The sequence below is a fragment of the Promicromonospora sp. NPDC050249 genome, assembly GCF_040656015.1.
GTDB lineage: Bacteria > Actinomycetota > Actinomycetes > Actinomycetales > Cellulomonadaceae > Promicromonospora.
This window is the reverse complement of sequence record NZ_JBFAKY010000005.1, coordinates 1-57671: the sequence shown is the minus strand read 5'-3', so window position 1 is coordinate 57671 and position 57671 is coordinate 1. Positions and strand designations below refer to the sequence as shown.

The following is a 57671-nucleotide window of genomic DNA, read 5'->3' as shown; positions in this document are numbered from 1 at the left end:
TACCAGCTGCTGAGCATCGGCTTCGCACTGGTGCCGGTGGCGCTGGCGCTGTACCTGCTCAGCGGGCCGGGCCGCAGCGCGGTCCGCAGCCTCGGCCTCGACCGGTCCCGCCCGGGCCGCGACCTCGGCTGGGGCGTGGCCCTGGCCGCGGCGATAGGCATCCCGGGGCTCGCGTTCTACGTCCTCGGGCGCGCGCTCGGCATCACCGTCGAGGTGCAGGCCAGTGCCCTGGACACCCACTGGTGGACCGTCCCGGTGCTGCTGCTCAGCGCGTTCCAGAACGGGCTGCTCGAGGAGGTGATCGCCGTCGGCTACCTCTACGAGCGCACGCGGGAGCTCGGCTGGAACCGGATGAAGTTCATCGTGGCCAGCTCGCTCCTGCGCGGGTCGTACCACCTGTACCAGGGCATCGGACCGTTCATCGGGAACGTGGTGATGGGCGTCGTCTTCTCGTGGTTCTACACGTCGCCGAGGTTCCAGCCCGACGGGCGGCGCCGCGTGATCCCGCTGGTCGTCGCCCATACCCTGCTCGACGTCGTGGCGTTCGTCGGCTATGCCTTCGTACCCGCGGAGTGGCGCGAGGCCCTGGGGATCCGCTGATCCCGGGCAGGGCAGTACGAGGGACTTCACCGACCTGACCTGACCCACTCCGACCCGCCCTGGCCCGTCCTGGAAAAGAAATGGGTGTCGCCACCGCTCCTCCGGTCATGTGCGGCCCAACCCCCTTAGAATCCGAGACATGTCCAACTCGAGCACCGGCCGCGTCGGCGCCGGTGCCGATCTGTCCGACGCTCCGGACACCGCGCCGGCCGGGTCCGACCCGGTCGACGTCGTCGACACGCCTGAGGAGCGTGTCCGGCACCCGCGTGCGCTGGTCTGGATGATCGGGTGCGCCCTGGGCGTCGCGGGCGTCCTGATCCTCTCGGTGGTCGCGCACGGCACCACGGAGGGCGTCACCGAGGACGTCCGGAGCTTCAACGACCTGCTGGCCGACATCCTGTTCGTCCCGGTAGCGGTGCTGCAGGGGCTGGTCAGCATGTTCGCCCCGGTGGCCGTGATGATCGAGCTGGCGGTCCGCCGCCTGGGCAGGCAGATCATCGAGTCGATAGTCGGCGCCGCCCTCGGCCTGGTGCTGGGTGTCCTCACCACCGTCCTGCTGCACCAGCTCGGCTCGGACGAGCTCGTGCGCGGTATGTCGGTGTGGGAGAGCGGCACCGGCTACGTGCTGGCCATCCCGGAGTACGCGGTCGCCCTGACGGCGATGCTCACGGTCGCTGGCCCCGCCACGCGACGCCGGACCGTCCGCATCTCGTGGAACCTGATGTTCGCGGCCCTGCTGATCGTGCTGATCACGGGCCAGGTCTCGCTGCCTGGGGTGCTCGTCGCGCTGCTGCTCGGCCGGCTCGCCGGATCGTCGGTGCAGTACGTGTCGGGCACGCGCAGCGAGCGCGCGTATGGGCCCGACCTCGTGACCGCCGTGCGCCGCGCCGGCTTCGTGCCGACGTCGCTGGCCCGGGTGCACGCGCAGCCCGTACCGACCGGCGACGAGGCCACCGCGTCCGCCGGGACCGGCACCCCGGACGCCACACCCGACGACCCGGTGGCGCTCGCCCTGAGCCGCGGGGACGGCAACCGCGTGTACGCCCTCTACTGCGACGACGGCGTCCGCCGTGACGTGGTGGTGCTCGACGGCGACCGCCAGGTCGTCGGGCTCATCACGCGCCTGTGGCGGGCCCTGCGCCTGCGCGGGATCGAGGGCCGGGCCGCCATCTCGCTCAAGGCAGTCGCCGAGCGCACCGCCCTCCTGTCCTACGCCGCGACCGCCGCCGGTGTCCGCACCCCCCGGCTCCTGGGGATCGGCGAGTTCGGCGACTCGATAGCGCTCGTCCTCGAGCACGCCTCCCCGGCGCTGTCGCTCCGCGACCTGCCCGACGACGACGTGGACGACGACGTCATCGCCGAGGCCTGGGAGCAGCTCGGCCGGGCCCACGCGGCGGGCCTCACGCACCGCGCGCTGACGCAGGACGTCCTGCTCACCCACCGCGACGCCAACGGCGACCCGCACGTGTGGATCACCGGCTGGGAGCAGGGCGACATCGCGTCGCCGCCGCTCTCACGACGCCTCGACCTCGTGCAGATGCTCGCCCTCATCGGGCTGCGGGTGGGGCCACGGCGCGCCGTCGCGTCGGCGGTCCGCGCGCTGCCCGACGCCGACATCGCCGCCATCGGGCCCCTGATCCAGTCGATAGCCCTGCCGCGGACCACCCGCGAGGAGGTGCGCCGGGCGAAGGGCCTCCTGGGCGAGCTGCGGGGCGCCCTGGTGGAGCGCCTGCCCGAGGCGAGCGTGCAGCCGCAGCGCATCTCCCGGTTCAGCGCGCGCACCGTGCTCACCACGACGCTGATGATCATCGCGGTCGCCGTGATCGTGACCACCATCAACTTCAACGAGATCGCGGAGGCCGTGCGCGCGGCCAACCCGTGGTGGATCGCCGTTGCGTTCGCGCTCGCCGTCCTCACCTGGTTCGGCGCCGGGCTCACGCTCGTCGCGTTCTCACCGGTCCGCGTGCCGATCGTGCGAGCCACGTGCACTGCCGCGGCGGGCTCGTTCGTCGCTCTGGCGGCTCCCGCCGGCATCGGCCCGGCGGCGCTGAACCTGCGCCTGCTGACGCAGCGCGGGGTGACCATGTCGATGGCCGTCGCCACCGTCGCGCTGGTCCAGGTGTCGCAGTTCGTCGTCACGGTGCTGCTGCTCGTCGCCCTGTCGATCTTCACGGGGTCGGGCGCCCTCGTGGAGCTGCCGTCGCCCGCGGTGCTGATCACCCTGGCAGGCATAGCGGTGGTCGTCGTCGCGACGCTGCTGGTGCCGCCGGTACGGCGGTGGGGCATGGGGTACATCGCACCGAGGCTGCGGCAGGTGTGGCCCCGCCTGGCCCAGATGCTGAGCCACCCCGGCCGGCTCGCGCTCGGTGTGGCGGGGAACCTGATCATGACGTTGGGCTACATCATCGCCCTGTGGTGCTGCCTCGCGGCGTTCGGGCAGTCGCTCTCGCTGGTCGACATCGCCCTGGTCAACCTCGTGGGCAACGCGCTCGGCGCGCTCATCCCGACCCCCGGCGGTCTGGGCGGTGTCGAGGGCGCCCTGACGGCCGGTCTGACGGCCGCCGGTGTGCCGGCCACCATCGCGTTCTCCGTGACCATCCTGTACCGCCTGTGCACCTACTGGGGCCGCGTGCCGATGGGCTGGCTGGCGATGAAGTACCTGGAGCGCAAGGGCGACCTCTGAACGCGACGCCTGCCGCACCCCGGACATACGAAGGCCCGACCCCCGTACTGGGAGCCGGGCCTTCGCCTCGCTACAAAAATCAGCGGCGAAGCGTCACTTCGCGACGGCCTTCTTCAGCAGCGAGCCGGCGCTGATCTTGACACCGAAGTTCGCCGGGATCTGGATCTCCTCGCCGGTGCGCGGGTTGCGACCCGTGCGGGCGGCACGCTCGACGCGCTCGGCCGAGAGGAAGCCAGTCACCTTGACGGCCTCGCCCTTGGCGAGCGACTCGATCAGCACCTCCTGGAAGGCGTTGAGCGCGGCCTCGGCCTCGGTCTTGTTGATCTCGGCCTTGCTGGCGATGGCCGAGACGAGCTCGGACTTGTTGAGCGACATGCGGTTCCCTTCTTCGGTCACGTCGTGCGGCGGTACCCGCCCGACGACGAGGCCCCATACTGCCAGCAGATCGGCAGGAATTCGCGGAGAACGGGTACTTCCACGGCGAGTCGTGGGTAACTTTCTGCTCTCAGAGGACGCGAACCTGTGTACGAGCCTGTGGACGACGACGGTGAAGGGCCTCCCGGAGCAGTGTCACCCCGCACTATCCGATGACTTCCGCAACCCATAGGCGTCTACCGTTCCAGTAGTCCCGCGCCAATGAGAGGAAATCGTGGAGAAACCGCCGAACGAGCTTCCGGCCACCGCCGGAGGCGTCGTGAACACCTCCCAGGACGCCTCCGACGACACCTCTGCGGGCACCGCAGGGCCCGCTGCTCCGGCCCCCGCGGACGCCCCGCACGCGCGCCGCAACCTGGTCGTGCTCGTGTTCAGCAACCTGCTGGCCGGAGTCGGCGTCGCCTCCGGTGCTGCCGTCGGTGCGCTGCTCGCCGAGAGCCTCGGCGGCACCTCCATGGCCGGCCTCGCACAGGCCGTCGGCGTGCTCGCCGCTGCCGTCGCCTCGATCCCGCTCGCGACGCTCGCCCAGGTGCGCGGACGCCGCTGGGCGCTGTCGCTCGGCTACGCCCTCTCCACGGTGGGTGCGCTGCTCATCGTCACGGCGGCCGTCGTGGGGCAGCTCGTCGTGCTGCTCGTGGGCCTCACGCTCTACGGCGTGGCCAACGCGACCAACCTGCAGTCGCGGTACGCGGCGGCGGACAACGTGGGTTCGGGTACCCGGGCCCGGACCATGTCGGTGGTCCTGTGGTCCACCACCGTCGGCTCCGTCGTGGGGCCCAACCTCGCGGCGCCCGGTGCGGTGGTCGGCAGCGGGTTCGGCGTGCCGGCCCTCGGCGGCCCGTACCTCTTCTCGATCGTCGCGTACCTGCTGGCCGGGCTGGTGCTCGCGGCCCTGTACCGGGACCCGGTGAGCAACGCGGCGGTGGGCACTGCGGTCGCGGCCGCCACCACCGCCGTCGGGCGGATCGGCAAGCGTGCTGACCGCGCCGCGCGCGCCGAGCCCCGGCGGACCGGGGCCCTCTCGGCGCTGCGGTGGGCCTGGGCGCACCCCAGGGCGCGGTTCGCGGTGGTGACCACCGCTGTCGCGCACGGCGTGATGATCATGGTGATGGTGATGACGCCGGTGCACATGCAGCACGGCGGGATGTCGCTGCAGCTCGTGGGCATCGTGATCAGCCTGCACGTGCTGGGGATGTTCGCGTTCAGCCCGGTGTTCGGGTGGCTGTCCGATCGCTTCGGCCCGCTGCGGGTCGCCGTCGGCGGGCTGCTGCTGCAGGGTGCTGCGGTGGTCCTCGGCTTCCTGGCCGCGGCGATGGTGCCGGACGCCGACGCGGGTTCCGGCGCGCACGCAGGCGAACATGCAGGACACAGCGCCGCCGGCCCGGCGCTCGATACCGAGGTGCTCACGGCGGTGGCCCTCGTGCTGCTCGGGCTCGGCTGGTCGGCGTGCGTCATCGCGTCGTCGGCGGTGCTGGCGTCCGTGGCGGAGCCGCAGGTCAAGCTGCCGCTGCAGGGCGCAACGGATGCGCTGATGAACTACTTCGGCGCAGGCGCCGCCGCCCTGGCCGGCCCGCTCCTCGCGTGGGGCGGGTTCCAGGCGGTGAACACGGCGGGCGCCGTCCTGCTCCTGCCCGCCGTGGTGACGGTGATCCTGGCGGTCCGGGCACCGCGGTAGCGCGGCGCCAGCACGCAACCACTTGCATCACTGATGCAAGAAGTCGATGTATATCTGAAGAATTTCGATAGAAGTGGTTGCCTGGGCCCGGTCCCCGACCTACGCTCGGCATGCGGCAGCGCAGCCGCCCGGCCCTCGGCCGGCGCCAGCCAGTCGGCCCTGGGCCGGCCCCTACAGAGTCGAGTCGACGATGACACGCCTTGCTCCCCCACCTCGTCCCGCCCGGACCCGACGATCCCTCGACGCGCGGCTCGCCGCGGGCGTGGTGGCCGGCGTCCTTCTCGCGACCGCTGCCACGACGGCGACGGCGTCCGCCACGTCGCGGCCCGACCCGGCGGACGACCCGGTCGTCACCCGCGCCGGGCTCGACCCCGCGCTCGTCGCCGGCCGCGGGGCGGACGTGCCGTTCCTCGAGCAGGAGGCGGAGCACGCCGTCACCACCGGCACCGTGCTCGCCCCGAGCCGGGACGCCTACACGCTCGCGGCGGAGGCGTCAGGGCGCTCGGCCGTACAGCTCACCGAGGGTGAGTACGTCGACTTCACCCTGCCCGCCGACGCGGACGCGATCACCGTGCGCTACTCGATCCCCGACGCCCCGGAGGGCGGCGGGATCACGTCGCCGCTGGACGTACGGGTGCTGCGGGCGCACCGCGGCCACCTCACGCCCGCGGGACCGGCCCGAGCGCTGCGGCTGACCTCCGAGTACGCCTGGCTGTACAACGCGTACCCGTTCACCAACGACCCGCGGGCCGACCTCACGCAGCCCGACTGGTGGTACCCGGAGTGCGCCTGCGTGCCGGGCACCACGACGCCCGACTGGCTCGTCAAGCCGTTCCGCCCCAGCCACTTCTACGACGAGCAGCGCCTCCTGCTCGGCAAGACCTACCGCGCCGGCGACGTGGTGCGCCTCTCGGTCCCCCGCGGCGCCACGGCGGACCACACGACGATCGACCTGCTCGACTCCGAGCTCGTCGGACGGCCGGAGGCCAGGCCCCGCGGGGCGGTGAGCGTGCTGCGGTTCGGCGCCGACCCGACCGGCCGCCGGGACTCCGGTGCCGCGTTCCAGCGCGCCGTCGACTGGGCGTCGGCCCACGACCGCACCCTGTGGATCCCTGCGGGCACCTTCCAGGTCAACCGGCACGTCGTGGTCGACGACGTGACCGTCCGGGGCGCGGGGAGCTGGCACTCGATCGTCCGCGGCCGGGAGGTCGAGCTGGCCGAGCCGGCGCCCGACGGTTCGGTGCACACCGGCGTCGGCTTCTACGGGAGGTACGCCGAGGACGGCGGCTCGGCCGACGTGCACCTGTCCGGCTTCGCGATCGTCGGGGACGTCCGCGAGCGCATCGACACCGACCAGGTCAACGGCATCGGCGGGGCGATGAGCGACTCCACCGTCTCCGACCTGTACATCCACCGCACCAAGGTGGGCCTGTGGTTCGACGGCCCGATGTCGAACACGCACGTCTCCGACGTCGTCGTCGCCGACCAGATCGGGGACGGCGTGAACTTCCACCGCGGCGTGACCGGCTCGTCCGTGACGAACAGCTTCTTCCGCAACACGGGCGACGACGCGCTGGCGATGTGGGCGCAGGTCGACCAGAACAGCGGCAACACGTTCGCCCGCAACACCGTGCAGACGCCGGTGCTGGCGAACGGCATCGCGATCTACGGGGGCCGCGACATCACCGTCGAGGGCAACCTCGTCGCCGACCCGGTGCGCGAGGGTTCCGGGCTGCACGCCGGTGCGCGCTTCGGCGCGGAGCCGTTCGAGGGCACGCTCACGTTCCGCGACAACACGACCGCGCGGGCGGGCGGCCTCGACCTGAACTGGCGGATCGGCCTCGGATCGCTCTGGTTCTACGCGCTGGACCGCAGCATCGACGCGGACATCACCGTCACCGGCGACCACTACCTCGACAGCACGTACAACGCGATCATGCTCGTCACGGAGTTCGGCGTGAAGGACGAGCACCGGATCGACGGCGTGCGGGTCCGGGACGTCCGGGTCGACGGCGCTGGGACCTCGGTGGTCAGCGCCCGGACGGCGGGGTCGGCGTCGTTCGAGAACGTCGACGCGCGCAACGTCGGCTGGGCCGGGGTGAACAACTGCGGGGCGTTCAACTGGGACTTCGAGAACGGCTCGGAGTTCACGGTCACCGACCTGGGCGGCAACGACGGGCAGACGATCACACCGTGGGGGGACGGACCCGCGAACTGGCTGACCCGCTATCTGCCGAACGTCATCAGCTGCAACGACACCCCGACGGTCGTGGCACCGCCGGCCCCGTCGCCGTGGTGAGCTCTTCCCACATGCAGAACCTCAGGTCACGCACGTGACCTGAGGTTCTGGCGGGTTTGCGGTCAGACGCGGGGCTTGCCGTCCGGGTTCGCGTTCGGCTTCTCGCCCTCCGGGCCCTCGGGGTCGTGCTCGTGAGCCTGACGCAGGCGGTCGTTCTCGAGGATCTTGCGCCGCATCATCACCACAAGGCCCAGCACGACGAGCACCGCCGCGACGATCCCGCCGGTGACGGCCAGCCCGCTGGTACCCGCACCGTTGCCGGCACCGGCCAGCTCTGACGGCGTGGTCGGCTGCGCGGTGTCGGTGGGCTCGGCCTCCTGCGTGGACAGCTCGTCCTCTTCGGTGGCCACGGCGCTCGGGGTCGCCGTGGGTTCGGCCGCGGCCTCCACCGTGTAGCCGAACTCGCCGTCGATCGGGTGACCGTCGGAGGAGACGACGTGCCATGCGACGTCGTAGCGGCCGGCAGGCAGGTCGTCGGCGAGCTGCGCGGTCACGACCTTGTCGTCGACCTGGATGTCCTGGCCCTGTGCTGTGACGCCGTCCGGACCGACCAGGGCGACCTCGATACCCGTGTCGAGCGGCGCCGAGCTGAACGTGAGCGAGATGCTCGCCGGGTGCTCGTCGAGCGTCGCGCCGTCCTTCGGATCGGACGACAGGAGCTGGTCGTGAGCGCTCGCCGGACCAGCCATCAGCAGGAGTGCCGCAAAGGTGAGCACGGCCGCGAACACGGTGATCACACGGACGAGGCGACGGCTACCGGGCCGAGCCAGGGCGACGGAGACAGCAGGCATACGAGGCACCCTACCCGCCAAGGATGTGGGCGTGATCGTCGCGACGGGAAGTCCGCTTCGGGCGCAACGATCACGCTCACAGCAAAGAGACCTCAGGCCTGTGGAACGTTTTTCTCGAGCTCCGCCAGCCAGGCCGCGGGGGTCGCGTCCGAGGGCATCCGCCAGTCGCCGCGGGGCGACATGGTGCCGCCCGGGGACACCTTCGGGCCGTTCGGCAGGGCCGACCGCTTGAACTGCGAGGCGAAGAACCTGCGCACGAACACGTCGAGCCAGCGCCGGATCGTCGCCAGGTCGTAGGCGGTGCGCCGCGCGGCGGGGAAGCCGGGCGGCCAGTCGCCGTCGTCCACCGCGTGCCAGGCGTGCCAGGCCAGGAACGCGATCTTCGACGGACGGAAGCCGTAGCGCAGCACGTGGAACAGCGTGAAGTCCTGCAGGGCGTACGGGCCGACCGTCGCCTCGGTGGACTGCGGCGTCTCGCCCTCCTCGGTGGGGATCAGCTCGGGGGTGATCTCCTGCTCCAGGATCTCCGTCAGGACGGCGTTGACCGGGCTGTCCGCGTCCGGTGCGAACTGGCCGCTGTCGACGGTCCAGCGGATGAGGTGCTGGATCAGCGTCTTCGGCACGCCCGCGTTCACGCCGTAGTGCGACATCTGGTCGCCGACGCCGTACGTGCACCAGCCGAGTGCCAGCTCGGAGAGGTCACCCGTGCCGAGCACTATGCCGCCGCGGTGGTTCGCGAGCCGGAACAGGTAGTCGTAGCGCAGGCCCGCCTGGACGTTCTCGAAGGTGACGTCGTACTGCTTGACGCCGTCCGAGTACGGGTGGTCCAGGTCCCGCAGCATCTGCTCGGCGGCCGGACGGATGTCGAGCTCCTGGAACGTCACGCCGAGCGCCTCGGCGAGCCGGATCGCCCGGTCCTTGGTCTCCTTGCCCGTGGCGAAGCCCGGCATCGTGAACGCGTGGATGTCGGTACGCGGCCTGCCGAGCCGGTCCATGGCCTTGGCCGCGACGATCAGGGCGTGCGTGGAGTCGAGTCCGCCGCTGACGCCGATCACGATCTTCGGCTGACCGATGGCGCGCAGACGCTGCTCGAGCCCGGTGACCTGGATGTTGTAGGCCTCGTAGCAGTCCAGGGCCAGCCGCTCGGCGTCGTCGGGCACGAAGGGGAAGCGGTCGACCTTGCGCCGCAGGCCGATGTCGCCCTGCGGCGGCTGGACGCTGAACGAGATCTCCCGGAATCCGCCGTCGTCACCGGCCGAGCCCGCCGCGACCATCCCCAGACCGCGCCGGTTGTCGTCGAACGTGCCCTGCCGGAGCCGTTCCTGGCGCAGGCGGTCCAGGTCGACGTCGACCACGGTGGCGCGGGCGCCGTCGGGGAAGCGTTCGGTCTCGCCCAGCAGGTCCCCTGCCTCGTAGACCATCGTCTGGCCGTCCCACGACAGGTCGGTGCTGGACTCGCCCTGGCCGGCGGCCGTGTAGACGTAGGCGGCGCTGCAGCGGTAGCTCCCGCTGCGGACGACCAGCCGCCGGTCCTCGGCGCGCGCCACGGTGACGGGGCTCGCCGACAGGTTCAGCAGCACCGTCGCGCCCGCGAGCGCCGCCAGCGCGCTCGGTGGCACGGGCACCCACATGTCCTCGCAGACCTCGACGTGGATGGCGAGGCCGCGTACGTCGTCGGCCCGGAAGATCAGGTCGGCGCCGATCGGCACCTCCTCGCCGAGCAGGGTGAGGGTGCCGCGGTGCTCGTCACCGGACGCGAACTGGCGCTTCTCGTAGAACTCGCGGTAGTTCGGCAGGTAGGACTTGGGCGCGACGCCGAGGATCCGGCCCCGGTGCACCACGACGGCGGTGTTCAGCAGGCGGCTGCCGACCAGCAGCGGCGCGCCGACGACGATCATCGTGCTCAGCTCGAGGCTGGCCTGCCGGATGCCGGCGAGCGCGTCGAGCACCGACTCGAGGAGGACGTCCTGCATGAACAGGTCGTCGATCGCGTAGCCGCTCAGGCAGAGCTCGGGGAACACCGCTACCGCTACGCCGTCGTCGTTCAGCTGCCGTGCCTGGTCCAGGACCATCGCGGCGTTCGCGGCGGGGTCGGCGACGGCGACCGGGATGGTGCAGGCCGCGACCCGGGCGAACCCGTGGGCATAGGCGTTGTAGAAGTCCACGGTTCGAGTCTATGGATACGGCTGCCGGGGACGACCCGGCCGCGCGAGGACGGGGTTGTGTTCGGGCCGGATGCCCTCGACGAACACCACCCCGTTCTCACCGATGAGTCCCGCCTGTCGACGGCGTCTGTCCTGGTAGATAGTGGTACCGACCGGCGCCTCACCCCAGTACGAAGGGACCGTCCCATGTCATTCCAGGCCTACCTCGACGCCGTCGAGACCAAGACCGGGCACACGCCGCGCGAGCTCATCAAGCTTGCCGAGGAGCGCGGGTTCGACGCGTCCACCAAGGCGACCCCGATCCTCGAGTGGCTCAAGGAGGACTACGGCCTGGGCCGCGGGCACGGCATGGCCCTCGTCCACGTCATCACCAAGGGGCCGCGGATCAGCACGAAGCACGTGGGCACCTCGGGCTCGCACAGCGACGAGTCCGACACGCTCTGGCTCGACGGGAAGGCGACCAACCCGGCGACCACGGGCTGACACCCGCCGGAACGGGCGCCCGCCGCCACGAGTGTGTCCCGGCACGTCGTTACTCCGGGTAATGATGTACCCATGACAACCCGCTCCAGCATCGCCATCGTCAACGCCCACGTCGTCCCCGTCGCCTCCACCGTCATCGAGAACGGCACGGTCCTCATCGAGGACGGCGTCATCACCGCCGTCGGACCGGACGTGGCAGTGCCGGAGGGCACGCGGACGATCGACGCGGAGGGCCGGTGGCTCCTGCCCGGGTTCGTCGAGGGGCACGGCCACCTCGGCGTCCACGAGGAGGGCGAGGGCTGGGCGGGCAACGACACCAACGAGATGACGGACCCGAACGGGTCCGCGTTCCGCGCGCTCGACGCCATCCAGGTGGACGAGGACGGCTTCCGTGACGCACTCGCCGGCGGCGTGACTACCGCGGTCATCAAGCCCGGCTCGGGCAACCCGATCGGCGGGCAGACCGTCGCGATCAAGACCTGGGGCGGCCGTACCGTGGACGAGCAGGTGATCAGTGACTCGGTGTCGGTCAAGAGCGCGCTCGGCGAGAACCCGAAGCGGGTCTACGGTGACAAGAAGCAGCTCCCGTCCACCCGCCTGGGTGTCGCCAACGTGATCCGCGCGGCCTTCGTCGACGCCCAGAACTACGTCGCCAAGCGGGACGCCGCCGCTGCCGAGGGCAAGCCCTTCGAGCGGGACCTGGGTAAGGAGACGCTGGCGCGCGTCCTCGCGGGCGAGCTCGCCTGGGACCAGCACACGCACCGCGCCGACGACATCGCGACGGCCATCCGGCTCTCGGAGGAGTTCGGCTACCGGCTCGTCATCAACCACGGCACCGAGGGTCACCTCATCGCCGACGTGCTCGCCGAGAAGGACATCCCGGTCATCTACGGCCCGATGTTCGTCTCCCGGTCCAAGGTCGAGGTGCGGCAGCGCGCGAACCGCAACATCGCGGTGATGGCGGCGGCCGGCGTGCGCGTCGCGATCACCACCGACCACCCGGTGATCCCGATCAACTTCCTGGTGCACCAGGCGTCGTTCGCGGCCCGCGACGGGCTGCCGCGCGAGACCGCCCTGGCGGCGATCACGACCAATCCAGCGGAGTTCCTCGGCCTCGACGACCGGGTGGGCGCCATCAAGGAGGGGCTCGACGGCGACGTCGTGCTCTGGTCGGGCGACCCGCTCGACACCGACTCCCGGGCCGAGCACGTCTTCATCACCGGCACCGAGGTGTACACCTGGGACCCGGACGCCGACGGCGGGCGCGGCGCAGGCCGGGTGGTCGAGCGCTCGGCCCGCTTCGCCTGACCAGGGCCGCCCTCCCGGCACCCGGGTACGACACGCACCGGTACCGCGGTCGGACGCGTCCGGGCCCGCCCGGGCGTAGCGTGCGAGCATGCTGGGCACCACCCGTCCCACGAGCGACCCCCTCCCGGACCCGCACGCCCCCGGACCGTTCGACCGCGCGCGACCACGCGTGTTCGTCGCGGTCGCCGTGGCGTTCGCCGCCAACCTGGGTTCGCTCGGTGCCGCGCGCGGCCAGGCCTGGGCCTCGGAACCCGGCCTCCTCGGGTTCCTCCTGCTGCTGGTCGCGCCGGCGGCGCTGCTGTTCCTGCTGCCCCGGCGCCCAGCGCTCGCCGCTGCGCTCGCCGTCGCGGCGACCGTCGCGTTCCTGCTGCTCGGCTACCCGTGGGGACCTGTCTTCCTCGGGCCGGTCGCCGTGCTCGCCGGCGTCATGCTCAGCGGCGACGCGCGCCGGGCCCGCCTGATCGCGTGGTCGGGCGCGGCCCTGCTCGCCGGGGGCGTGAGTGCCGTCGCCACGCTGATCGCACCGCGCGTCGAACAGGCCCTGACCGATGAGCCGCGACCGCCGCGCAGCGAGTGGGGCCCTGGTCACGGCCCGGGCTGGGGCGCCGACGACGGCGGCTGGTTGCTGAGCCCTGGCTCGCTCGTCGCGGCGGCCGCATGGCTGGCCGTCGTGCTGCTCGTCGCGAGCGCCGCGCGGGACCGGATCACGCGGCGGGTGGCGGCGCGAGCGGCGGCCCGGGCCACCGCAGCGGAGCGCGAGCGCACCGCCGTCGCCTCGGAGCGGCTCCGGATCGCGCGGGAGCTGCACGACGTCCTCGCCCACTCCCTGTCGGCCATCAACGTCCAGGCCGGGGTGGGTCTGCACCTGCTCGAGAAGAATCCAGGACAGGCCAGGGAGGCGCTGTCCAACATCCGCGACACCAGCAAGGACGCCCTCGCGGAGGTCCGCACGGTGCTGGGCATAGTCCGTGAGGGCGCCTCCCCACCCGCCCAGGACACGCTGCACGACGGCGCCGCCCCGCTCACCCCCACCTGGGACCTCACCGGCCTGCACGCCCTGGCCGCCCAGGCCAGGGCCGAGGGGCTCGACGTCACCGTCGAGCTCGCCGCCGACGTGAGCGGCCTGCCCGACCACGTCGTCGGCGTCGTGCACCGCGTGGTGCAGGAGTCGCTGACCAACGTGCGCAGGCACGCGCCCTCGGCCCGCCGGGTCACCCTGCGGGTGACCAGGCACGACGGCGTCGAGGTGGTGGTGGCCGACGACGGCCTCCCCGCCGGAGGACCAGTCGAGCCCGGCTACGGGCTCCTCGGGATGCGCGAACGGGTGGAGGGCGCAGGCGGGTCGCTCACAGCCGGGCCCCGTGGGGACGGCACCGGGTGGGAGGTCCGTGCAAGGCTCCCGGTACCCGATGGCTCGCCCCAGGTTTCGACAGGCTCAGCCGCCGACGCATCAGACACATCCCAGACCGGAGACACCGCATGATCGACGTCCTGCTTGCCGACGACCAGGCGCTGGTGCGCGGCGGGTTCCGCGCGCTCATCGACTCCGAGGACGACATGCGCGTCGTCGCGCAGGCGGCCACCGGCGACGCCGCGGTGGCGCTCACCCTCGAGCACCTGCCCCAGGTGGTGCTCATGGACATCCGGATGCCAGGCCTGGACGGGCTGGAGGCGACGCGGCGGATCATCGCCGAGCCGCGGGCGGCGGGTGTGCACGTGGTGGTCGTCACGACGTTCGAGCTCGACGAGTACGTCACGGAGGCCATCCGTGCCGGCGCCTCGGGGTTCCTCGTCAAGGACACGGAGCCGGCCGAGCTGGTGCGGGCGGTGCGCGTGGCGGCGTCGGGCAACGCGCTCCTGTCGCCGACGGTGACGCGGCGGCTGCTGGCCAAGGTCGCGGAGGCGACGCGCGACGTCCGGCCGGTGCCCGCGCTCGCGGAGCTCACGCCGCGTGAGCGCGAGGTGCTCGTCGAGGTGGCCGGCGGGCTGGCGAACGACGAGATCGCCGGCAGACTGTACCTCTCCGAGTCGACCGTGAAGACGCACGTCTCCCGGGTGCTCATGAAGACCCGTTCACGCGACCGCGCCCAGCTCGTGGTGCTCGCGTACGAGGCTGGGCTGGTGCGGCCGGGGTGGGCGGGCTGAGCGACCGAGCCGACCCGGCACCACGGGTGTAGGGGAGCAGGTACGCGGGGCTGACGACCCCGGCGTCGGACGGCGGCAGCCTGGTGCTGTGGCCGGAACGACCGGCCGAACCGAATGCTGGAGGTCGACATGCTCACCGCGACGACGGAGGTCCTCGCCAACGGGCCGCACGACGGCTGGGGCGGACCCGGCCCGTTCTTCTTCATCTTCCCGCTGCTCTGGTTCCTGCTGTTCGCGACCGTGGTCTTCCTGATCGCCCGGCGCGCACGGCGCGGCCCGCGCGGCGCCTGGGGCGGCCCGTGGGCCGCGCACGCCGCGGCCGGTGCCGACCCGGTGACGCTGCTGGGTACCCGCTTCGCTCGCGGGGAGATCGACGAGGCCGAGTACCGCTCTCGGCTCACCGTGCTCCGCTCGGCGGAGCCATACCCGACGGCCCCGCCGAGCGCCGGACCGAACGCCGGACCGACGGCTCCTGACGTTCCTCCCGCGGCCTCCACGCCGCAGGACCAGCCGCCGGCCGACGACAACCGCTGACGAACCGCCCCGCACGGCCCTTGGCGCCCAGGTCACTCCGGTGACCTGGGCGTCGAGTGCGTGCCATGCCGGTCCACGCCAGCCCTGGTGCCGGGAGCCCCGCGCGTCACGGCGGCAACGATTGGCCTTCTGTTGCGGCGGTGCCGCTAGACTCGCGGGCGAGTGCGACCGAACGCACTTTTCTGACCCGATGACGTGAGGGAAGTAGATCGTGAGCACCAGCAAGAACTGGGCGACGGCCGCACTGGTCTCCTGTGCACTACTGCTGTCCGGATGCGCGGCCCTCGAGAGCATGGCCAGCGACTTCGCGCCCTCTGGCGAAGAGGTCACGCCGGTCGTGCCGTCGCCCGTCGCCAAGGCCCCGATCAGCACCGGCGAGTACGACCTCGTCGAGTCGTGCAACGCGTTCTTCAAGACCCGGCTCGTCACCGACGTCACCGCGGCCGCCCCTGCCGTCCAGGCGCCGCTCAACGAGGAGCTCACGGGCGCCTTCAGCACCATCAGCAAGACGATCGGCCTGCTGATCGGCAAGGCGGACGCGGTGAGCATCGAGCACCTCGAGGCGGTCCGCGCACCGTTCGACCAGGCGCTCGACGGCTCCATCGCCCGCCCCAAGGCCGTCGAGGCAGCGATCAAGAACTACGAGACCGCATGCAAGGAAGGCGGCTTCAAGGGCTGATCCGAGCGGCCCGGTGGTCGAGCTCGCCGGTCTCGACAAGCTCGACCAGCCGGGACGCGTGCGGCCAGCGGGCTAGCTGCCCGTGAGGAACTTGTGCATCACCGGGCCGGCCGTCGTCGAGCCCAGCTCGCCCTCCTCGATGAACACGACGGCGGCCAGGTCGTTCGTGATGGCGAGCATCCAGACGTGGGCCTTGCTGCCGTCACCGAACTGAGCGGTTCCCGTCTTCGCACCGACGATCCCTGGCACGTCCTGCAGCACCGTCGCGGAGCCTTCCTGCACCACGCCGCCCATCAGGCCGCGCAGGGTGGCCGCCTCCTCCGTGGTCAGATCGCCCGCCGGCGCCTTCTCCGCAGCCTTCCCGTCTGACGGCTCCACCAGCCACGGCGACACGGTGTGGCCCGCGGAGACGCTCGCCGCGACGGTCGCCATCGCGAGCGGCGTGCCCAGCACCTTGCCCTGGCCGATCATCGACGCGGCGTGCTCCGTGGCCTCCGCCTCCGCCGGGACGTCGCCCATCGCAGCCCCGGCACCGAAGGCCTTGGCCTCGACGCCCAGGCCGAGCGCCGTCGCGGCGTCGTGCAGCTGCTGCTGCGAGATCTTCTCGTGCTGCGAGATGAAGCCCGTGTTGCACGAGTAGGCGAACACCGTCCGGAACGGCACCGCGTCTCCCGTCGCGAACGCGGGGTAGCCGGGCACGTTCTGGAACGTGCGCCCCCCGACGTCGATGCTCTCCGTGCAGGGCAGCGGGGTGTCCGGCGTGATCCCCGAACGAAGCATCGCGAGGGACGTCGCGATCTTGAACGTGGACCCGGGCGCGTACTGGCCCAGCGTGGCCGTGCTGTACCCCTCGGAACCGGGGCCCGACGCCGCCGCGAGCACCTCACCGGTCGACGGCTTGATCGCGACGATGGCGCTCGCCAGGTCGTCGAAGCCGGCCAGCGCCGCCTCGGCCCGGACCTGCGTTGCGGGGTCGAGCGTGATCGTCAGCGGCTCGCCGTCCTTCTTGTCGATGGTGAACGCCTCGCGGGCCTCACCGCCTTCGCCGCCCTCGGCGGGCTCGGCGGGCTCGATGGTCACCGCCAGGCCGGGCACACCACGAAGCTGCTCGTCGTGAGCGGCCTGCAGACCGGACAGGCCGACCATGTCGCCAGGCTTGACGGCGCCCTTCGACTCCTCGACGATCTCCGCCGTGGCCTCGCCGACCGTACCGAGGAGTGGCCGCGCGAAGTCGCGCTCCCGCGCGAGCGACAGCTCGTCGGGGATCCCGACCACGCCGTTGATCGCCATGGCTCCCTCGAAGTCGTACTCCGAGTCGTTGTCGCGGATCGTGATGACCTCGACGAACGCCTTGGCCCCCGCAGCGGCGACCTGCGCGGCGATGCCGTCGGTGGTCTCCTGGTCGAACTTCAGCACCCTCCCGAGCTGCTCGGCGGCCGTCTCCCAGCCCGGACGGGTCTTGTCGATGCCCACGCGGTGCACGGGCGTCATGCCGACGATCGTCTCGCCGTTCGTCGAGATGATCTCGCCGCGCGCCGGTTCGGTGCGCTCGACGGCGAGCCGCTCGCCCGGCTCGAGACCCGGCACCAGCACGCCGGTGTTCCAGCCGGCCTCCCACTCCCCTGCCTCGCCGTCGGTCGCGCCCGGGTAGGTCAGCTGCGCGACGGTCTCGTACTCCCAGGCCTCCTTCGTCGCGACGGGCCAGGACCAGGCGAGCGTCGCGGTGGCGGTAGCGGTGCCGTCGTCGCCCTCCTCGACCGGCGTGACGCTCTTGACCTGCACGGTCCCGCCCTCCTCGCCGACGGCCGCCAGGAGCTGCTCGAACACCTGGGCGTACTGCTCGTCCGGCGAGGCCGACGTCTCCATGGCGAGCGGGACGCCGGCCGGTTTGCCCTCCTGGAGCGCCGCCGCGAGCTGCTCCGCGGCCGGCTCGGGGTCAGGGATCGGCGGTTCACGGAACAGGAACCAGAGGCCGACCCCTACCACCAGGAGCAGGACGACGACGGCGCCGATGATCAGCGCCAGCCGGCCCTTGCGGCGGGGAGCCGGTGCGACGGGTGGCGGTCCGCCGGGCGGCGGCACCTGTGCGTAACCACCTGGAGAGGGCGGAACCTGTGCGTACCCACCTGGCGGAGGCGGGACCGGCGCATGACCGTCCGCAGGCAGGTGAGGTGAGGGGTATCCGGTCATGCCCAGGAGCCTAAGGGCCGGGTCATGATCCGCACGTGTTATATCGGGCGGGCTTGGGTGAAGGAAATGGGCGGGGCCGCCGAACCCCCTGGACCTGCGGCCCCGCCCGTCGACGTCACGCGTCGCCGATAGAGAGGCACGGGCTCGCGGCTTGTGACCGCGGCGACGGAGCCCGGCAGGTCAGGCGGTCGGTGCTGACTTCACCACCGGACCCCAGGCCAGCGGGTCGAGCGTGCGGGCGTCGTCGTCCGTGTTCCCGGCCCAGCGGCGCGCGTCGGCGATCGTCGCCTCGAGCAGGTTGCGCAGCCGCGCGTCGACGTCGGGCACGAACGCCTCCGAGATGCCCTGCACCGCGGTGGAGACCACGCTCGGTGCGGCGTCGCGCACGAACCGCTTGGGTCGCACGCTGGTGCCCGCGCAGAACCGCTCGGCCCAGGCCGCGGTCTTCGGCACGGCCGCGAGCGCGTCCTTGCTCTCCGGCGCCAAGGTGCCAGGGGGCCGGTCGTCCAGGACGTCGAGCATGCGCTCGGAGCCGAGGATCGCCACGGCCAGCGTCTGCTGCCGGTCGGCCGGCGAGACAGGCAGCGCCGTCTGCGCGGCGCGCAGCGCGATGCGCACGTCCCAGCGCGGGTCGGTGCTGGTCAGGCCGATGACCGACGGGATGAGCGGCGCGAGCTGCGGACGCGAGTGGTCCGCCGTCAGGTCGTTCACCGCACGGGCGAGCATCGCGATCAGCGGATGCGTGCAGGCGGGGTGATCGCTCCACTTCTCACCTGCGAGGAAGGATGCGAGCTCCATGAAGCACGCGCCCTTCTTTGGGTTGCGGTGCTTTCCACGGCCGAGCATGGGCAAGATGTCGTACGTTCCGGCTTCGGTTCCGGTCACGATTCCACCCCCGAATTGGGTTCGCTGCTTGCTCCAGTGTGCGTCTGGTGTGACGTAGATCGCAATAGTGAGCCCGCGAACTGCCTGAATCTCCCCAGCCACCGGGAGTGGGGCGGGACTTCCCGCGCGGTACCTCAGACCACCTCAGAGGCACCTCAGAGGCACCTCAGGGGCACCTCAGGGGTACCTCAGAGGCACCTCGGCCGACCGTCTGAGGTATGCCGCTCGTCAGGACTACCCGACCGTCCGATCCGCGGGGTCCGGCCTCAGGACGAGCGTCTTCCTCATCAGCCGGACGGGCACACGGCCCGCCGGGGACATCCGGAGGAATCATGTCGCTGTGGGGACCCGCCGTCGAAGCGGAGATCGAGTACCGGCAGGCCGAGGTCAGGAAGGCCTGGGGCCACCAGGGGAAGAGCGGTGCGGACGGCGCCGACCGGGCCGAGCGCCGGTCGGAGCGCCGGGTGCGGGCCGACCGTGCCGAGCAGATCAGGGAGGGCATCGCGGGTATGCGCCCGGCGGCGACCACCCGTCACGGCCTGTTCGCGTGATCACGGTGGGAGCCGGGACGCAAAAGGCCGGGGGGAGTGTCGGTGAGCGGTGGCACGATGTGCAGGTGCGACGCTCCACGACGATCCCCCTGGTCTCCCGGCAGGAGCAGGTTTCCTCCCTCCTGCTGGCGGTGGGGCGCGCCTCGGCGGGCCGTCCCGGCTTCGTGCTGGCGGGTGGTGACGCCGGCGTGGGCAAGACGCGTCTGATCACCCACGTCGCCCAGGCGGCGGAGCAGGCGGGGGCGAGTGCCGTGGTGGTCCACTGCGTGGACCTTGGCCAGGTGGGCATCCCGTACCTGCCGTTCACCGAGGCGCTGACCCAGCTGCAGGCCGGTGCCGCGGGGCCTGAGGCCGCGGCGCGGGTCACCGAGCTGGTGGCCGAGCGGCCGGCGCTCTGGCGTCTCCTGGAGCCCGGCGGGACCGGCGACGCCGACCATGACGAGCGGCTCCAGCTCTTCGAGGGCATCGGTCGCAGCCTCGCACTCTCCGGCGTGCCGGAGCGTCCGCTCGTCCTGGTGATCGAGGACGCGCACTGGGCGGACGCGTCGACGCGCGACGTGCTGCGGTTCCTCGCGGCCCGCGCACGCTCCGAGAACGTACTGATCGTGGTGACCTACCGGACGGACGACGTCGACAGGCGTCATCCCCTGCGCCCGCTGCTCGCCGAGCTGTCTCGGCTGGAGCACGTCGAGCGGATGGACCTGCAGCCCTTCAACGAGGACGAGCTGCGTGAGTTCACCACCGCCCTGGTCGGCCGGCCGCTGACGCCCGCGGGTTTCGCCGAGGTGCTGGACCGGTCGGAGGGCAACGCATTCTTCGCGGAAGAGCTCCTGGACGCCGGACCGGACTCGGCGAGCCTGCCCTGGACTCTCACCGAGGTGCTCCGCACCCGGCTCGAACGGCTGGACCCCGAGGTGCAGCAGGTGCTGCGCATCGCGTCGGTCGCCGGACGCCGCGTGCGGGAGGACCTGCTCCGGGCCGCCGCCGCGCGCTGGGGCGCGCCGGACATCGACGCCGCGCTGCGCGAGGCCGTGACCCAGCAGGTCCTCGTGGTGTGCGACGCGTGCCTGGAGTTCCGGCACGCGCTGCTGGCCGAGGCCCTGTACGCCGACCTGCTCCCGGGCGAACGCTCGGCGGTGCACCGTGCCTACCTCGCGGTGATTGAGCAGGACGGGCCGGACGGCATGCCGATCGGCAGCGCGGCCGAACGCGCCCACCACGCCTTCGAGGGGCACGACCTGCCCGCTGCCCTGAGCGCGTCGCGTGACGCCGCCCTGCGCGCCCGCCGACTGCTCGCACCCGAGGAAGAGCTCAAGCACTGGGAGCAGGTGCTGGCGCTGTGGGAGTCGGTCCCGGACGCCGAGGAACGGATCGGCGAGGACCGGGTCTCCGTCGCCCTGTCGGCGGGCGAGGCGGCCGCACGAGCAGGCGACCCGATGCGCGCGGTCAAGCTGACCAGACGCGCGGTCGAAGGCGTCGACGACCCCGTGCGGCGCGCCGGCCTGCAGCACGTGCTCGTGCACCGCAACCTCGACCTGCCCACCTGGGACGAGACACCGGGCCAGGTCGAAGCGGCGATCGCGGACCTGCGGGCCGCCCTGGAGATCCTGCCGAAGCGCAGCCCGGAGCGGATCTGGACCAACGCCCTGCTCGCTCGGATCGCGATGATCGTCGACCAGGACGACGACGCCCGCGTGCACGCCGCCTGCGCCATCGAGGAGGCGCGTGCCACGGGCCAGCCCGGCGCGCTCGCCGCCGCGCTCTCCACGCTCGCCGTGCTCGACGTCGCCGACCCCGACCGGGCGGCGGCGCTCCTCGACGAGGCGCGTTCGGCAGCCGTCGAGGCAGGGGACGTGCTCACCGAGATGCGCACCCTCTACAACGCCACGGCCAACCGCTTCTACGCGGGTGAGCTGGACACGGCGGAGCAGCGGGTGCAGCACGCCCTCGCCCGGGCCGAGGAGCTCGGCCTCGCCTGGAGCACGCCCACCGTCAACCTGCGCATCCTGCAGGAGGTCATGCTCTACTTCCGCGGCGACCTGACGGCCCGTGCCGCCGACGGCGTCCCCGCCACGTCCAAGCACGTCATGGACGCGTGCCGGATGTACGCGGCGGTCGCCCGCGGCGACGACGACGTGCTCGCCCGTGGCGAGGCCCTGCTGGACCACTGGCAGAACGACGGCATGATCGCCCTGATAGGTGGCGGCAGCATGGTCGACGCCCTCACGTGGGCCGGTCGGTACGACGACGCGGCGGCCCTGGCCGTACGGATCACCGACCACCTCGGCGAGGTGTGGACGGAGGTGTTCCTCGGCCGGATCTGGCTGTCCGCGCTGGCGATCGCTGCCCTGGCCGACGCGGCCGAGGCCGACCGTTCGGCGGGGCGCGTCGGCGCTCCGGGCTCCGCCGCCGCGACGGCCGTCGAGTCCCGCGCCGCCGCCCGGATCGAGAGCGGTGACTCGCTCCTCGCCGTCGCACGGGAGACCGCCCAGCGCGGCCGCCCCCGCGGCGGCGTGCTCGGCCCCGAGGGCAGTGCCTGGCTGCAGCGGGCGACCGCGGAGAACGCCCGCCTGCACGCCGTGGTCGGGTATGGCCAGGGACCGGCGGGCGACGAGAGCGACGAACCGGCCTCGGGCAGGCTGTGGCGGGAGGCCGCCGAGGCGTGGCAGGAGACGGTGAACGCCTTCGACTTCGGTTACCGCTACGAGGTGGCGCGGTCGCGCTACCGCTGGGCCGAGGCACTGCTGGGGACCGGCGAACGGGAGGCCGCCGAGGTGGAGGCGGCCGAGGCGCTCTCGGAGGCGGAGGACATGGGCGCGAAGCCCCTGGCCGAGGCCGTCCGCGCACTGGCAAGGCGGGCGCGGCTCGACCTGCCGGGCGTACGTCGCGCCACCGCGTCGACCCTGACGGACCGCGAGGAAGAGGTGCTCGGACTCGTCGCGCAGGGCCTCTCGAACCGGCAGATCGGCGAACGTCTCTTCATCTCCACCAAGACGGTGAGCGTGCACGTGTCCAACCTGCTCGCCAAGCTCGGCGCCTCGGGACGGGCAGAAGCGGTGAGCCTCGCGCACCAGCGCGGCCTGCTCGAAGTATGACCCGAACGCGGCAGGCTACCTGCCCGGCGCAAAAGGGACACATCCGGTACATCTGTCGCGCACGAGCCCTTCTCTCGCAATACTGAGCAGATGCCGACGGACCTCCAGGCGTTGCGAGACCTTGAGCACGTCGGTCTCGGTGCTCCCACTGCTGATGAGGCCTTTGACCGTTTTGCTCGCCTGGTCCGGCGCCACCTGAAGGTGCCGGCGGCCGTCGTGTACTTCGTGGTCCCTCAGGGGCAGGTGCTGGCGGGTTCCTCGGGCATGCCGGAACCGATGCAGTCGAACCGCATGCTGCAGTACCCAGGGACGCTCACGAACGTGATCGCCACGCGCGGCGAGCCGGTCGTCTCGTCGGACGCCCGCCTCGACCCGATCCTGCGCGACAACTACCTCGTCCGCGAGATGGGCCTGGTCGCCGTCGCCGGCTATCCCGTGTTCGACCTGCGCGGCCGCGCCGTCGGCGCGCTGTGCGCGGTGGCCGACGAGCCCCGCGAGTGGTCGGAGGACGACCGCGCCTCCCTCGCCGACCTCGCCGCTGCCTGCACCGCCGAGCTGCGGCTGCGGGCCGAGCGGGAACGCGCGCGCCGGATCCAGCAGACGGCGGTCCGCGCCAACCGGCGTAGCCGGTTCCTGCTCTCGCTGAGCGAGGCGTTCGCGAACGCCAACACCATGGACCAGGTCGAAGAGGTGATCGTCGAGGTCAGCACCGCCGGTATCGGCGCGCGGTACTGCGCGTTCGCCCTGATGGACGCCGACGGGCGGGGGATCACCTATCGCTCGCTCGTCCACGCCGAGCCGCAGTTCCCGCAGCGGCTGCGGCAGGCGAAGCTGGACGACCAGCGGCCGCTGGCCGAGGCCGCCCGGACGGGCCGCCCGCTGCTCTTCCGGTCGGGTGACGAGCTCTTCTCGGCCTTCCCGGACCTCCAGGACCTCTGCGACCCGGACATCGGCGCCCGCGCGTTCCTCCCGGTGATGACGGCCGGCGCCGTGGTCGCCGTCATCGGGCTGGCGTGGGACCGTGACCGCGGGCCGGACAAGGACTCGTACGCCCTCCAGACCGGCCTCGCGCACTACACGGGTCACGCGCTCGAGCGCGCGCGGCTCCTGGAAGAGCGCCGCGAGTCCGCGAAGACGCTGCAGCGGGCGATGCTCAGCCGGCTGCCCGAGGTGCCGCACCTCGACATGGCGGCCACCTACTCCCCCGCCACACGCTCCGACCAGATAGGCGGCGACTGGTACGACGCCGTAGCGGTGGACGACGACGCGACCATGTTCATGATCGGCGACGTGACGGGTCACGACATGCGCGCCGCGGCCAAGATGGGCCAGCTCAGGTCCCTGCTGCGCGCGTTCGCGTGGAGCCACGACGAGTCGCCGTCGGCCCTGTTGTCCCTGCTCGACAAGGCCAACTCGGGCCTGGGGCTGCTCGCCAGCGGGACCGCGGTGGTCGCCCGCCTGGAGCGGGCCGGCGCGGCCTACCAGCTCACGTGGTCGACCGCCGGCCATCCGCCGCCCCTCGTGCTCAGGCAGGACGGGACGGTGGAGCGCCTCTCGGTGCTGCCGGACATGATGCTCGGTGTACGGCCGACGGCGAAACGCACCGACCACGTCACGACGCTGCACCCCGGCGACACGCTCCTGCTCTACACGGACGGCCTCGCCGAGCAGCGTGGCACCACGCCGGACCAGTGGCTGAACCGCCTGCAGAAGACGCTCGGCGTGCTGGGCGACACGGCCACCGCCGCGCTGCCCGTCACCCTCGTACGTCGCCTCGCCTCGGACGACCAGCGGGACGACGTCGCGGTGCTCGCCGTCCGCGTGCGGGCGGCAGCACCGTCGGGCCCGCCGTCGCTGGGGCGTCCCGCCACCGCGGAGCGCAAGCTCGCCCCCTCGCTGAGCGACGTCGGACCGGCCCGCATCTGGGTCGACGACGTGCTGGAGAGCTGCGCCGTACCGATGGCGCTGCGCCGGACGGTGATGCTGCTGACGTCCGAGGTGCTGACCAACGCCGTCGACCACGGGCAGGCGCCGTTCACCGCCACCGTGGAGGTGGACATGGAGCGCCTGCGGGTAGGGGTGCGGGACTCGTCGACCGCGCAGCCCGAGCTGCGCGACCCGACGGTCACCGAGTTCGGCGGACGCGGCGTGCAGTTCCTGGAGCGGCTCGCGTCCCGCTGGGGAGTGGACCGGCACGGCGAGCCGGCCGAAGGGCAGCACCGGGCCGGCCGGCGGGGGAGCCGACGGACCGGCAAGACCGTCTGGTTCGAGCTCGACCTGCGCTGACACCGGGGTGAACTTCGGCCGGTGGCTTCGGCCAGGATCGAATCCACCGGAGCGTGTCAGTGGTGCCGCGTACCGTGTGATCCATGGCACAGACAGCGTCACATCCTAGGCAAAGCACCGGTGAGGACCTGGCTGCGGACGAGCTCTCCGCACAGCTGGAGGTCTACCGCCGCGAGCTCACCGGGTACTGCTATCGGCTGCTGGGCGGCGCGTTCGACGCCGACGACGCCGTGCAGGAGACCCTCCTGCGCGCGTGGCGGTCCTACGAGCGGTTCGAGGGCCGTTCCTCGCTGCGCACCTGGCTGTACCGGATCGCAACGAACGTCTGCTTCGACCAGCTGGGTTCGAGCCGGGCCAAGCGCGAGCGACCCATGGGTCTCGGCGCCGCGGTCGACCCGGTCGAGGAGAGCCTCGCGAACGTACTGCCCGAGTACGCATGGGTCGAACCGGTCCCGACGGAGCACGTGCTCCCCGGCGCGGGTGACCCCGCGGACACGACCATCGCGCGTGAGTCGGTGCGCCTGGCGTTCGTCGCCGCGCTGCAGCACCTGCCGGCCAAGCAGCGCGCGGTTCTCATCCTGCGCGAGGTGCTCCGGTGGCCCGCGACCGAGGTCGCCACGCTGCTCGACACGTCGGTGGCGTCCGTGAACAGCGCGCTGCAACGGGCGCGCGCGACGCTCGCCGACAAGGCACCGGACAGGTCTGGCACCTCGGAGGCTTCCGCACCGCCGTCGGCGAGCGAGTCCGAGCTGCTGGAGCGGTACGTCGCGGCGTTCGAGCGGTACGACATGCAGGCGCTGGCCAACCTGCTGCGCGAGGACGCGGTCATGAACATGCCGCCGTACGCGATGTGGCTGGAGGGCATCGAGAACATCCAGGCGTGGATGCTCGGCCCGGGCAACGGGTGCGAGGGCTCCCGCTGCGTGCCGATCCACGTCAACGGCACCCCGGGGTTCGCCCAGTACCGGCAGGACCCGAAGGGCGGCTACTTCCCGTGGGGCATCGTGGTGCTGGAGAACGACGGCTCGCACATCACCGGCATCACCACTTTTCTCGACACGGAGAAGTGGTTCTCCCGATTCGGCCTGCCGAGCCACCTCGAGTAGGCATTTGGCCATACCCTCACAAGGGTGACTGTGCGATCCGTGGTGGTCGGCGTTGACCACAAGAATCCGGACCTGGCTCGGCGGGCAGCGTCGCTCGTCCAGTCCCTGGGTGGAAGCCTGATCGAGCTCGTATGCGTGTGGGTCGACGAGACAGCCGTCTCGGACTCGCGGGGATTCACCGTCTCGGTGGATCCGGACATCGCTGTGTCCTCGGACGCGTACGGGGCCGACGTCCTGGCGGGCCTGAACAGGGCGATGGCCGACGTCGGTCTGCCGTGGAGCGCCCTGCGCGGCGCCGGCGACCCGGCCGCCGAGCTGGGGCGAGTGGCCGACCAGGTGGAGGCCGCGATGATCGTCGTCGGCGCTCGGCGCTCCGGCCTGCGTGGCTGGACCACCAACATCGTGGGCGGGACCGTCGCCGGCCGGCTCATCCACAACCAGCCGCGACCCGTGGTGGTTCTCCCGGGGGCGGCGCCGACGTCGTGAGCGATAGGTTCTTACCTGACCTGTCGAACGTTCACGAAGGAGCACACCGGGTGGCCCGAGCGCCGCATCGCGACTGGCGGTACGTCGGTCTCGTCGCGCTCGGCGGAGCCGCCGGCTCGGTCGCCCGGCACCTGCTGACCATCTGGTCGGGAGTCCTCCTGACGCCGCTGACCACCCTCTTCCCGAGTGCGGCCGAGACGGTGCTCTTCTTCCCGATCGGGACGCTCGTGGTCAACGTGGTCGGCGCACTCGCCCTGGGATACCTCCTGGAGGCCCTCGCCCGTCGCGGCCGCGAGACCGTGCGACGCCGCAAGATCCGCATCGGGATCGGTACCGGCGTGCTCGGCGGCTTCACCACGTACTCGGCGCTGGCGCTGCAGACGCACCAGCTGCTCGGCGGCGGGCTCGGCTGGCTCGCGCTGCTCTACGTGGTGCTCACCCTCGCGGGCGGGACCGCTGCCTGCCTCGGCGGGATCGCGCTGGCCGCACGCGCCGACCGACGACGAGAGCGCAGGTGACACAGATGTTCGAGCTGCTCGTGGTGGCCGTCGGCGGGGGGCTGGGCGCCGCCGCCCGGTTCATGGTCGACGGCGAGATCCGGGACCGCCACAACGGCGGGTTCCCGTGGGGGACGTTCGTCGTGAACGTGACCGGCTCGTTCCTCATCGGCCTGTTCGCGACGCTGTTCCTCACGCTCCTCCACCTCGGGGTGCCGAGCAGCACCGCCCACCTGGTGCAGCTCGCCCTCGTCACCGGCCTGTGCGGCGGCTACACCACGTTTTCCACAAGCACTGTGGAGTCCGTGCGGCTGGCCCGGTCCGGCCGGATGCGGCTCGCGCTGGCGAACTCTCTGGGCACGCTGATGGTCACCGTCACGGCCGCCGGGCTGGGCACATGGCTGGGCACGGTGGTGAGCGGACCGTACGGCTGAGGCTGCCCGTGGCGCCGCTCGGCTGGCCGTGGGCGGTGCACCTCGTTCGGCTGCCTTACACCGGCACCTCGCCGGGGTTCACCGCGCCGAGGAAGAGCTCGGCCAGCAGGGTCCACTCCTTGAGCGGCCGGTCGCCGACGAAGCGCGCCGCTTCCTCGGGCGTCCGGTTCACCAGCGCGATGTCGACGACGAACTGGCCGCCGCTCTCTCGCCAGACGACCGCGGCGTTCGTCCGCCGGCTCGATCCGCTGATCCCGGCCCGGAGCTCGTTCTCCGGCTTCTGCACCCGCTCGATCAACGGGTAGTCGCTGGTGTGTTCCCAGCTCGACCACGCGTAGCTCAGCGCACGCTCGAGGTCCGCCTTCACGGACGTGACTCGCGTCTCGCCGATAGCTGCCATGCCAAGGCCGAGTCCCTCGATCACCTCGGTCACCTGCTGTTCTTTGCTTGCCATGTTCGGACACTACGGGCACACCAGACCGGAACCGGCCTTCGCCCGCCATTTCACCCAGATTGTTCCCGTACTGCGCCCTACGGGGCCCACAGCGCGCTCAACGTACGCGTGTCGGTGTGCCGTGGCAGGCTTCGCTGCATGAGCCTGATGCTCCTCGACACCGCCTCGCTGTACTTCCGCGCCTTCTTCGGCGTCCCCGACACGCTGCGGGCACCGAGCGGCGCGCCAGTGAACGCCGTCCGTGGCCTGCTCGACACCGTCGCCTGGCTCGCCACGACACACGGCCCCGACCGCATGGTCGCGTGCTGGGACGACGACTGGCGCCCCGCGTTCCGCGTGGAGGCGATCCCGAGCTACAAGGCGCACCGTGTGGCGCAGGAGGTACCAGGCACCACCGGCATCGAGGAGGTGCCCGAGGCACTGCTCGCCCAGGTCCCGATCATCGTGGAGGTGCTCGCCGCACTCGGCATCGCGCGCGTCGGTGTGCCCGGCTACGAGGCCGACGACGTCATCGGCACCCTGACCACCCGCGCCGTCGAGCAGAACGCGGGCCCTGTCGACATCGTCACCGGTGACCGCGACCTGTTCCAGCTGGTCGACGACGCCGCGGGGGTGCGCGTGCTCTACCCGGCGCGCGGCATCCGCGACCCCGACGTGGTGAACGAGAAGCGGCTGGCGGAGCGGTACGGCGTCGCGTCCGGACAGGCCTATGCGGACATGGCGACGCTCAGGGGCGACCCGAGCGACGGCCTGCCCGGCGTGCCGGGGGTCGGCGAGAAGACGGCGGCCAAGCTGCTCGCCCAGTACGGCGACCTGGCCGGGATCCTCGCGGCCCGTGACGCCGGCGACAAGGGCCTGACCACGACGCAGCGCCGTCGCCTGCAGGAGGCCGACGCCTACCTGCAGGTCGCGCCCGTCGTCGTCCAGGTCGCACGGGACGCGCCGCTGCCGGCGTTCGATCCGGCGGTGCCCAAGGCGCCCGCCGACCCCGACGCGCTGGCGGCGCTGACCGCCGAGTGGGGCCTGCAGTCCAGCGTGGGGCGGGTGCGGACGGCGTTCGGCTGGGCGTGAGCCCAGCCGAACGGTCTCAGGACGCGATCGCCGCGTCGTAGCGGTCCAGGACCACCTGGACCAGGCGGGGGTCCGCCTTCTCGGCTCGGGCCGGACCGGCGACCGGGTCCGTCACCACATCGGCGCCCGCCTCCAGCACGCGGTCCAGGAAGTATCCGGGCGCGAGCAGGTAGGACACGACGATCACCCGCGGCGCAGACGCACCTGGGGCGCCGGAGGTCTCGGACGCCCCGGATGTCGCGCCCGCCGCGGCCCGGGCAGCGGCCACCGCGGCGGGCACGCGCGGCTCCGCCCCCGCTCCGTACGATGGTGTGACGGGCCGCCCGAGTCGCTGAGCCAACGCGCTCGTGACCTCCTCGACCGCGGTGGCGGCTGCCGCCACCGAGGATCCGGCGGCCGCGAGCACCACCACGTCGTCCGGCCGGAACGGGCCGTGCGCCGCCTCGGCGGCGGCGTACCGGTCGGCGAGGATGTCGACGAGCAGGGGGTGCGGCCCGAGCGGTTCGGCGGCGACAGCCACGTCCTCGCCCGCCGTGTTCACCGCGGCGACGGCCTGCGCGATGTCGTGCCGTACGTGATACCCCGTCGACAGGAGCAGCGGCACGACGACCGCCGTGGGGCCCCCGACCGGGGATACCGCGCCAGAGCCGTCGCGGGCGGTGGCGGAGCCCGCGTCCCGCACCGCCCCGGCCAGCACCTCGTCAACCTCGGGCTGCTGGACGTCCACGAACGCCTCGCGCACGTCGAGCTCGGGCCGGGCCGCGCGGACACCGTCGAGCAGCGCACGCACGGCGGCCTGCCCTGCAGGATCGTCGGTCCCGTGGGACGTCCCGATCAGCACTGCACTCATCGTCTTCCCATCGTTCGGCGGATCCTTCTGTGCCTGACGCCGATGTCGTCGGCGAGGCGCTGCCAGTTCGGTCGGTTGCATCGCTGCCTTACTGAGATCGGTCCGTTGCTCCGAGATCGGTCAATCAATGGACCGATCTCGGAGCAACCGACCGAACTCGTGGCCGACGCCCGCGCAACCGACCGAACTCACCCGATCCCGCGCGCGCCGTGCCCGAGCTCACCCCGTGTTCTGCAGGCCCGCCGAGACACCGTTCACGGTCAGCAGCAGCAGGTGCTGCAGCCGTCCCGCGTAGTCGCCGTCGACGGCGGAGCTGCCGTCGGACCCGGTACGCAGGCCGCGCAGCGCGCGGACCTGCAGCAACGAGAGGGCATCGACGTACGGCGACCGCAGCTGGACGGCCCGGCCGAGCACCCGCTTGGAGGCCAGCGGCCACTCGTTGCCGCTGATCTTCAGCACCCACTCGCGCGTGAGGCGGAGCTCGTCGAGCACCATCGCGGCAAGGTCGTCGCGCGAACCCAGCGCGAGGTACTGCGCGGCGATCCGCTCGTCGGTCTTGGCGAGCGACATCTCGACGTTGTCGAGCATGGTCGCGAACAGCGGCCACTCGGCGCGCGCCGACTTCAGCAGCTCGACGTCGCCGACCGCTGCGAGCGCGGTGCCCAGGCCGTACCAGCCGGCCAGGTTGATGCGGGCCTGCGACCAGGAGAAGACCCAGGGGATCGCACGCAGGTCGTCGAGCGAGTTGACGGAGAGGCCGCGCTTGGCGGGCCGCGAACCGATCGGCAGCAGGCCGACCTCCTCCAGGGGCGTGACCTGCGCGAACCACTTCGGGAACCCGTCGGCCTTCACGAGCTCGTGGAACCGCTCGCGGGAGGTCGCGTCGAGCGCCTTGGCGAGCGGGGCGAACTTCGCGGCAGCGCTCTCGTTGACGGCCTCCACCGACGGCGCCGACGCCAGCAGCGTCGCCGCCGCCACCTGCTCGATGTGCCGGGACGCGATGACGGGGTCGCCGTACCGGGCGAGGATGACCTCGCCCTGCTCGGTCAGCTTGAACCGGCCGTCCACCGAGTGCGGCGGCTGCGCCAGCACCGCCCGGTTGGCGGGGCCGCCGCCGCGGCCGAGCGCGCCACCGCGGCCGTGGAACAGCGTGAGCTTGAGGTCGTTGTTGCGGGCCCACTCGGCGATCCGCGACTGGGCGTCGTGCAGCGCGAGCGTCGCCGCCACGGGACCGACGTCCTTGGACGAGTCCGAGTAGCCGAGCATGACCTCGACGCGCCGGCCGTTCTCGGTCAGCCGCTTCTGCACCGCGGGCAGCGTCAGCATCGAGTCCAGGATCGGCACCGAGTTCTGCAGGTCGGCGAAGGTCTCGAACAGGGGGATCGCGTCGATCACGGGCCCGGCCTCCGGGTCGTCCGCAAAGGCGTACGAGGCCAGCTCGTAGACGGCGGCCAGGTGCTCCGGCGCCTGCGTGAACGACACGATGTAGCGGCGCGCCGCACGCTCGCCGAACCGGCGCTGGATGGCGCCGAGGGCACGATAGGTGTCGAGCACCTCGCGGGTCTTGTCGCTCAGCGCGCCGCCCACCCCCAGCTCGCGGATCTCGTCGAGGGCCGCCGCGTGCACCTGCGAGTGCTGCCGCACCTCGAGCTCCGCCAGGTGGAACCCGAAGGTCTGCACCTGCCAGACCAGGCGCTGCAGGTCGCCGTACGCGGCGCGTGCCGCGCCGGCCGCCACCAACGAGTCCTGCACGATGATCAGGTCCGCCTCGAACTGCTCGGCGTTCGCGTAGGCCAGGTCGGCGTCGCGGGTCCGGGTCGCGGAGATCCGCTCCGCGAGCGCCAGCATCACCGCACGGTGGGGCTCGTTCGGCGAGGCCTCCTGGGCCCGCCGGGCGACCTCCTCGGACATCTGGCGGATCCGCTGCCAGAGCGCGTTGAGGTCCGACGACGGGGTGGTGCCCTCGGCGTCGAGCGTCAGCTTGCGTCCGGTCTCCACGGCAAGCCGCTCCAGCGCTGCCAGCGCGTGGTCCGCGGCGAGCGCCGCGGCCTGCCGGGTGATCTCCGCGGTGACGTTGGGGTTGCCGTCGCGGTCGCCGCCGATCCAGGTCCCGAGCTTTACGAACGGCTTCGCGACGGGGGTGGCACGACCGGCGTCGTCGGCCAGGAGCCAGTCGTCGAGCCGCCGGTACACGTCGCCGAAGACGTCCACCAGGACGGCGTCGAACACGCCCATCACGGTCTTGACCTCGTCGATCACCGAGGGCTTGCTGGTCCGCACGGGGGCGGTGCGCCACATGGTGTCGATCTCGCCGAGCATGCGCCGCTCGTTCTCGGCGAGCGTCACACCACCGGGGCGGCGGGTGTCCCGCTCGGCCAGAAGGTCCGCGAGGCGGCGGATGGTGCCGCTGATCGCCCGACGGCGCGCCTCGGTCGGGTGTGCCGTCAGGACCGGCCGGAACTCGAGCTCGCCGAGCCTGCGCAGCGCCTCGTCCCGCCCCACCTCTTCGGTGAGCCGGGCGAACGCCGCGGGGATGGTGTCCTCGAGGACCGCCGGACCCGTGGTGGTCTCGGCCTCGCGGGAGCGCAGCACGCGGACGCGGTGGTACTCCTCGGCGAGGTTCGCGAGGTGGAAGTAGCACGTGAACGCGCGAGCCACCTGTTCGGCGCGCTCGACCGAGAACGACGCGACCACGTCCGCCGCCTCGTCCAGCGCGTGGGGCGACGGGTCGCCGTAGGCACGGATGGTCAGCTCGCGGAGACGTTCGACGTCGTCCAGCAGATCCTGGCCCCCGTCCTCGCGGAGGATCCTGCCGAGAAGTCCGCCGAGGAGACGTACATCCTCGCGCAGCGGGTCGGGTACCTCGTGCCGGGCGTTGCCGCGAACGGTCTGAGTTGATTCACTCACGGGTGAGAGCCTAGGACCAGATTGCCAATGCCCGTTCATCGTGTCCGATTGTTGGTCTGGTCATGACCTGCCCGACTCTGGTTGGCTGTCTCCCTGTGACCGGCTATGACGCAGAGTTCCTCGGTTTCACCGTCCCGCTTCCGGTCTCGCCCGTCGAGGTACGTGTCCTGCACTACACCCACTTCTCGGTGCTGCTCGATCCGCTGCGCCGGCTCGCTGCGGCCACCGCCTGCATGGTCGACGGCGCGACGCTGCTGGCCCTGCGCCGCAGCGGCCGGTGGCGGCTGGACCACCGGGTGGCTTCCGGTGAGCAGTCGGGCAGCGAGCTGTACTCGGGCAACCCGCTGGACCGCGGCCACCTGGTCCGCCGTCTCGACCCCGTGTGGGGCGACGCCGAGACCGCCGCCCGGGCCAACCACGACACGTTCACCTACACGAACGCCGCGCCGCAGGTGAACAGGTTCAACCAGTCGAAGGAGCTGTGGAACGGGCTCGAGGACCACGTGCTCGCGTACGCCGCAGCCCATGACCACCGCCTGGCGGTGCAGACCGGCCCGGTCTTCGCCGCCGACGACCCGCTCTACCGCGGCGTCCGGATCCCTCGCCTGTTCTGGAAGGTGGTGGCGTGGGTGGGGCCGGGCGACGTGCTGCGGGCCACCGGCTTCGTGCTGGACCAGACGCCACAGCTCGACGACGCGCGCCTCCACGAGATCACGGCCCAGGCGCTGGCCAGGGACGACATCCCGCCGCTGGGCCCGTTCCGGACGTACCAGGTGCCGGTGGCCGACGTCGCGGCGCTCACCCGGCTGGGTCTCGGCCCGCTCCCGGAGGCGGACGTGCTCGCGGAGCCGCCGCGGACGCCGTCGGGCACCCGGCCGACGGACATCACCATCCACCGCCTCCCACGCGCCCGGGCGTGGTCCGAGATCCGCACCCGCGACCAGATCACCCTCCCCAGCCGCTGAGTGCTGGGTATCTCCGTGGAAAGAGGGCTGAGAACGACAGATACCCAGCGCTCAGCGGGCTAGGCGTGGTCCAGCCAGGTATGGGTCGGGGCGTAGTTCAGGAGGCGGCGGGCCTTGTCGATGCTCAGCAGGGTCTCGCGGCCCTCGAGCGGGCGGCGGAGCGGGACGTCGGGGAAGACCTCCGCCGCCAGCTCGGCCGAGCTGCGCCGCATCACGGTGTCCTCGTTGGCGATGACGAACGCCTCGAACCCCGTGAGCTCCGCCTCGAGTGCTCGGCGCACCGCCTGCGCCCCGTCGCGCCCGTCGATGTAGCCCCACAGGTTCCAGCGCCGGGCCTGCGCATCGTCCTGCCAGGACGGGAAGCCGGCGTAGTCCTCGGGACGCATCACGTTGGAGAACCTGAGCGCGACGACCTTCAGCTCCGGGTCCCACCGCGTGAAGTGCTTGGCCATCTCCTCCTCGAGCGACTTGCCGAGCGAGTACGTGGACTGCGGCAGGACGTCGTACTCCTCGTCCACCGGGAGGTACGGCGGCGGCACGTCGAACGGGAGGCCGAGCACGGTCTCCGACGACGCCGTCACCACGTTCCGGATGCCGACGACCTGAGCGGCGCGCAGCACGTTGTACGTGCTGGGCACGTTGTTGCGGAACGTCGCGGCGTTGGTCGCCATGCCAGGGGCGGGAATCGCGGACAGGTGCACGACGGCGTCAGCGGCCCGCCCCTCGTCCACGCCGGACAGGAGCTCGATCACCTGGCCGAGGTCCGTCAGGTCGGCGACGGTGAAGTCGCCGGGGCTGCCCGGCGGGGGCGCCACGCGGTCGGTCGCGACCACGTGATAGCCCGAGTCCGCCAGGTGCTCGACGACGAACTGGCCGAGCTTGCCGCTCGCGCCGGTGACCACTACCCGCTGCGTCGTTGCCATGGGTCCGATCCTGCCAGGTGGTCCCGACAGGTTCGACCAGCCCTGGGCGGGTCGACCAGCGGTGGCGCGTCAGCCCAGGCGCTCGCGCAGCCAGGCGATGTCCGGTGCCATGTCGCCCTTGGTCTCGCAGATCACCGGGGCGCCCGCCGCCGCGACCACCCCGACCAGGAGCTCCTCGGGGATCAGCCCCTTGCCGAAGTTGATGTGCCGGTCCGCGCCGGACCCTGCGACGTCGCGCGAGTCGTTGGCGTGCACCAGGTCGATGCGGCCGGTGATCGCGCGGATCTGCTCGACGGCCGTCGCGAGGTCGAACCCACCGGCCCAGGCGTGACAGGTGTCGAGGGTGAACCCGACGTTGTCCCCACCGTTCGCCGTGGTCACGGCCGCCCACAGCTCCTCGATCCGCTCCAGCCGGCGCGCCATGGAGTAGTCGCCGCCCGCCGTGTTCTCGATGAGCACCGGGACGTCGGTCTCCAGGGCGTCGATCGCCTTGCGCCAGTTGTCGAAACCCTTGGCCGGCTCGTCGTTCGCTGTGACGTGCCCGCCGTGCACGACGACGCCCTTCGCGCCGATCGCAGAGGCGCCGTCCATGATCTGCTGCAGCAGCTTGCGGCTCGGGATCCGGATCCGGTTGTTCGTTGACGCCACGTTGATCACGTACGGCGCGTGCACGTACAGGTCCACACCCGCCGCGGCGGCGTCGGCCCGGAGCGCCTCCGCACCGCCCTCGTACGGGAGGTCCGGGACCTTCCACGCCTGCGGGTCGCTGAGGAACACCTGCACCGTGTCCGCGCCAAGCGTCTTCGCCGCACCGATCGCGTCGGTCAGGTCCACGTGCGCGCCGATCTTCACCATGGCCCCACCATAGGACGGCTCACCGACACGGCGTCGGCAGACGCCGTCAGCCCAGTCCGCGCACGCCCCCCTGCGTCACCGCGAGCAGCCGGCCACCGACCGCGACCAGGGACGGGTCCTGGACCGGGCCGAGAACGTCCGCGATGGGCACGTCCCAGGCGAGCTCGCCCGAAACCGTGTCGAGCGACACGAGGTCGAACCTGCCTGTCTCGTCGTGCAGGAGCAGGAGCACATGACGGCCGTCGGTGAAGGCCCGGAACAGGAACCGGACGTCGGATTCGCCGTCGGCGCCCTTCGCGATGTCCAGGGCCCACCGCCGGTCCCCGGTCGCGACGTCCAGCCCGCGTACCTCCCCGCGCGAGGCCACGACGACCGCCGTCTCACCCACCTCGGCGGCGAACTGGAAGGTATCCGTCTCCCGGGCGTCCCAGCGGGGCGTCCCGTCCGGCTCGTAGGCGTGCACGCCCGGCGCGTCCTTGTCCCAGCTGAGCACCAGACCCGCTCCGTCGACCACTGCCGCCTCGACCGCATAGCCCGCGACCGTCCCGAGAACCTCACCGTCAGCCGAGTAGACGACGGTGTCCGTCGTCGAGTCGAAGCCCGAGGCGAGGTAACCACCCGTGCTGAGGCCGACGATGCCGCTGGCTCCGGATGGCACCGCTCCGCGGAGCAGCTCTCCGTCCGACGTGACGGAGGCGTTGGCGCCGCAGCCGTTGAGGGCGACGAGGTCGCCGCTGATGTGCGCACCGAACGCTTCGGGCTGCAGCGGGTCGTCGCTCACGGGGTCGGAGACCTCGCCCCATGGGCCGCCGCCCTGCCACGGGTTGCAGTTCGCGGCGGGGGTCGCCACGAACGGCGCGGTGACGCTCCAGCGCTCCGCACCGGTGACGGCGTCCTCGGCGCGCAGCGTGATGTCCCGGCCGGACGTGACGGTCCCGGTGCATTCGCCGGTCGGCGAGCACACGGCGTCGGCCAGGTCTACCGCCGAGGTGTCACCGACCCGTCGCGCCCGCAGCACCGTGCCGTCCGGCCCAGGCCTCGCGGATCCGTACCGGCGCGTGTCCGCGGGATCGAGGAGACGCGGCTCGGACGCCGCCCCGTCCGGCCCGACCACCATGACCTCGCGTTCCTCTGGCGCACCCTGGAGGCACACCACTGACACGGTGGTGAGGTCCGCCCCGCCCGGGTACCCGGTAGGCCCGCAGTCCGGGAGGTCGCCGAGCGGGACCGACCAGGCCTCGGCGCCCGTCGCCGGCTCCAGCGCGAGCAGCTCGTCGTCCGACACGAACACCAGCAGGTCGCCGAGCGCGGCCACCTGGACGCTGCCCCAGTACGCCTCGAACCCGCCGGTGCCGACGGCTCCTTCCCACGCCCACCGCTCGGCGAGCGGGGACGACAGGTCCGCCACACCGCCGCGCACGCTGCGGATCCGGTCCAGCTGCTGGACGGTGCGTACTCCGTCAAGGGCGAAACCCGTCCCCAGGACTACCGCGAGCACCGCGGCGACCGGTGCCAGCAGGCGCAGCCACCGGGTCGCGCCCGTCGGCACCACCGGGTCGGCACGCCCGCCGTCGCCCATCTCCGAGGCGTCGTCAGGACCGCCGTCCGCTGCGCCGTCGGGAAGCGACAGGTCGGGACGCGGGGGAGCGTCGAGCGCGTCATCGTCGCCCGCACCGTCGTCGATGAGGTCGAAGACGAACGCGTCACCGCCTGCCGGATCGCGTCCCATGCGGCCGAGCGTATGCGGAGCGGCCCGCCGATTCACCAGAAGTGCCGTTACCCACTGCTCAGCCCAGCCCGCGGACACCGTCCGGCGTGACCTCCAGGAGGTTGCCGTCGATCGCCAGCAGCCCGCCGCCGCCGATCTGGCTGGCCCCGTCGAGGGCGGCTTCCTCGCCGTGCTGCTCCCAGGCCACCTCACCCGAGAGCACGTCGAGGGACACCAGCCCCGCGCTGCCGTAGCCGTTCTCGACGACCAGCAGCACGTGCTGCCCGTCGGTGAAGCTACGGGCCACGTAGAGCTCCGCTCCGTACTCGTCGGGGTCCGTGTCCTTCCACGCCCACCGTTCCTCGCCGGACGCGAGGTCCAGCCCACGCACCGTCCCGCCGGCGGTCAGGATCACCGCTGTCCCGGCGACCTGCGCGAGGAAGCTCTGGGCATCGGTGGCCACCCCGGCGTCCCAGCGGCGGGTACCGTCCGGCTCGTAGGCCGTGACCCGGGCTCCCGGCTCCCCGACACCGAGGAGCGTGTCCGGCCCGGACCCGTCCACGGCACCCGGCTCTGCGGCGTACCCGTCGATCTGGCCGACGGTGTCACCCGCGGAGTCGTAGAGGACGGTCCGCACGTGCTCGCTCCAGGTGTAGCCGCTGTACCTGCCGTTCCGGAGGCTCTCCACGCTGCCGGTGCCGGGCTCGATCTCCGTACCGATCAGCACGCCGTCCGAGGTGATGACGGCCTCGACACCGCACCCGTACAGCTGCACCAGCCTGCCGGTGATCTGGGCGCCGAAGCTGCCGGGATCGATCATGTTGCTCAGGTTCACCGCGGTGCTCGACCCGTCCCACGAGGTGCCGTACCAGTTGGCGCACTGGTCGGCGGGCGTTGGCCGGAACGGGACGGTCACGCGCCAGCGTTCCTCACCCGTGACGGCGTCCTCGGCCCGGATCGTGAGGTCCTGACCTGCCCGCACCGTCCCTCTGCACTCCCCCAGCTCGGTGCACTCGCCGTCGCCGAGGCCGGACGTCGGTGCACGGCCGGTCCGCTCGGCACGCACCACCGTGCCGCCCGGACCGGGCCGGGGCTCCCCGAACCGGCGGGTGTCCGCAGCGGAGAGGACGCGGGGCGCCGAGACCACACCGTCCGGCCCGACGACTGTCACCGCCCGGTCCGCATCCGGGCCGGCCAGGCACACCAGGGCCGACGTCATGATCTGTCCCCAGCCCGCCGAGCCGGTCGGCCCGCAGTCGGGGTCGGCGCCGAGCGGGACGACCCAGGCCTCGGCACCCGTCGCGGCGGAGAGCGCGACCAGCTCGTCGCCGGACTCGAACACGAGCACGTCACCGAGGACCGCGACCTCCACCCCCAGCCCCTCCTCGACCGCCCTGGGGGAGCCGACGTCGCCCTCCCAGGCCCACGTCTCGGTGAGCGGTGCGGACACGTCGACCACACCCCCGTGGACCTCACGCATCCGCTCCGCCCGTGCGGCGTCCCGTACGCCGTCCATCCCGAGACCCGTGCCGAGCACTATCGCAAGGACCGCGGCGACCGGCGCGACGCCGCGGAGACTCCGGTCCGACCCTGCCCAGGGCTCACCGGGCGCGACGCCCTCCGCTTCCGGCTCGTCCCCGTCCAGGCCGTCCCCGGCGGTCCCGGCCTGCGGTGCGAGAGGGCCCGCTGGGTCGGCCGCGCCGTCGTCGACCAGGTCGAAGACGAACGCACCACCCGGCTCCCGATCACGTGCCATGCGGTCGAGCGTATGCCGGTCGGGTCGCTCCCACCCAAGTCTCACCCGAGGCCACGCACGCCGCGTGGAGTGACCTCGAGCAGGTTGCCGTCCACCGCTATCAGGTCACCGACCACGCCCTGCTCGACGGTGCCGCCGTCCGCCAGGTCGAACGTGCTGATCGGCCCACCACCCGCCCGGTCCCAGAGCACCGCACCGGAGGCCGCGTCGAGCGCCACCAGGCCCTGCGTCCCGCCGCCCGCCTCGCGCTCGGTCAGCAGGAGCACGGACTCGCCGTCGGTGAAGGCCTGGACCACGTGGACGCTCCCGAAGTACCCGCCGTCGTCCGCCGACACCGGGGCCGAGCCGTCCCAGAACCACTTCTCCGCCCCCGTGGCGAGATCCAGCCCGCGCACCGTCCCTGCCCCGGACGTGATGACCGCCGTGTCACCCACCTGGGCGAGGAACTCCTGGCCACCCGACTGCAGGACGATGTCCCAGCGGGGTGTGCCGTCCGGTTCGTAGGCGCGCAGCCGGCGCGCGGGCTCGTCGACCGCGAGCAGCGTCGCCGGCCCTACCTCGTCGGTGGCCGCAGGGCTGAGCGGGTAGCCGGTGACCTCGCCGACGACGTCGCCGTCGGCCGCGTACAGGCTGGCGCGGGCCACGCCCTCGAAGCTCACCCCCGCATACCTGGTGGCACCCAGCCTGACGACGCCACCCCTGCCCGACTCGATCTCCGTGCCGAGCACCACCCCGCCCGACGTGACGGAGGCCTCGATGCCGCACCCGTTCAGGTCGACGAGGCCCGCGGTGACCTGGGCGCCGAACGTGTCCGGAGTGAGCTGCCCGCTGAGCACCAGCCGGGTGTCCGAGCCGCCCCAGGACCCACCGAACGTGCGCGCGCACTGCACGGCGTCCGCCGCCCGGAACGGGACGGTCACCGTCCAGCGCGCGGCGCCGGTCGCCGCGTCCTCGGCGCGGAGCAGCAGGTCCCGGCCCGCCCGGACGGTCCCGGAGCATTCACCGGCGGCCGTGCACGCGGCGTCGCCGAGGTCTATCGCAGAGAGCGGTCCCGACCGCTTCGCACGCAGCACCGTGCCGTCCGGCCCGACGTGGGGCAGTCCGTACCGGCGCGTGTCTGCGGCGTCGAGGACACGCGGGGCCGACGTCGCGCCGTCCGGCCCCACCGCGACCACCTCACGTTCCGCGCCGTTCCCCGTCCCCTGCAGGCACACCAGCGCGTCCGACGCCGGATCGGTCCAGGCGGGCGAGACCATCGGACCGCAGTCCGCGTTCCCGCGGAGCCGCACGGTCCAGGCTTCCTGACCCGTGGCCGGGTCCAGTGCGACCAGCCCGTCGTCGGACCTGAAGGCCAGCACTTCGCCGAGCACCACGACGTCGGCGGTGGCGCTCTCGCCGGAACCCACCGCGCCCGCCCACACCCACTTCTCCTCCAGCGGTGTCGACACGTCGGCGACGCCCCCAGGGACGTCGCGCATCCGCTCGATCCGCTCGTGGTCGCGGATGCCTTCGACGGCGAGCCCGGTCCCGAGCACTATCGCCAGGACGGCCGCGGTCTGCGCGGCGGCGCGCCGCTTGCGTCCTGGGCTGCCCGACGCCGACGGGTCGGCCGCGAACCCGGCATCGGGTGTCGTGCCCGACCCCGTGGAACCTGTCGGCACGTCACCAGCGGGCGCGTCGTCGTCGACCAGGTCGAAGACGAACGCATCACCCTCGTCCGGGTCGCGCGCCATGCGGCAGAGCGTAGCGCCGGGCGGCGCGCCGATCAGCCGTTCCGGCAGAGGTCACCCGAGGCCGCGCACGCCCTCAGGGGTGAACTCCACGAGGCGCCCGTCGACGGCGATCGCCGGGCCGGTCATCGGCATGTGCCAGAGCTGCCTGCCGGTGTCCAGGTCGAGGGTGACGAGCAGCCCGTCGGAGGAGCCGTCCCGCGACAGGTACTCGAGGGCCACCGTCTCGCCGTCGGTCAGGGTGCGGAACCGGAGCATCTCGGTCAGGTCGTCGCTGCTCCAGCTCCAGAGCTCCGCTCCGGTGGTCCGCTCCAGGCCCACCACCCGGTTCCCACGGTTCACCACCACCACGTCCCGCCCGGCGAGCAGCACGCTCTGGCCGTAGCGCTCCGACCAGACCACGGACCCGTCCTCACGCACCGCCTCGAACCCCGACGCCTCGGTGGTCGTCTTGACGAACCACAGGTCGGCGGGCGCGTCGGGCGACGTCGCCTCGGTCCGGATGGAGCCGTCCAGGGTGTGCAGGGTCTTGCCGGTCTCGTCGACGACCGTCGTGCCCAGCCACTCTGCCTCCACCGCGAAGCGGCCGGGACCGAGCTCGGTGACCCACGCCGGCGTGGTGAGGCCCGTGCCGCCCACCAGATCGAGCCGGATACCCGACGCGGACAACGTCGCCGACACGCCGCACCCGTCGACGACCACCGTCTCGGCCCCGGCACTGACGGTCACCACGTCCGGGTCCATCGCCGAGTCCGCGGTCGGCCAGCCGCCCGAGTCGGGCGTCCCCTGGCAGTTCATCGAGTTCATCGGATCGAACGCGACGGTGCTCGTCCAGCGTTCCGCACCGGTCCCGGCGTCCTCCGCGGTCACGCGCACATCCCGGCCGGGGGTCAGGTACCCGGACGAGCAGGTGCCCGACACGTCGCACTCCACCTCGCCTCCCGGATCGCCGGTCCGGACCGTCCGCACCGCCGTCCCGTCCGGGCCAGGGAACACGTGCTCGCCCTCGGCGAGCTCCGCGGGCCGCGTCCGCGTGCTCCCGTCCGGGGCGATGGTAAGTACCTCGCGCGCGTCGTCCGCGCCCTGCACGCAGACCAGCACCTCGGTCGACGTCGACGCGTCGTAGCCGGTTGGTCCGCAGGTGGGGCGCTCGCCCAGCGGGACCCGCCAGGCCACCCCGCCCGACGCCGGATCGATGGCCACCACCTCGTCGAAGCCCGGCGGGACAGGCCCGCCGGGCCCCGGCACGGGGTCCACCCAGTAGCTCTGCGCGTTGGTCGGAGGCACCACGAGCAGCCCGTCCATGATCACCACCTGCTGGTCCATGGAGATGCCATCGCCCGGTTCGACGGGCGTGTCGAACCGCACCGCCCAGGTCTCCGCCGGCGGGTCCGCGAGAGACTCCACGCCCACCGGCGAGGTGCGCATCAGCTCCGCGCGCCGGTGGTCCCGCACCAGGTCGACCACGACGACCGTCACCGCCACGACGGCGGCCACCACGGCGGTGAGCGCCCAGGTCCGCCGGGACAGCCGCGACAGCGTCACCAGAGGCCGGGGCCGGGGCTCGGCGGAGGCGTCCGGTCCCCCGCCGACCTCATCCGCGGCACCGTTCGCGTCGTCGTACGCGTCGCCGTCCGGCCCGTGCTCCTCGACCAGGTCGAAGACTACGGACTCCTGCTTGGCGGGCCGTGGCATGGCGGGAGCCTACCGGCGTGACCTGCGTGGTCAGCTATCCCGTACGTGATCAGCCGAGACCCACCACACCGTGCTGCGTGACCTGAGCCAGATGACCGTCGACACTGATGAGCTGCGTGTACGGGGTCTCCTGCTCGTGCTCCCAGCGCACCGATCCGTCCCGGAGGTCCACGGCGAGCAGCCGCAGCCCCGACACCTCGCCGCTCGGGTCCGCGCTCACCGGGAGCAGCAGGGTGTCGCCGTCCGTGTAGGCCCCGAAGATCGACGACTCCGCCGCCCAGGCCATGTCGCCGAACGAGAGCGTCTCGGGGGAGAGGGTCCAGCGGTCAGCACCCGTGCCGAGGTCGATGGCACGAACCACGCCCTGCTCGTCCAGGACGACGGCGGTACCGGACACCTCTGCCAGCAGCGTGGTGGCCCTGAGCTGCGGTGCGGACCAGAGCAGCGCCCCTGCGTCGTCGTCGGACGTGGACCTGGCCTGCGTGCGCACGCCTACCCGCTCCAGCACGAGCCCCGGATCACGCCCGTCCGTGGCCCATGGCACGAGCACGTGACCGTCGAGCTCGACGGCGGCCCCGTCCGGCAGGTGCACGACGTCATTGGCCGGCGCGGCGTCGGTGGCCGCCGTATCGGGACCGACCCAGGCGCCGTCCGGCAGGGACAGGAACGACGCGGTGTCCACGCCGTCGGCGGGCGGGTCCTCCGAGTCCTTGGGGTCGTCGAGCCGGGTGCCGTCGAGCCGGAAGGCCCCCGAGACACCGCAGCCCTGGACCTCCAGCACGTCGCCGTGCAGGTCCCAGCTCAGCGCGCCGGCGACGTCGAGAACCGGGGCGCCGGCCTCGTCATAGGTGATGCAGCTGTCGGGCCGCGGAGCCCCGAACGTCAGGGTGTCGCTCCACCGCTCCGTACCCGTCGCGGCGTCCTCGACGCCGACCGTCAGATCCGGTCCGACGAAGGCCTTCGGGAGGTGGGGAACGCCCAGCTTGTCGACCACCACCGGACGCTGCTCCGTCGTGCCGCCCGCGATCTCGAAGTGGAGCAGGCCGCCACCGGCGACAGGGGCGACGTCGGCCCCCGGGTCGAGCTCCCGGCTCCGCGTGGCGCCGTCCGCCTCGATGACCGTGACCCTCTGCTCGCGTTCGTCGCCCTCACCCGAGGACGTCACGCAGACGAGCGGGTCCGCCGGCTCCTGCGTCGACGGCTCGCCCATGCCGAGGAGCGCCGACGGACCACAGCTCAGGTCCTCCTCGAGGTCGACGGTCCACAGCACCTCGCCCGACGCCGGGTCCACACCCTGGACCTTCGCGTCACCGGCGATCGCGAGCACCCCCGGCATCTCGACAAGCGTCGAGCCGATCGGGTTCTCGAGGTCTATCGACCACTGCTCGGTGGGCCTCACCTCCAGGTTCCGCACCCCCGCCGGGGTCGCGAGGAGCGCCTGCTCGCGCAGTCGCGCGTCCACCAGCACCCCAGCAGCGACAGCCAGCACGACGACGGACACCGCGCCTCCCACCAGCAGCACCTTGCCGCGCCGGGTGGTGGGCAGCCGCCGTCGAACGGCCGACCCACCACGCCGGACGTTCCGCCCGACGGCGGCCCGGGCGTTCGCGAGCGCGAGCGCTGCCCGACCGGGCTCGCGAGGAGCCTGCTCACCGGCTTCGGCGTCCGGCTCCGGCGCGGCGGGTCCGTCGCCGTCCGGGACCTCGCCGTCCGGGCCGTCGGAGGCACGGGGGACCTCGTCGATGAGCTCGAAGGTCTGCACCTTCGACGGATCGGGCGTCCCGTTCCCGGTGTCGTCCTGCTGAGTGCGTTCGGTCACGCCCCGAGGGTAGTGCCCCGGTCCGCCGTGATGGCCGCCTTCCAGCTGACCCGGCCGCCCGTCTGCATGAGCGCCCCGCGGTAGGCCCGCTCGCTGAGGAGCACCGCACCGAGCGTGGCCAGCAGGAGGATGAGGAGCGACACGAGCGGCTCCCACCAGAGCGCGTCGCCGTTGAGCACCCGCACCGGCATCGACACGATGGACGCCGGTGGGATGTACGACAGCACGCGCTCCAGCATGCCGTCGGCCGAGAAGGTCACCACGTACACGCCGAGGATCAGCATCATCAGCGGGCTGGTCGTGTACTGGAGGTCCTCGGTGCGCGACGCGAGCGCGCCCCCCACCGCGTACAGGGCCGCCACCGCGACGAACCCGACGGTGAAGAAGACGACGAACCAGATCATCGTGGCCGACATCGCGGGCAGGATCGCCGAGAGATCGGTGAACGAGGCTCCGATGAGCCCCACGCCGGCGAGCAGGAGGTTCTGCGCCAGCGCGATCACCGAGCTGCCGATGATCTTGCCCGCGAGCAGCTGGCGCAGCGGCACGGCGGTGGCGATGATCTCGACCAGCCGCGACTGCTTCTCCTCGATCACGCTGCCCGCGATCATCGAGCCCGACCCGACGGCCCCCATGAAGAACAGGAATGCCAGCACGAATCCGGCCACGAACACGATCTGCGGGTCCACCGGGTTGCCGTCGAGACGTTCGGTCTCGACGTCGCTGCCGGCCGTGAGCGCGTCGACGGTGGTCCCGGCGGCGTCCGCCCGGTCGGCCATCACCTGGTCGCGCACCGTGGACTCGACCAGCGCGGTCAGGTCGTTGTCGGGCTCCCGCCACCCGGACAGGGTCCAGCCGTCCGCGGCGCCGTCGCCGGAGCTGAGCCAGGCGTCGGCGCTCTCGTCCTCGAGCGCCGCCTCTGCCGCCGCGGCGGAGTCCACGCGGACCACGGTCAGCTCGATGTCCTGGTCGTCCGAGGCCGCGGTCCCGGCGGCGGACTCCAGCGCGGTCGCCGCGGTCTCGTCCCCCGCGACCACCGCGACGTCGAACGACTCGGTGCGGCCGTCCATGTAGGACGTGAAGCCGATCAGCCCGCCGATCATGGCGACGTTGACCACGAGGCCGATCAGGAACCCCTTGTTGAGCGCCCGCACCACGATCTCGCGGGTCGCCACCAGCATCCATGCGTTCTTCATGCCATCTCCTCTGCCCCGTGAGCCTGCGGCTCCGCTCCGGGCGCGTTCCTCGTTCCTCGGCCCCCACCCTGTGCTGCGCCTCCGGCTCACGCGGTCACCTCACGGTAGATCTGGGCCAGGGTCGGCCGTACCGGGGAGAACTCCTGGACGGCGCCTCGCTCCAGGGCCGCGGACAGGAGGCGGGTGGCCGCGGCGTCGTCGTCCACCTCGACCAGCGCGGACGTGCCGTCCACGTCCACCGCGAGGACACCCGGCACGCCGCGGACGAAGCCGGCGTCACCCGACAGGACCAGCCGGTGCCTGGTCACGCCCTGGGCGCGCAGGCCGTCGGGGGTGCCGTCCGCCAGGAGCCTGCCCCCGCCCAGGATGACGAGCCGCTCGCAGAGGCGCTCCACGAGGTCGAGCTGGTGCGAGCTGAACAGCACGGGCACCCCGCGCCGTGTGTGCTCGCGCAGCAGGTCGACCATGGCCTCGACGGCCCCCGGGTCGAGGCCGCTGAACGGCTCGTCCAGGACGAGCGCCTTGGGCTGCCCCATGACCGCCGCGACGATCTGCACGCGCTGCTGGTTGCCGAGCGACAGCTTCTCCACGTGGTCCTTCGCGCGGTCCGCCAGCCCCAGCCGGTCGAGGTGCTCCACCACCTCGCGGCGCGCGACCGGCGCCGCGATGCCCCGCAGGCGCGCCAGGTAGACGAGCTGGTCCAGCACGGGCTGCTTCGGGTAGAGGCCGCGTTCCTCCGGCATGTACCCGAACTCGCGGCGGTCGTGCCGGGTGACCGGCTCGTCGCCGAACCGCACCTCACCGCTCGTGATGGCGAGCACTCCCATGATCATCCGCATGGTCGTCGTCTTGCCCGCGCCGTTGGCCCCCACGAATCCCGTGAGCAGGCCCGACCTCGCCGTGAAGCTGACGCCGTCCACCGCTCGCCGGGGCGCGCCGCCCGACACGAACACGCGGGTCAGGTCCCGCACCTCCAGATCGCTCATGGCAGTCACGCTATGGCCGCGACGAGGGAGGTGGATCCACCGCAAGGCGGAACCCTCTCCGCCTCCCGGCGGGTGCCGTCCGCCGATGTGGTCGGCAAAGCGGCAGAAGATCGGCATTTCGAGTTGCCGATCTCATGACATTCTGCCGACCACAGTCCGTGCACCTGCATCCACATACCCATTGACCTGGTATTACACGTACCGGTTGCCGATGGCGTTCTGCCACGTATTGTCCCATCCGGAGCGTCATAAGAACGAGAGTGGCGCTGAATGGTTCGTCAGCCCGTCCACGGAGGAATGAGCATTCCGCTCCGGAGGGTGTCCAGCGGTCCGGTACAGAGGGAACGGGCCGTCACGACACAGGGCACAACGCAGTATCTGAACCCGCAGGGGGAGCTGAGCGTGCGCAAGCGATTGATCGTCACAGGGACAACCGCAGCCTTCGTGCTGACGGCGGGAATCATGGGTGCCGTAGCCGTGCAGCCGTCGGGACCGGACAAGGACCGGGACACGACGGCCGCGCCTGCCGTGCCCGATGTGCTGCAGGGCCTGCCGCCGATGATGGTGAAGCGCGAGGCCACGTCCAACCAGGGGGAGAACGGCACGGTCGACGTGCACTCGCGCCCCGGGCAGAGCCGGTTCACGTACACGCCGCCGCCCGCGTCGACGTACGTCCCCCGGCACATGGCCGTTTCGCCGCCCGACCAGCCGAACGGCGGCTTCACGATGGCACCGCTGCCGGGGATCGATCTCGGCAACGGTTCCCGGCCGACGCCCCCGGACAACCCCTCGGGCCCGCCCACGACGAAGCCGCCGACGCAGTCGCCGACACCGACGCCGACCCCTACGCCGACCCCCACGCCGACACCGACTCCCACCCCGGAGCCCACGCCGACGCCCACTCCGACGCCCACCCCGACTCCCACCCCGGAGCCGACCGACCCGCCGTCGGAGGAGCCCACGAACCCGCCGACGCAGGAGCCGACCGAGCCGCCGGCGGAGCCGACCCCGGAGCCGACCGTCGAGCCGTCGCCGGAGCCCTCGACGGATCCTTCTCCTGACCCGTCGACAGAGCCTTCACCCGAGCCTTCCACGGGGCCGACCGAATAGTCCGGTTGAGCAGAAGGCGCGCCGGTATCTCCCGGCGCAAAGAGGCGAGGCCCTTTCCCCAGGGCCTCGCTTCTCTGTCCCTTTCCGCATACCGCCGGGAAAGGGATATATATCCGATTCGCCAGCACTATGTCGGCGATCTGTTTCGTTCGCGCAGATGTCGACGATCGATGACATATGGCCGGACGGTCGCAGCCCGTCCCGCTCAGACCAGGCCGACGCGGTGGGCCAGGACGACCGCCTGCACCCGGTCGCGCACGTGCAGCTTGGCGAGCACGTTCGAGACGTGGGTCTTCACCGTCGCCTCACCGAGATAGAGGGTCGACGCGATCTCCGCGTTCGACAGCCCGGTGCCCACCAGCTCCAGCACCTCGCGCTCGCGCGGTGTGAGAAGAGCGAGGCCGGCCGGGGCAGCCGTCTGCTGCCTCGCGGTGTGGGTACCTGCGGGCTCGACCAGCGTGCTGACCTCGGCCGAGGGCGTCCGGTCGCCCGACCTCCGCTCGGACGGCGGCTGCCGCTCCCCCGCGACCATCTGCTCGATCACCCGTCGCGTGATCTGCGGCGCGAGCAGCGCGTGGCCGGCCGCCACCGTCCGCACGGCCTCGACCAGATGCTCCGCGTCGGAGTTCTTGAGCAGGAACCCTGAGGCTCCCGCCGCCAGCCCGTCGAAGACGTACTCGTCCTGGTCGAACGTCGTCAGGACCAGCACCTTCGCGAGATCCTCCGCCACGATGCGACGTGTGGCCTCGATACCGTCCATGACAGGCATCTGGACGTCCATCAGCACGATGTCGGGCCGCAGGGCGCGGGTCAGCTCGATCGCCGCAGCGCCGTCGCCCGCCTCACCGACCACCTCGAAGTCGTCCTCCACCGAGAGGATGAGCGAGAAGCCGGAACGCACCAGCGCCTGGTCGTCCACCAGCAGCACGCGCGTCATCCGACGACCTCCGTCCGGGCCGCCGACGAGACCTCGGCCGGAGCCCCCGTCTGTCGCGCGGCGGCCGTGGGAACTACCGGAACGGCGCCCGGGCCCGGCGCGGGCAGCGGCAGCCGCACCCGCACGCGGTACCCGCCCGTCGCCCGTGGCCCGATCTCGACCATCCCCTGGTGCGTGGCGACCCGCTCCCGGATGCCCAGCAGCCCCAGACCGGAGCCGGACGTCCCGTGGCGCGGACGACCGTCGTCCAGCACCTCCACCTCGGCGAAGCCGTGCTCGAACCGCTGCCCCGCCTGCGTCTCCGGGCGGCGGACCACGCGCAGCGTGACCGTCGCGGAGCGGGCGGTCGAATGCTTCCGCACGTTCGCCATCGCCTCCTGGGCGGTTCGGTAGAGGCTCAGTCCCATCGGGTCCGGCACGTCGGCTGCGGCTCCTACGGGCTCCTCGACCTGCCGGAACGTGGTGTCCAGGCCGTCGTGGTCGGCGGCGGTGAGGGCCGGGAGGTCGGCCAGGCCCGGTTCGGGCGCCCGGGAACCCGCGCCGTCCGGCCCGGACGGGGAGCCCTTGCCACCGGCGTCCGGCACCGAACGGAGCGTGCCGACCAGGTTCCGCATCTGCGCGACCCCCTCGCGGGACTCACGCTCGATGGTGAGGAGTGCTTCCGCCGCGCGGGCCGGGTCGCGGTCCAGGACCCGCCGGGCGGCGGCCGCCTGGATGCCGATCACCGACACGTGGTGCGCGACGACGTCGTGCAGCTCGCGCGCGATCCGCACCCGCTCGGCGACTATCGCCTGGTCGGTCAGGGCCGCCGCCTGCTTCTCGATGGTGACCGACTGGTCGGTGAGCTGCCGCCTGCGCAGCGCCGCGTTCCACTGCATCTGCCCCGCCACCACCGCTCCGCCGAAGAACGCGATGTTGACGATGAACTGGTAGGCGCTGTTCGCGAGGTACGGGTCGATCAGGCCGGGCCAGTCCGCGCGGGTCGGGAACTCCTCGAGAAGGGTCTCGATGCCCTGCTGCACCGCGAACATCCAGATCAGCCACGTGAACATCACCAGGACGCAGGCGCTGACGACCACGAGCATCGCCCGCCGGTCCCGCGCCCAGGCGACCGCCGTGAACAGGGCGACGAAGTACATGACCTGCATCGGCATGAGCACGGTGATCGCCGGGATCGTGAGGCCGATCCCGAGGAAGGACCCGTACACGAGCACGAGCGACACCAGCGGGTAGCGGCGGCGCCACGCCAGCGGCACGGTGCTGACCACCCCGAGGAGGTAGACGAGCCACAACGGCTCCGTCACGTCCTCGAAGATGCCCATGCTGCGGCCCAGCTCGATCGAGACCGCCGCGAGCACCGCGAACCCGGCACCCAGCCGCAGGTCCCTGCGGTAGGCGTCACGGCCGGCGGGAACCCGCTCCCAGTCGGCGTCGACGCCGAACCAGTCGAGCACGCGCCCGCTGACGCCCTCGGCGGAGCGGGACGTCGCGGCGCGCGACAGGTCGGGCTGCCGGGCGCCGGGCGGCTGGACGTCGGGCGGGGATGGAGCATCGGACATGCCCCCAGCCTAGGAACCGCGAGCCCTGACCGCTTCCACCTGAAGGCGGAGATGACAGGAAGACGACAGGGCGAGAACGGGGTTGTGCTCCGTCCGGGCCCTCACCGGAGCACAACCCCGTTCTCGTCCCACCGCCCGGGCGGGGTCAGCAGATGTTGCGGGAGCCGTTGCCCGTGAGGGTCCACGTCGTGTTCTCGCCGCACGGCGACTCCCGCACCGAGGTGTTGTCGACGCGGAGCGTGATGTGGATGTTCCGGTTGTTGGGGAACTCCGTACGCGCGGCGAGCCGCACCTCCCCGCCTCCGTTGACGGTGCCGCCGGCGATGGTGATGTCCGAGCAGTTCTCGATGAGGATCGAGTTGTTGCCGTTGTTCGCGAGGTCTACCGAGTTGATCCGCGCACCCCGCGAGTTCGACACGCAGAACACGCCCCGGCCGCCGCCGCGCGACTTCACGCGGTTCACCGTGATGTTCGGCCCGTTGGCGTTGGCCATGCGGAAGGTGGCATAACCGGTCCCCGTGGCCACGTTGTCGCCGTCGACCGTCCCGATGGTGGCGTTGCTCGTGCCCTGGATCAGCAGCGCCGACTCGCCGACGTTGCGCGCGGTGACGGTGCCGATCGTGAGGCCGTTGATGTGCCAGGTCTCGATCGCGTGACCCGGTACACCGGAGGCGTAGACCGAGTCCATGCGCACGTTCGTGCTGCCGGGCAGGTCACGCTCGAAGCGGATGCCGATGCCCCGGGTCGTCCGCATGTCTATCTGGCCGAGGTGCAGACCGTGCACGTCGGCGAAGCGCAGGGCGAAGTAGGGCGCCCCCGTGATCTTCAGGTAGGGGATGGACACGTCCTCGACCCCCACCGCCTGGATCGCGCCCCGTCCGGCGACGTAGCCGGTGTCGAGCGTGCCGCAGACCTCGAACGACGTATGGCTCGGCAGGTTGATCGTGTTGTTGCCGATCCAGGCGCTGGCCATCACCGACACCTTCTCCTGGCTGGTGCGGTTCGGGTTGAGCGCCCCCAGCGCTCCCCAGATGGCGTCGATGTAGTACTGCCCCTGGTAGACGGTCCGCCCGCGATAGGTAGCGGTGAACCCGGACGACTGGCTTCCGGTGACAAGCGCATCGGCGCCGTCACCGCAGGCGGCGGCCGGTGCCGCGACCGCCGTCGTGCCGCCGGCCGCTGTGCCGGCCGCGGTACCGACCGCCGTTCCGGTGGGTGCGGCCGCGACCCCCGGCGCGGCGAGCAGGGAGACGACTACCGACAGTGCTGCGACTCCCGCGGCGAGAAGCCGCGGGCGGCGCCGTGACGTTGGTGCCATGGTCACTCCTCCTTGAGAACGCGGCCTACAACGTTGTAGACCTACGTGGTCCTGAGCGTATGGATTTCACCCCTGCGGCACCAGGCCACGCGAAGATCCGAAACGATTCACTTCTCGACACACCGGTACGCCACGCCGTACGACCGACCGGAAACCTTCGCGTTCGCCAGGGATTTGCTGGACACGACCACCGCGCGGGCGCATCGTGACGAAGCAGTGCCACCGCAGTGATGCAGCACCGGCCCGACGAAGGAGACCTGACGATGACGTTCTGGATCTGCCGCACGTGCGGCGTGGAGCACGAGTCCCGGCCCGAGGTGTGCGCCGTCTGCGCGGACGAACGCCAGTGGGTGCCCGCCGACGGGCAGCAGTGGACCACGCTGGAGGAGCTCGCGGCCGAGGGGCAGAGCGTCGCCGTCGAGGAGCTCGAGCCCGACCTGTTCGGCCTCACCACCGTGCCGGACGTCGGTATCGGCCCCACCGCGAAGATCGTCCGGACGGCGCGGGGGAACCTCATGTTCGACGTCCCGGGCTATGTGGACGACGCGGCGGTCGCCGCGGTCCAGGGTATGGGCGGGCTGGCGTACATCGTGGCCAGCCATCCGCACATGTACGGCGTGCAGGTCGAGTGGAGCCGCCGGCTCGGCGGCGTGCCGATCCTCGTGAGCGAGCCCGATGCCGGCTGGCTCGCCCGGTCCGACGACGCCGTCGAGCTGTGGAAGGGCGACCGGGAGATCCTGCCCGGGGTGACGCTGAGCCAGCCGGGCGGGCACTTCCCCGGTTCCTCGGTGGCGCACTGGATGGCGGGTGCGTCAGGGAAGGGTGTGCTGCTGAGCGGCGACACGATCTTCGCCAACCCGGACCGGACCTCTGTCTCGTTCATGCGCAGCTATCCGAACCGGATCCCGCTGTCGGGGCCCGTGGTCCAGCGGGTTGCGCACCACGTGGGGCGGTTCGAGTTCGACAGGCTCTACAACAACTTCCGGGGCGTCATCCCTGTCGACGCGCGCGAGATCGTGCTGCGCTCGGCGGAACGCCACGCGGCCTGGACGAGCGGCGCCTACGACCACCTGACGTAGACGACCTGGCACCCCCTGCCCTCCCGCCGAGGTAGAGCGCGTGTCCGGACGCGCGCTCTACCTCGCCAGCGCCCGGTCGCCGAGGTAGAGCGGGTGTCCGGACGCCCGCTCTACCTCGGCGGACCCGTTGCGGAGCGGGCTCAGCAGCAGCGCGCGCCCGGGTTGGCGTCCTGGGCCGCGTAGCGGTCGCGCCAGTACTCTCGCGCGGTCGGCACGGCGGCCTCCGGGTGCACCCGACGCAGGTGCGCCACGTACCGCGGGTAGTCGCTCTCGCCCAGCACCCCTGTGACGTACCAGGCCAGTGCGCGCCAGCCCCGGCGGACGACGGCGAGCACGCCGCCGCCGTCCGCCGGCGGACCCGCTACCGAGGGCGAGCTCACGCGTGCGTCCCCGTCCGGAGCTTGTCCGGGTTCTCCTCGTAGTAGGCGGTCCACTGGGCTGCCACCTCCCGTTCGGCGTCGGTGGGCACGAGGCCGGACGGCGCGAACGTCGACGACTGCGAGTCCGGCTCCTCACTGGTCGGCAGGCCGCCGGCCCGGATCGCCTTGACGCAGACCCACAGCGCCACCAGCGCCACGGTCAGCACGAGCAGCGCGAAGACGATGGACAGCGTGCCCTGCAGGAACGTGTTGCGGATGACGGCGTCCATCGCAGCCGTGTCGGCGGCGGTCCCGAACGACGTCTCGCCCGCTGCCCGCGCCTCGCGGAACGCGTTGTGGTTCGCCCAGAACCCGAGGCTCGGCTCGGGGGAGAAGATCTTCTGGTACGACGCCGTCATGGTCACCGCGAGGTCCCACACCAGCGGGACGGCGGGGATCCACGCCCACTTGAGATAGCCCTTCTTGACCACCACCACCGTGACCAGGGCGAGGGCCATGGCGGCGAGCAGCTGGTTCGCTATGCCGAACAGCGGGAACAGCGAGTTGATGCCGCCCAGCGGGTCGGTCACGCCCATGAGCAGGATCGCGCCCCAGAGGCCGCACACCACCACCGAGCAGATCCACGCGCCCACCCGCCAGGACGGGTCGCGGAACTTGCGCAGCGGGCCGCCGAGGTTACCGAGCGTGTCGGACAGCATGAAGCGGGCGACGCGCGTACCGGCGTCGACGGTGGTGAGGATGAAGAGCGCCTCGAACATGATCGCGAAGTGGTACCAGAACGCCTGCATGCCCGCCCCGCCCAGGAACGAGCCGAGGATCTGGGACATGCCGAACGCGAGCGTCGGCGCACCGCCGGTGCGGGAGACGATCGACTCCTCGCCGACGGCGTCGGCGGCGCCCTGGATGTCGGCCGCCGTGGCGGGCGTGCCGCCCAGCCCGAGGCCGTTCACGTAGTCCGCTGCGGCGGCCGGCTCGCCGCCCGTGAGCGAGGCCGGGGCGTTCATCGTGAAGTACAGGTGCTGGTCGATGGAGATGGCGGTGACCAGGGCCATGATCGCCACGAACGACTCGGTGAGCATGCCGCCGTAGCCGATGAGCCGGAGCTGGCTCTCCTTCTCGACCAGCTTCGGGCTCGTGCCGGACGAGATCAGGGCGTGGAACCCGGACAGCGCACCGCACGCGATGGTGATGAACAGGAACGGGAACAGGGAGCCGGCGAACGCGGGCCCGTTGCCCTCTATCGCGAAGCTCGACACGGCAGGGGCCTGCACAGCGGGCTGCGCGATGAGCACGCCGATGGCGAGCAGCACGATGGTGCCCACCTTCATGAACGTGGACAGGTAGTCACGCGGCGCGAGCAGCAGCCACACCGGCAGCACGGACGCGAGGAACCCGTAGCCCACGATGAGCCAGGCCACGGTCACCGGCTCGAGCGTGAACATCTCGGCGCCCCAGCTGGTCTCGGCCACCCAGCCGCCCGCCACGATCGCGAGGACCAGCAGCACCACGCCGATCACCGAGACCTCGGACACCCGGCCCGGCCGGATGAACCTCAGGTACACGCCCATGAAGAGAGCGATCGGGATGGTCATGCCGACGGAGAACACGCCCCACGGCGACTCGGCCAGGGCGTTGACCACCACGAGGGCGAGGACGGCCAGGATGATGATCATGATGACGAACACGCCGATCAGGCCGGCGGCGCCGCCGACACGACCCATCTCGTCGCGGATCATCTGGCCGAGCGAGCGGCCGCGGCGTCGCGTGGACAGCCACAGGACGAGGTAGTCCTGGACGCAGCCAGCCAGGACCGCACCGATGATGATCCAGAGGGTGCCGGGCAGGTAGCCCATCTGCGCGGCGAGCACCGGGCCGACCAGCGGGCCCGCACCGGCGATGGCCGCGAAGTGGTGGCCGAACAGCACGCGACGGTCCGTCGGCGCGAAGTCCCGGCCGTTCTCGTGCTCCTCGGCCGGGGTGGCGCGGTCGTCCCGCGGGCGCACGACCTTGTACTCGATCAGCCGGGCGTAGAAGCGGTACGCGACCACGTACGTGCCGACGGCGGCGACGACGAAGTAGGCGCCGTTGACCGCTTCGCCGCGGACGAACGCGACGAGGGCCCACGCGACCGCCGCGACCAGCCCGATCACCGCGAAGATCAGCTTCTTGCCGGGAGTCATCGGTCTGCGGTCGATGACCGCGACCGGGGGGAGGTCCGGATTGTTCCGAACCAGCTCAACGTGCTCGGGTGAGCGCACGACGGCCTCCTTGCCGGGGTGGCCGGCCCGTCTGGGGGCCGGAACCTGGATGAAATCGTTACTGCGCACCGACTCTAGTTGCCCCAGAAGGAGAACAACCAGGCCCTGGCGTCGACAACGCACCCCGTTCGTGTGGGAGCCTCGTCCCCGTGACCCTCACCCTGCCCACCTCGTTGGTCGGTCCGGCGCGCCTCACCGCAGCCTTTCTCGTCTCGGCGTCGGCGATCCTGCTCTTCGCCGTCCACATCCGACCGATCGCTTACCTGCCGCTGGTGCTGGGCATAGCGCTGGGCCTGTGGGCCGACCGTGCGCTGGGCCGCGACCTGGCGCTGATCGGCGTGGGGCTCGGGATCATCTCGATGATCTCGCTCAAGGCGGACCTGTCCGACGCCGGGATGCTGCGCTTCACCCTGGCCCTCGGCGGGTCGGTACTCGTGCCGTGGGCGCTGTCCCGGTTCGTGCTGAAGCAGGACACCATCCAGTTCCCCGTGCTGACCGGGCGTCGTTGGACCCGCGGGCAGTGGGTCTATCTCGCCGCCGTCGTGGCGCTCGGGTACGTGCTGCTGCCGTTCTACTTCCTCGGCTCCGGCGCCTACCTCAACTGGCCGGACCTCGACGGGACGCAGGACATCTGGCGGCTCTTCGTCGGCGTGAACGCCGTCGGCATCTGGGACGAGCTGTTCTTCATCTGCGTGGTGTTCGCCCTGCTCTGCAAGCACTTCCCGATGTGGCAGGCCAACCTGCTGCAGTCGATGATCTTCGTGTCGTTCCTGTGGGAGCTCGGCTACCGCGAGTGGGGGCCGCTGCTCACCGTGCCGTTCGCGCTGGTCCAGGGCTGGATCTTCGCGAAGTTCAAGTCGCTCAGCTACGTCGTGGCGGTGCACCTGCTGTTCGACGCCGTCGTGTTCGCCGTCCTGGTGCACGGCCACCACCCGGAGCTGTTCGACATCTTCGTCACCGCGCCCTGACCTTCACGCCCTGACCCGCTCCGGCTCGGCTACGAGCCGGAGCCGTCGTTGGAACCCGGGCCGCCGATGGCCGCGAGCGCGTCGCGGACGTCCTCCACCTCGACACGGATGGCGTCGGCCTCGGCCTGCGCCAGCGCCTTCGCCTCGGCGTCCTCGCCCTCGGTGATCTCCGTGTCGGCCGGCTGGAGCCCGCCGTAGTGGTGCTCGACGAGCGCGGCCAGCAGCGCGATGTCGAAGTCCTGCGCGTGGAGCGCGGCGATCCCGTTCACCTGCTCGTCGGTGAGCATGCCGTGGCTACCGCCCTCGTGCGAGTGTGCGGTGGCGCCCGCGCGGGGACCGCTGCCGTCGTCGGGCAGCTCGGTCGTCAGGCCGTCCTCGGCCAGCGCGAGCGCCTCCCGCCCCGCTGCCGGCACCGGGATGTCCCGCGCCTCCAGCCATGCGGCGAGGTCCTCGACCCGGCCCGCCGAGGCCTCGCCCACCTCGACCGCTAGGGCGAGCACCTCGTCGTCGGTGGACCGGCCCGGGGCGAGCGCCGTCAGCTGGACCGCCTGCGCGTTGTGCTCGATCGCGACGGCGGCGTAGGTGGCGTCCGCGTCCGAATAGCCGGCGGCCTTCTGCTTGGCCGGGACCAGCACGCCGAGCCAGAGCAGCAGGGCCAGCACGACGGCGAGCCCGCCGGCGAGCACCGCGCCCATGAGCCGGAGGCGGCGGCGCAGCCCGTACTCCGACGCCGTCGCCGGCGCATCAGGCACGCTGCCCGACGGCGGGGTGGTCTCCTCGGTCGTCGAGTCCTGGGGCGTCATGTCCGGGAGGTTCCCATACAAAGGCCTGATCGCGCCATCACGGAAAACCCTCATGGCGCCGCGTCAGCACTTTCCTTGTACCGCGACCCTGTCACCACGGACCATGAACGGCCGCGGGCATCCGCGTTCCTCCAGGAGGTCTCGTGAGCCCCAGAATTCTGCGCCGTGTTGTCACAGCACCGCTGTTCGCCCTCTCGATCAGTGCGTGCTCGACGCAGGCGACCCCTGACCTCGACCGAACGACGCCCACGACCACACCACCGAGCGAGTGCGCCGTCGTCGCGGCGGAGCCCGGCCTGGCAGTCCATCAGCTCAACGAGTCGCTGCCGATCGAGGGCGCCGACGTCTCGTTCACACAGCGAGAGGTTCTCCTCGAGGCGGGAGGCGGCCCCTGTGGAGAGGATCCGGCAGAAGCGGTAACGGACGAGTGCAGCCTCGTGTCCGGCCGGTACGACGTCGTCTCCGGCGTCCGGCTCTGGCATGAGGAGCAAGATTTCGCCGAGCACGAGCTGGCCGCGGGAGCACAACGCATCCTCGCCGAGGACGTGACCGGCTACACGGAGAACGACGAGACGTTCCACTGGCGCGCGGTCGCCGTCGAGTATCCCGGACCGACGGACGTCCACGACTCGCCCGCGTGGGACGTGATCTCGGCGTGCGACAAGCTTCAGGCCGACCGGGTCGGGAGCGATGTCGTCTCACTGTCGCAGGGCGGGGAACCGTTCCTCGCTGCCCAGATCGACGGCGCGACCCTCTATGTCGTCGAGACCTGGATCAGCACGGACCCGGACGGTGCCGGCACGCTGTCGGACACCGACACCGGTCTGCTACCGGCTGACGCGGTGAGCAAGATCCTGAGCTGGTTCATCGAGGAGCACAGCCGCCTGTGACGACGACGCCCGGGTCACCTTCCGTACGTACGGCCCAGCGTGGCGTCGAGCGCGCTGATCTCCAGGTCGTTGCCGGCCACGGCGTTGCCGACGGTGATCCCGACGGCGTACAGCGCGTAGATGGCCC

The 57671-nt window shown here is 71.9% G+C and carries 46 protein-coding genes (1 of these 46 running past the window's edge); 23 read left to right on the top strand and 23 right to left on the bottom strand.

Going from position 1 to position 57671, the window contains the following annotated elements; translation table 11 throughout:
- Both AB0I32_RS05330 and AB0I32_RS05325 read left to right on the top strand, forming a co-directional pair.
- Positions 1-600, top strand: partial view of a CPBP family intramembrane glutamic endopeptidase gene (locus tag AB0I32_RS05330; RefSeq protein WP_357503628.1) — the 3' portion only. It extends 180 nt beyond the left edge of the window; only the last 600 of its 780 coding nucleotides appear in the window; its start codon lies beyond the left edge, outside the window; the stop codon is at positions 598-600.
- 139 nt (positions 601-739) lie between these two features.
- Positions 740-3283 carry a lysylphosphatidylglycerol synthase transmembrane domain-containing protein gene (locus AB0I32_RS05325; RefSeq protein ID WP_357503626.1) on the top strand — a complete coding sequence of 848 codons (2544 nt, stop codon included), beginning with the start codon at positions 740-742 and terminating at the stop codon, positions 3281-3283.
- 93 nt (positions 3284-3376) lie between these two features.
- On the opposite strand, the gene AB0I32_RS05320 is transcribed toward AB0I32_RS05325, so the two are convergent.
- Complete coding sequence (locus AB0I32_RS05320; RefSeq protein WP_116673175.1) at positions 3377-3658, bottom strand: HU family DNA-binding protein; 282 nt, start codon at positions 3656-3658, stop codon at positions 3377-3379.
- Positions 3659-3932: 274 nt separating this feature from the next.
- On the opposite strand from AB0I32_RS05320, the gene AB0I32_RS05315 reads away from it, so the two are divergent.
- Positions 3933-5393, top strand: a complete 1461-nt coding sequence (locus AB0I32_RS05315; RefSeq protein WP_357503624.1) for an MFS transporter — start codon at positions 3933-3935, stop codon at positions 5391-5393.
- Positions 5394-5583: 190 nt separating this feature from the next.
- Entirely contained in the window at positions 5584-7692 is a 2109-nt protein-coding gene (locus AB0I32_RS05310) for a glycosyl hydrolase family 28-related protein (protein ID WP_357503622.1), read from the top strand.
- 62 nt (positions 7693-7754) lie between these two features.
- On the opposite strand, the gene AB0I32_RS05305 is transcribed toward AB0I32_RS05310, so the two are convergent.
- Both AB0I32_RS05305 and AB0I32_RS05300 read right to left on the bottom strand, forming a co-directional pair.
- A complete protein-coding gene (locus AB0I32_RS05305) occupies positions 7755-8483 on the bottom strand; it encodes a copper resistance CopC family protein (RefSeq protein ID WP_357503620.1) in 729 nt (242 codons plus the stop codon).
- Between the two features lie 92 nt (positions 8484-8575).
- The gene (locus AB0I32_RS05300) at positions 8576-10648 is read right to left on the bottom strand and encodes an NAD(+) synthase (RefSeq protein WP_357503618.1); all 2073 of its coding nucleotides are present in this window, start codon (positions 10646-10648) and stop codon (positions 8576-8578) included.
- Between the two features lie 186 nt (positions 10649-10834).
- Between AB0I32_RS05300 and AB0I32_RS05295 the strand changes: the two genes are divergently transcribed.
- From AB0I32_RS05295 to AB0I32_RS05270, 6 genes are all read left to right on the top strand, one after another.
- A complete protein-coding gene (locus AB0I32_RS05295; RefSeq protein WP_357503616.1) occupies positions 10835-11131 on the top strand; it encodes a DUF4287 domain-containing protein in 297 nt (98 codons plus the stop codon).
- A gap of 72 nt (positions 11132-11203) precedes the next feature.
- On the top strand, positions 11204-12439 hold the full coding sequence (locus AB0I32_RS05290; RefSeq protein ID WP_357503614.1) for an amidohydrolase: 1236 nt from the start codon (positions 11204-11206) through the stop codon (positions 12437-12439).
- 88 nt (positions 12440-12527) lie between these two features.
- Positions 12528-13922, top strand: coding sequence for a histidine kinase (locus tag AB0I32_RS05285; RefSeq protein ID WP_357503612.1), 1395 nt, complete (start codon positions 12528-12530; stop codon positions 13920-13922).
- Positions 13919-14584 carry a response regulator transcription factor gene (locus AB0I32_RS05280; protein WP_357503610.1) on the top strand — a complete coding sequence of 222 codons (666 nt, stop codon included), beginning with the start codon at positions 13919-13921 and terminating at the stop codon, positions 14582-14584. Before AB0I32_RS05285 ends, AB0I32_RS05280 begins: the two co-directional genes overlap by 4 nt.
- A gap of 129 nt (positions 14585-14713) precedes the next feature.
- Positions 14714-15118: a hypothetical protein gene (locus AB0I32_RS05275; protein WP_357503608.1), complete on the top strand. Its 405-nt coding sequence runs from the start codon at positions 14714-14716 to the stop codon at positions 15116-15118.
- Positions 15119-15329: 211 nt separating this feature from the next.
- On the top strand, positions 15330-15797 hold the full coding sequence (locus AB0I32_RS05270; protein WP_357503606.1) for a hypothetical protein: 468 nt from the start codon (positions 15330-15332) through the stop codon (positions 15795-15797).
- Between the two features lie 72 nt (positions 15798-15869).
- Here the strand turns inward: AB0I32_RS05270 and AB0I32_RS05265 are convergent, their stop codons facing one another.
- Positions 15870-17987: a penicillin-binding transpeptidase domain-containing protein gene (locus AB0I32_RS05265; RefSeq protein WP_357503604.1), complete on the bottom strand. Its 2118-nt coding sequence runs from the start codon at positions 17985-17987 to the stop codon at positions 15870-15872.
- Between the two features lie 180 nt (positions 17988-18167).
- Positions 18168-18785 (bottom strand): hypothetical protein, encoded by a 618-nt coding sequence (locus tag AB0I32_RS05260; protein WP_357503602.1) that lies wholly within the window; start codon positions 18783-18785, stop codon positions 18168-18170.
- Between the two features lie 419 nt (positions 18786-19204).
- On the opposite strand from AB0I32_RS05260, the gene AB0I32_RS05255 reads away from it, so the two are divergent.
- From AB0I32_RS05255 to AB0I32_RS05225, 7 genes are all read left to right on the top strand, one after another.
- Positions 19205-19423 (top strand): hypothetical protein, encoded by a 219-nt coding sequence (locus AB0I32_RS05255; RefSeq protein ID WP_357503601.1) that lies wholly within the window; start codon positions 19205-19207, stop codon positions 19421-19423.
- Positions 19424-19488: 65 nt separating this feature from the next.
- Positions 19489-22518, top strand: coding sequence for an AAA family ATPase (locus AB0I32_RS05250; protein ID WP_357503598.1), 3030 nt, complete (start codon positions 19489-19491; stop codon positions 22516-22518).
- A gap of 90 nt (positions 22519-22608) precedes the next feature.
- A complete protein-coding gene (locus AB0I32_RS05245; RefSeq protein WP_357503596.1) occupies positions 22609-24804 on the top strand; it encodes a SpoIIE family protein phosphatase in 2196 nt (731 codons plus the stop codon).
- Positions 24805-24887: 83 nt separating this feature from the next.
- On the top strand, positions 24888-25910 hold the full coding sequence (locus AB0I32_RS05240) for a sigma-70 family RNA polymerase sigma factor (protein WP_357503594.1): 1023 nt from the start codon (positions 24888-24890) through the stop codon (positions 25908-25910).
- Positions 25911-25934: 24 nt separating this feature from the next.
- Positions 25935-26396 carry a universal stress protein gene (locus tag AB0I32_RS05235; RefSeq protein WP_357503592.1) on the top strand — a complete coding sequence of 154 codons (462 nt, stop codon included), beginning with the start codon at positions 25935-25937 and terminating at the stop codon, positions 26394-26396.
- Between the two features lie 50 nt (positions 26397-26446).
- Positions 26447-26914, top strand: coding sequence for a CrcB family protein (locus AB0I32_RS05230; RefSeq protein ID WP_357503590.1), 468 nt, complete (start codon positions 26447-26449; stop codon positions 26912-26914).
- Positions 26915-26919: 5 nt separating this feature from the next.
- A complete protein-coding gene (locus tag AB0I32_RS05225) occupies positions 26920-27327 on the top strand; it encodes a CrcB family protein (RefSeq protein WP_357503912.1) in 408 nt (135 codons plus the stop codon).
- A gap of 55 nt (positions 27328-27382) precedes the next feature.
- On the opposite strand, the gene AB0I32_RS05220 is transcribed toward AB0I32_RS05225, so the two are convergent.
- Positions 27383-27781, bottom strand: coding sequence for a hypothetical protein (locus AB0I32_RS05220; RefSeq protein ID WP_357503588.1), 399 nt, complete (start codon positions 27779-27781; stop codon positions 27383-27385).
- Positions 27782-27919: 138 nt separating this feature from the next.
- On the opposite strand from AB0I32_RS05220, the gene AB0I32_RS05215 reads away from it, so the two are divergent.
- Positions 27920-28852: a 5'-3' exonuclease gene (locus tag AB0I32_RS05215; RefSeq protein WP_357503586.1), complete on the top strand. Its 933-nt coding sequence runs from the start codon at positions 27920-27922 to the stop codon at positions 28850-28852.
- A 16-nt stretch (positions 28853-28868) separates the two neighbouring features.
- Here AB0I32_RS05215 and AB0I32_RS05210 read toward each other — a convergent pair whose 3' ends face one another.
- Both AB0I32_RS05210 and AB0I32_RS05205 read right to left on the bottom strand, forming a co-directional pair.
- Complete coding sequence (locus AB0I32_RS05210) at positions 28869-29702, bottom strand: CbiX/SirB N-terminal domain-containing protein (protein ID WP_357503584.1); 834 nt, start codon at positions 29700-29702, stop codon at positions 28869-28871.
- Positions 29703-29921: 219 nt separating this feature from the next.
- Positions 29922-32648 (bottom strand): phosphoenolpyruvate carboxylase, encoded by a 2727-nt coding sequence (locus AB0I32_RS05205; RefSeq protein ID WP_357503582.1) that lies wholly within the window; start codon positions 32646-32648, stop codon positions 29922-29924.
- 56 nt (positions 32649-32704) lie between these two features.
- Here AB0I32_RS05205 and AB0I32_RS05200 point away from each other — a divergent pair, with 56 nt between their 5' ends.
- Positions 32705-33574, top strand: a complete 870-nt coding sequence (locus AB0I32_RS05200; RefSeq protein WP_357503580.1) for a DNA/RNA non-specific endonuclease — start codon at positions 32705-32707, stop codon at positions 33572-33574.
- 59 nt (positions 33575-33633) lie between these two features.
- Here the strand turns inward: AB0I32_RS05200 and AB0I32_RS05195 are convergent, their stop codons facing one another.
- From AB0I32_RS05195 to AB0I32_RS05155, 9 genes are all read right to left on the bottom strand, one after another.
- The gene (locus tag AB0I32_RS05195) at positions 33634-34497 is read right to left on the bottom strand and encodes an NAD(P)-dependent oxidoreductase (RefSeq protein WP_357503578.1); all 864 of its coding nucleotides are present in this window, start codon (positions 34495-34497) and stop codon (positions 33634-33636) included.
- Between the two features lie 69 nt (positions 34498-34566).
- Positions 34567-35352, bottom strand: a complete 786-nt coding sequence (locus AB0I32_RS05190) for a deoxyribonuclease IV (protein WP_357503576.1) — start codon at positions 35350-35352, stop codon at positions 34567-34569.
- Positions 35353-35398: 46 nt separating this feature from the next.
- Positions 35399-37081: a PQQ-binding-like beta-propeller repeat protein gene (locus AB0I32_RS05185; RefSeq protein ID WP_357503574.1), complete on the bottom strand. Its 1683-nt coding sequence runs from the start codon at positions 37079-37081 to the stop codon at positions 35399-35401.
- Between the two features lie 58 nt (positions 37082-37139).
- Complete coding sequence (locus AB0I32_RS05180) at positions 37140-38816, bottom strand: PQQ-binding-like beta-propeller repeat protein (protein ID WP_357503572.1); 1677 nt, start codon at positions 38814-38816, stop codon at positions 37140-37142.
- 41 nt (positions 38817-38857) lie between these two features.
- A complete protein-coding gene (locus AB0I32_RS05175) occupies positions 38858-40549 on the bottom strand; it encodes a PQQ-binding-like beta-propeller repeat protein (protein WP_357503570.1) in 1692 nt (563 codons plus the stop codon).
- 51 nt (positions 40550-40600) lie between these two features.
- Entirely contained in the window at positions 40601-42241 is a 1641-nt protein-coding gene (locus AB0I32_RS05170) for a PQQ-binding-like beta-propeller repeat protein (protein WP_357503568.1), read from the bottom strand.
- A gap of 49 nt (positions 42242-42290) precedes the next feature.
- A complete protein-coding gene (locus tag AB0I32_RS05165) occupies positions 42291-44060 on the bottom strand; it encodes a PQQ-binding-like beta-propeller repeat protein (protein WP_357503566.1) in 1770 nt (589 codons plus the stop codon).
- Positions 44057-45256, bottom strand: a complete 1200-nt coding sequence (locus AB0I32_RS05160) for an ABC transporter permease (protein ID WP_357503563.1) — start codon at positions 45254-45256, stop codon at positions 44057-44059. The genes AB0I32_RS05165 and AB0I32_RS05160 overlap by 4 nt, the downstream gene beginning before the upstream one ends.
- 86 nt (positions 45257-45342) lie before the next feature.
- Positions 45343-46242 carry an ATP-binding cassette domain-containing protein gene (locus tag AB0I32_RS05155; RefSeq protein WP_357503561.1) on the bottom strand — a complete coding sequence of 300 codons (900 nt, stop codon included), beginning with the start codon at positions 46240-46242 and terminating at the stop codon, positions 45343-45345.
- Between the two features lie 402 nt (positions 46243-46644).
- Here AB0I32_RS05155 and AB0I32_RS05150 point away from each other — a divergent pair, with 402 nt between their 5' ends.
- The gene (locus AB0I32_RS05150; protein WP_357503559.1) at positions 46645-47352 is read left to right on the top strand and encodes a hypothetical protein; all 708 of its coding nucleotides are present in this window, start codon (positions 46645-46647) and stop codon (positions 47350-47352) included.
- Between the two features lie 205 nt (positions 47353-47557).
- Here the strand turns inward: AB0I32_RS05150 and AB0I32_RS05145 are convergent, their stop codons facing one another.
- The 3 genes from AB0I32_RS05145 to AB0I32_RS05135 all read right to left on the bottom strand — a co-directional run bounded on the left by AB0I32_RS05145 (position 47558) and on the right by AB0I32_RS05135 (position 51166).
- Positions 47558-48289 carry a response regulator transcription factor gene (locus AB0I32_RS05145; protein ID WP_357503557.1) on the bottom strand — a complete coding sequence of 244 codons (732 nt, stop codon included), beginning with the start codon at positions 48287-48289 and terminating at the stop codon, positions 47558-47560.
- Positions 48286-49848: a histidine kinase gene (locus tag AB0I32_RS05140; protein ID WP_357503555.1), complete on the bottom strand. Its 1563-nt coding sequence runs from the start codon at positions 49846-49848 to the stop codon at positions 48286-48288. The genes AB0I32_RS05145 and AB0I32_RS05140 overlap by 4 nt, the downstream gene beginning before the upstream one ends.
- Before the next feature lie 145 nt (positions 49849-49993).
- Positions 49994-51166: a right-handed parallel beta-helix repeat-containing protein gene (locus AB0I32_RS05135; protein ID WP_357503553.1), complete on the bottom strand. Its 1173-nt coding sequence runs from the start codon at positions 51164-51166 to the stop codon at positions 49994-49996.
- Positions 51167-51429: 263 nt separating this feature from the next.
- Between AB0I32_RS05135 and AB0I32_RS05130 the strand changes: the two genes are divergently transcribed.
- The gene (locus AB0I32_RS05130; RefSeq protein WP_357503551.1) at positions 51430-52245 is read left to right on the top strand and encodes a hydrolase; all 816 of its coding nucleotides are present in this window, start codon (positions 51430-51432) and stop codon (positions 52243-52245) included.
- A 140-nt stretch (positions 52246-52385) separates the two neighbouring features.
- Here AB0I32_RS05130 and AB0I32_RS05125 read toward each other — a convergent pair whose 3' ends face one another.
- The gene (locus AB0I32_RS05125) at positions 52386-52625 is read right to left on the bottom strand and encodes a YbdD/YjiX family protein (RefSeq protein ID WP_357503549.1); all 240 of its coding nucleotides are present in this window, start codon (positions 52623-52625) and stop codon (positions 52386-52388) included.
- A complete protein-coding gene (locus AB0I32_RS05120; protein ID WP_357503547.1) occupies positions 52622-54883 on the bottom strand; it encodes a carbon starvation CstA family protein in 2262 nt (753 codons plus the stop codon). Before AB0I32_RS05120 ends, AB0I32_RS05125 begins: the two co-directional genes overlap by 4 nt.
- 149 nt (positions 54884-55032) lie before the next feature.
- On the opposite strand from AB0I32_RS05120, the gene AB0I32_RS05115 reads away from it, so the two are divergent.
- Entirely contained in the window at positions 55033-55851 is an 819-nt protein-coding gene (locus tag AB0I32_RS05115; protein WP_357503545.1) for a CPBP family intramembrane glutamic endopeptidase, read from the top strand.
- 29 nt (positions 55852-55880) lie between these two features.
- On the opposite strand, the gene AB0I32_RS05110 is transcribed toward AB0I32_RS05115, so the two are convergent.
- Positions 55881-56654 carry a DUF305 domain-containing protein gene (locus AB0I32_RS05110; protein WP_357503543.1) on the bottom strand — a complete coding sequence of 258 codons (774 nt, stop codon included), beginning with the start codon at positions 56652-56654 and terminating at the stop codon, positions 55881-55883.
- A 143-nt stretch (positions 56655-56797) separates the two neighbouring features.
- Between AB0I32_RS05110 and AB0I32_RS05105 the strand changes: the two genes are divergently transcribed.
- Complete coding sequence (locus tag AB0I32_RS05105; protein ID WP_357503541.1) at positions 56798-57544, top strand: hypothetical protein; 747 nt, start codon at positions 56798-56800, stop codon at positions 57542-57544.
- The last annotated feature ends 127 nt before the right edge of the window (positions 57545-57671 follow it).

Coding starts and splice junctions, on each gene's coding strand:
- AB0I32_RS05145 (WP_357503557.1), bottom strand. CDS start 48,289: ATGACGCGCGTGCTGCTGGTGGACGACCAGGCGCTGGTGCGTTCCGGC.
- AB0I32_RS05305 (WP_357503620.1), bottom strand. CDS start 8,483: ATGCCTGCTGTCTCCGTCGCCCTGGCTCGGCCCGGTAGCCGTCGCCTC.
- AB0I32_RS05155 (WP_357503561.1), bottom strand. CDS start 46,242: ATGAGCGATCTGGAGGTGCGGGACCTGACCCGCGTGTTCGTGTCGGGC.
- AB0I32_RS05325 (WP_357503626.1), top strand. CDS start 740: ATGTCCAACTCGAGCACCGGCCGCGTCGGCGCCGGTGCCGATCTGTCC.
- AB0I32_RS05205 (WP_357503582.1), bottom strand. CDS start 32,648: ATGAACGGGCATTGGCAATCTGGTCCTAGGCTCTCACCCGTGAGTGAA.
- AB0I32_RS05190 (WP_357503576.1), bottom strand. CDS start 35,352: ATGGTGAAGATCGGCGCGCACGTGGACCTGACCGACGCGATCGGTGCG.
- AB0I32_RS05185 (WP_357503574.1), bottom strand. CDS start 37,081: ATGGGACGCGATCCGGCAGGCGGTGACGCGTTCGTCTTCGACCTCATC.
- AB0I32_RS05160 (WP_357503563.1), bottom strand. CDS start 45,256: ATGAAGAACGCATGGATGCTGGTGGCGACCCGCGAGATCGTGGTGCGG.
- AB0I32_RS05260 (WP_357503602.1), bottom strand. CDS start 18,785: ATGGAGCTCGCATCCTTCCTCGCAGGTGAGAAGTGGAGCGATCACCCC.
- AB0I32_RS05240 (WP_357503594.1), top strand. CDS start 24,888: ATGGCACAGACAGCGTCACATCCTAGGCAAAGCACCGGTGAGGACCTG.
- AB0I32_RS05295 (WP_357503616.1), top strand. CDS start 10,835: ATGTCATTCCAGGCCTACCTCGACGCCGTCGAGACCAAGACCGGGCAC.
- AB0I32_RS05140 (WP_357503555.1), bottom strand. CDS start 49,848: ATGTCCGATGCTCCATCCCCGCCCGACGTCCAGCCGCCCGGCGCCCGG.
- AB0I32_RS05275 (WP_357503608.1), top strand. CDS start 14,714: ATGCTCACCGCGACGACGGAGGTCCTCGCCAACGGGCCGCACGACGGC.
- AB0I32_RS05130 (WP_357503551.1), top strand. CDS start 51,430: ATGACGTTCTGGATCTGCCGCACGTGCGGCGTGGAGCACGAGTCCCGG.
- AB0I32_RS05280 (WP_357503610.1), top strand. CDS start 13,919: ATGATCGACGTCCTGCTTGCCGACGACCAGGCGCTGGTGCGCGGCGGG.
- AB0I32_RS05135 (WP_357503553.1), bottom strand. CDS start 51,166: ATGGCACCAACGTCACGGCGCCGCCCGCGGCTTCTCGCCGCGGGAGTC.
- AB0I32_RS05285 (WP_357503612.1), top strand. CDS start 12,528: ATGCTGGGCACCACCCGTCCCACGAGCGACCCCCTCCCGGACCCGCAC.
- AB0I32_RS05215 (WP_357503586.1), top strand. CDS start 27,920: ATGAGCCTGATGCTCCTCGACACCGCCTCGCTGTACTTCCGCGCCTTC.
- AB0I32_RS05210 (WP_357503584.1), bottom strand. CDS start 29,702: ATGAGTGCAGTGCTGATCGGGACGTCCCACGGGACCGACGATCCTGCA.
- AB0I32_RS05265 (WP_357503604.1), bottom strand. CDS start 17,987: ATGACCGGATACCCCTCACCTCACCTGCCTGCGGACGGTCATGCGCCG.
- AB0I32_RS05320 (WP_116673175.1), bottom strand. CDS start 3,658: ATGTCGCTCAACAAGTCCGAGCTCGTCTCGGCCATCGCCAGCAAGGCC.
- AB0I32_RS05180 (WP_357503572.1), bottom strand. CDS start 38,816: ATGGCACGTGATCGGGAGCCGGGTGGTGCGTTCGTCTTCGACCTGGTC.
- AB0I32_RS05290 (WP_357503614.1), top strand. CDS start 11,204: ATGACAACCCGCTCCAGCATCGCCATCGTCAACGCCCACGTCGTCCCC.
- AB0I32_RS05310 (WP_357503622.1), top strand. CDS start 5,584: ATGACACGCCTTGCTCCCCCACCTCGTCCCGCCCGGACCCGACGATCC.
- AB0I32_RS05195 (WP_357503578.1), bottom strand. CDS start 34,497: ATGGCAACGACGCAGCGGGTAGTGGTCACCGGCGCGAGCGGCAAGCTC.
- AB0I32_RS05220 (WP_357503588.1), bottom strand. CDS start 27,781: ATGGCAAGCAAAGAACAGCAGGTGACCGAGGTGATCGAGGGACTCGGC.
- AB0I32_RS05170 (WP_357503568.1), bottom strand. CDS start 42,241: ATGCCACGGCCCGCCAAGCAGGAGTCCGTAGTCTTCGACCTGGTCGAG.
- AB0I32_RS05245 (WP_357503596.1), top strand. CDS start 22,609: ATGCCGACGGACCTCCAGGCGTTGCGAGACCTTGAGCACGTCGGTCTC.
- AB0I32_RS05175 (WP_357503570.1), bottom strand. CDS start 40,549: ATGGCGCGCGACCCGGACGAGGGTGATGCGTTCGTCTTCGACCTGGTC.
- AB0I32_RS05225 (WP_357503912.1), top strand. CDS start 26,920: ATGTTCGAGCTGCTCGTGGTGGCCGTCGGCGGGGGGCTGGGCGCCGCC.
- AB0I32_RS05255 (WP_357503601.1), top strand. CDS start 19,205: ATGTCGCTGTGGGGACCCGCCGTCGAAGCGGAGATCGAGTACCGGCAG.
- AB0I32_RS05110 (WP_357503543.1), bottom strand. CDS start 56,654: ATGACGCCCCAGGACTCGACGACCGAGGAGACCACCCCGCCGTCGGGC.